This window comes from Kitasatospora sp. NPDC053057, assembly GCF_044546945.1.
Taxonomy (GTDB): domain Bacteria; phylum Actinomycetota; class Actinomycetes; order Streptomycetales; family Streptomycetaceae; genus Kitasatospora.
In genome coordinates this window covers 1-56970 of sequence record NZ_JBITZP010000041.1, presented here as the reverse complement: position 1 = coordinate 56970, position 56970 = coordinate 1, and the positions used below count along the sequence as shown (strand labels likewise).

Below are 56970 nucleotides of genomic sequence, written 5' to 3'. Positions count from 1 at the left end.
CCGGGACGCGGGGCGGCAGGATCAGCTCGGTACGGCCCTGCCCGCCCGTCGCGTGCAACAGGCCGCGCAGCTCCTCCGACAGCACCGGGTAGCCGCCCGCCCACTTCCCGGTGGTCGGGATGGTGCGCGACCACAAGTCCCGGCCGGTCTGCGACGGCGAGCCCATCAGCACCGCGTCGTCCCAGTGACGGCGCAGCGCCTGCCACAACAGCGTGAACGCCTGACGGCAGGTGACCACGTCCGCGCCGTCCGGGTCGAACCACTCCCCCATGCTCCGGATCTCCGCCACCGGCCCCTCCGGAGCGGCAGCCGGGGCGTAGCGGCCGACCGGCTGGCGCTGGTGCACGAAGTGCCCAGCCAGCTTGTCCCGGCCCGAGCCCACCGCGGTGGTCCACCGCTCGGACGGCGTGTTCAGCCAGGCCGCGACCGCGTCCTTGAGCGTGCTGTACCGCTCGGCGCCGTCGTGCCACGGGGCGCCGGCGGTGATGTAGATGCGCTCGGTGCCGGGCGCGGTCGCGAGGACGGCGTCCAGGACCTCCCCGGGGGTGCGGGCGCCGAGGTCGAGCCGCACGACACGGTCGCGCACCGCCAGGTCGCCGGTCGCCGCGTCCAGGAACACCGTGGCGCGGGCCTGCTGGGTGAAGTTCGGACGCTTGGAGACCAGGCCCGTGGTGACGGCCTCGAACCGCGCGCCCGTCGGACCGTCGGGAAAGGTAGGCAGCTCACGCGGACCGGACTCGACCGCAGGACGCAGCGCGGCAGCGACCGGGATCGACGCAGTGGTGCGGTACGAAGCGGCCTGTACACCGGGTTCTGTCTCCCCGGTGACCGATGTGGCCGGCCCCGGCTGCTGGGCGGCGGGCTGCTCGGCGATAGCCAGGTCCTCAACCTCGGCCTGGGCCGAGGGGGCCGGGGCCGGCTGCTCGAGTACGGCGGCGGGGCGGCTCAGCACCGGGGCGACCGCGGTGGCGGGCTCGGCGACCGGCGCGGCCTCCGGGGCTGGGTCGGGCGCGGCGGCGGCCTGGTCGTCGGCCTTGGCGGCGCGCACGGCAGCCGGGGTCGGGTCCAACAGCGGCGCGATCCGCACCACATCGCCGACCGACAGACCGGAGGCCTTCGCGATGGCCGGCGCCTGAGCGCCCTCGTACCCCGCCAGCCCGGCCACCCGGCGCGCGCGCTGGGCGGTGAGCTTGTCCAGCTCCTTCCGCGCGGCCACGACCGTCTTCTCGGCGGCCGTGATCTCGGTGCGCAGCTCACGCAGACCGGCGAGCTCGGCGGTGTACGTCTTGCGGTCCATCAGGCTTACTCCCCCTCGTCGGTGGTGTCGGTGGTCGGGTTGGTGGTGACGTAGGCGATCGGGCCGCCGGAGACCGACGGCAGGCGGGTGCCGAGCAGCAGGCCCGCCAGGCGGGCGTCCTCGGGGTCGGTGGGATCGGCAGCGTTGGCAGGGGCGGTGAGGTCCCTCAGGTAGCCGGCCATCCGGGCCTTCGGGAAGCGGAACCGGCCCGCAGTGCCGACGGTGCCGTCGGCCTCCCACTCGGCCAGGCCGGTCAGCACCGCGACGACGAACCCGGCCACCGTCACCGGCAGCACGGTGCCGGCCGCGACTCGAGCCGGATCGCACCGCCACCAGCCGGACAGCGCGGCCAGCAGCTGCACCTGGTCCAGGCCGGCGCCGAAGCCGATCCACTCCCGGTCCGGCTCGTCCACCCGCGCGGGGGCGTCCGAGCGCAGCACCGCCACCTCAGCCACGCCGAGCACGGTCAGGTCGGCGGCGGGCCGGGCCTGCAACTGCTGGAGCGCGGCCAGCGGGAACACCTGCCGGCCGACGTCGCGCACGCCGGGGACCACACCGGTGGCCATCAGCTTCTTCACCGTCGGGATCGAACACCCCAGCACCGTCCCGACTTGACCGGTCGTCACGAACACACCCACAACCTCCACGCCTATTCATCTAACTTGAAACGCTAGGGCCACTCTACGCCTCCCTTCCGACACCGCCCATGCCTTTTTAGTAAGTCGTACAAGCATGTGGGATGCGTCAACGCCCGTGCCCTTGCTCACCACTGGCCCTTTGGGGGACTATCCGCGCCGCCCCGGCGGCCCGCTGTCCAGCGGGGAGCGGGCCGAGCCGCAGGATCCACCGACAACGGCTGCGGCATCGGGCAGGGGCCTGCCACCCTGCGGACATGGTCGAATCACCGCACCCCCAGGCCGAGCTCTGCCAGGCGCAGCGCAGCGGCCCCACTGACCGTGAGCGCTGCCCCGAACCGGCGCGGTTCGTGATCCACCGGCACCTCGACTCGGAACTGGTCGTCTGCCCCGGCCACCTGGGTCCTGTCGTCTGAACGCGCCCAACGTCTACTGGCTGCCGCAGATCTCGCTGGTCGATGCGAACGAGCACCCGAGCACGCCGTCGTCACCGGCGCCGACAGTGACCAGAGGAGGCAGCGCGCGAAGGACTGGGCCGCCCACCTCCTGGAGGAAGACCCCCACCGGCCCCCAACCCCACGCTGGACCTGACGGACCCGAAGGATGCCAACCACCTCTTGGCGACCATCCTGGCAGTCAGCCCCGGGCGGCGGTCCAACGACGTGCTCGGCGCCCTTCTCGGTGCTGTCGAAGCGCAGCTCGCCACCAAGGGCCCGAACACCGTGCCAGCGGTCCTGCGCGGCTACGGCGCCGCCAACAAGATGGTCAACGGAGGAAAGGACTGGGCCACCGTCCTGCACCTGCGCCGGGCCCGGACGGCCGCCGAGATCGGCCACGTCCTCGACTCGGACATCGGTCACACCGCCGAAGGCGCGGCCCACATCGTCTCCGGACTGCTGCGCCTGGCCGCCGCCGTCCACGGGCTCCAGGTCAGGGGCCCGGGGGGCGCGGTCCCCGGGCAGGCGATGTACCAGCAGACCAAGAAGGTGGTGGCCCAGGTCCGCCAGGCCATGGACCAGGACGTGCGCGGCGAGCTCGCCCGCGCCGGCCACCGCGTGTAGTGGCGCGCGCGGCCACCTGGCCAGTACCCGGCAGCCGCGGCGCCCGGGCACCGCGATGGTGTCCGGGCCCCAGTCCGTCCCCTACTCGGAGCTGGTTGTGTGTCAGGCCTCGATAGTGAAGGCCGGCTCGTAGGCCTCATCGACCTTGATGTCCTCGTACACCACGGTCTGGCACAGCCGGTTCCACCGGTGGCCGAGGAAGAGGGAGAGTCCCATCGGGCAGGCCAGGAAGAGGTGCATGCGCCGGACCGGGCGGGTCACGCCGCGCAGGTGGTCACGGATACCGACAGCCAGGGCGTTGGCGGCCGTGCTGTCGGGGACAGAGCCGTCCTTCGCGGGCCCGCCGGGCGTGGTGAGGACGATGAGCTTGGAGACGGGGACGTGCTGCTCGCGCAGGTACGTCATGACGTCCTTGGTCGGGTCGGTGGCGATGGCGATGGCGACGGCGAGCTCGTCGCCCTGGTCGACGGGGTGCTCCTCGGCGCCGGGGGCCAGAGCGGTGTCGTACGGGTTGCTGGTGGACCAGAGTTGTCCGCGCTGCATGACGGCGACGTCGGCGCCGGTCACCATGCGGAAGGCGGTGCCGGCCAGGAAGGCCGGGGCCAGGCGGATGCTGCCGGTGATCGAGACGGCGGTGCTGCCGACGGGAAGTCGGCCCGGGGTGGCCTCGATGTCCCTCTGAAGCTGCTCCCAGGTGTTCGGAGGGAGGGGGCGGCGCTTGGTGTAGTCGGAGTCGCCGTCGAATCGGTCGACCCAGTCGAGGGCGTGGTCGGCGTCCGGGGCAAGTAGGTCCGGCTTGAGTGTGGCGATCGACAGGACGGCCCGGGCGGGGCCGGCCTTCAGGTCCAGGGTGTCGACGGCGGACCGGACCATCTCCAGAGTGAGCTTGCGTCGGCCTTCGCGGACCTTCTCGGCGACCCAGTTGGCACCGGCCGTCACCGCCCGTTCGTCGTGGCGCAGGCCGGTGACGGCCATCAGCAGCTGCAGGTGCTCCTGGAAGCGGACCATGTCCTGGGCCAGGTCGAAGCGCAGGACGGACAGGAGCTCGCCGAGTTCGGCCTCGGTCAGGTCGGCGTCCTGGGCCCAGCGGGCACGGGCCTGGCCGAGCTTCGAGTTGGCGCCCCCTTCGCCCGCCTTGGGCATCAGGAACCCGGTGCGGGCGTCGCGGACGGACACCAGGTCGTCGTCCGGGTCGGGTGCCCGGTTGGTGACGAGGACCAGCTCTACGCAGTCGCCGTCCGCGGTCAGCTTCCGCCATGCCTTGGCGATCTTCTTGAGGACCGACGGGCCGCCGCTCGGGCTGGGCTTGGTCAGGTACTCCTCGTTGACGGGCGTGGAGCTGTCCACGGTGTACTTGACCTGCTTGTAGGTGTGCGGCGCGGCGTCGCGCAGCTGGACGACGTCGTCGAGGTTCCCGACGCCGTCCAGTTCCACCCCAACCGAGCGGACGGGGTTGTGCGAGCGGGCGGCGTTCTCACGCAGGAGAGTCAGGCACGCCTCCCAGGCGGTGAGCCACTGGTAGTAGTCGCCGGTGGTCCTGACGCTGGTGGGACCGGGGGCGGGTAGGGGCTCCATCAGTGCTCCTCGGCGAACACGGGGGTGGGCTTCAGTTCCTCGGCGAGGGCGAGGAGGTCCTCGTCGCGGACAGGCTGGTCGGGGAAGGCCCGCAGGATGGCTGCCGGGACCAGACGCTGGGTGATGTCGGAGAAGGTGTAGCCGGGCCGGCCGGTGCTGGGGCCGGTGCGCGCGACGAGCTTGTCGACGGTCTCGGGCCCGATGGCGAGGCCGTCCAGAGCCTGGGTGAGAACAGCGTGGCGCTGCCGGTCGTCAGGGCGCCCGAAGGTGAAGGTGGCAGCCGCGCGGCGCATGACTGCCGGGTCGAGGGCACCGACGCGGTTGGTGCACAGCACGACGATGACCGGGACCTCGGCGCCAGCGAGGCTGTCGATCCCGGCGAGGAAGGCGTCGACACCGGCCCGGTCCTCGTGGTGCATCTGCTGCGCTTCGCGGGACTGGACGAGGGCGTCGGCCTCGTCCACGACGAGCACCAGGACGGAGTTCACGCCGCGGGGCCCCTGGACGCGGCGGCCTTCGGCGTGCAGGTGGGCGAAGGCGTCGCCGATGAGGGCGGTCATCTCCCCGACCAGGCCGCTGCCGCGGGTGGCGAGCTTGAGCCGGTAGAGGAGGACGGGCAGGTCGAGCTGGTCGGCGAGGTCGCAGCCGAAGGACTCGGCGAGGGCGGACTTGCCGGAGCCGACGTCCCCGGCGAAGACGAACAGCGGTGCCCGGTCGGCGAACAGCTTCAGTACGGCGACGTCGCCGCCGTGGTGTGCGTCGGCCCATGCCTGGAGCTTGCGCGGGTCGGCCAGCAGGACGGCTTCCTTGCGCAGGCGCAGTTTTATGTCGTCCAGGCCGACCAGGCGGTGGTAGCGGGCCCGGCGTACGGCTTCGGGCAGCTCGATCACGGGGTGGAACAGGTCATCCTGGCTTGCCACTCGGTCTTCCTCCTGGTCGATCGGGGGTCAGTGGGCGACGTAGACGTCGCGGGCGACGCCGGCGCCGTTGCGCGCGTAGCTGTGGCTGGCGGTCGTGGTGCCGGAGAGCGCGCTCGGCGCGTCGGCGCCCTGCCGGGAGAACGGCAGGGTCTCCTTCACTGCGGACTGCTCGCTGCTGGACAGGCCCTGGAACTTCAAGCTGTAGGTCAGGTAGCTGTAGAAGCCGTAGCCGCTGAGTTCGGCGGCGCGGGGCAGGCTGCCCGGGCGGCCGTCCGTGAGCTGGCCGCCGAGGGTCGCCGCCGGTCCCCCGGGTCCTCGGGCACCGTGCTCTGCGCCACCGCCAGGCGCAACGTCCTGCTCACGCCCGGACTTTCCCGGCGCGCCCGGTCCCCCGCCCGGCGCGCGCCGGGGAAGTCACCCGTACGTGTCCCCCGCCGCATCCGGCGCCGGAGATGGCAAGTGCCAGTGGTTGCGCGGTCATGAGATCAGGCAGCGGGCGGCGATGCCGCGCAGCGTGCCGGCGGCTTTCGCGTTGGCCATGGCCTCGGTGGTGGGCTCGCCGTGCAGTGGCCCGCAGAGGATGACCGGGCGCTGACCCTCGACCGCCGACCACAGGCGGTCGTCCAAGGGGATGCCGTCGCCCAGGGCGAACAACTCGTTCTGAACGGCGGTTTGCGCATCGTCGAGACGGACGATCCGCATGAGGCGGCGGGTGCCGGCGTCGAAGGAGACGACCCATCGAGGGTCACGCTGCAAGGTGTCTGTCCACAGCGGCCAGCCGAGCCCGGAGAGGTCATCAAGCTCTCCGGCGGGGGTGCGCGGCTCCATGCTCAGTTTCAGCAGCCAGCCCGCGGGCTCGACATAGCCGCGGGAGAGGACGAGGCCGAACGGGGTTTCCTGCCTGGTGCCAGCCGTGCGGCTGCGGTCGGTGCCCATGTCGAACAGGATCGCAACCGTGCAGCCGCGCAGCACTGGACTTCACACAGGTTGATGAAACAGCCGCGAACCACTTGCACCGGGCTCCACCGACCGCCAGCACGACGGGCCGATGTCTGCGCCCGGTGAGCGGGGCCAGGGCGGGCAAACTCACCAGCACCCCGGGCGCCGAGCATCCCGAAGGGATCGGTGCCGCCGTCACAGGCCAACTCTGTCGGCAGCAGGTCCGACACATTGATCAGCCTTGAAGCGGAGTCCTAGCGCCGTCGAATGGCGACCGCGAACTGCTCCGTGTCGGTGATCTCAGCCGCGATGAACTCCGCCGTGGCGCCCGGGCTGCTGAACGCCGCCTCGCGGCGGTCCTCGGCTCCTGACCGACCGAACGGGCGGAGGACGGCGGCGGTCGACGTGGCCGTTGTCTCCAGGACCGTCGCATGGTGGAGGATCAGCATGTCGGCGACGAAACAGGTGACCGCACCGTCGGCATCGCGACCGATCCACACCGGGTAGGTGCCGTCGCCCATGCCGCTCGGGTACGCGATCAGGTTGGTACCGGTCGTCGCCTCCCGGACCTCCGGGTACGGGGATCCCCCGTCGGCTGCGAGACCGCCGTTCTCCTCGTCGATCTGCTCCGTGAGCGCCTGGCGGCCCGAGGCGTCCAGGAAACAGGCCGTCCCGGTGTCCACGCCGAACCCGAAGAAGTGCCCGTCGCCCAGCAGACGAGAGTCCTGCCCCGGACGCAGTGCGAGCTCCCAGCCGGCTGTCGGGCGCTCGCTGATGCGCAGCATCGCGGCAAGGGTCTCGCCCCATTGCCGGCCTTCCCAGCACATCGTGGCGATCAGCACCGGGTAGTCGCCGGGCGGGACGGTCACGGTGAAGGGCTGGTCGCGGTCGTCGATGGTGTGCGGATCCGCGGCGAGGACGGATCCGGTGGGCAGGTGGAGCAGGCCTGCGTGCTCAGGCTCGCTGATCACCGCGATGTCCCCGTGGCGGTCGGTCAGGCGGCTGCCCGGTGTGAACATGACCTCCAGGTGGCGCGGCCTCGCCGGCTGCGGCGCCTGCCACAGCGGCGGCCTGGGCGCGGCGACCGGGGCTGGCTCGTGGGCGCCGTCCGACACCGATACGAGATTGATCGGACCGTCCAGTCCCAGCAGGCGTCCGTCGAGGTAGGCCGTCCACTTCCCGAACTCGGCCTTGGCCACGGTGTGGTGCTCGGACGGGACCTTCGTTGAAGTGTGCAGGGAACCACCACTGTCGAGGACCCTCTTGGCCGTCCCGTCCGGGTGAACGGTCAGCGTGAACGTCCACCCACGCTCCACGAACTCCGGTTCCTCGGCGGACGCGGGACGCCGCTCCTGGTACTGGCGAAGGTGCAGTCGGCCCGGTTCCAGCTGGCGGTACTCGAACTGCCTGGTACGCCGTGCCTGCCCGTCGAACAGGAACAGCCCGAGATACCCGTGACCCCAGTCGACCTGAAGCAGGGCCAGCGGCCGTCCGTCCGCACCGGGGGCGCCGACCAGTACGGCGTACGGCTCCCCGGCGCCGTCCCGCCGCCGGGCCTCCCGCTCCGGTATGAGACCGGCTCCGGCCCGGGCCTTCGGGTCCCAGCCTTCGCAGTACCTAACCTCCAGCGTGTTGGCGGCGCTCGCCAACATCCCTGCTCCTTGCCCTTATGTGATGCGTTTCCGGGTTGTTCGGGCGCCACGCTATCGACGGGCACCGACAGCAGCCCAGACCGGGGGATGACGGTTCGTTCCGGGGAACACGTGTTCACCGCCGTCAAGGTCGCGCGTGCCGACCAGCGCGCCGAGCCGGTCCAGGAGGCGTAGCTCCGTCTGCCTCGGACGCCGCCGCAACTCGACGACGTGGGCGTGGTAGAGGGGCTGGGCGGCGGTGGGCGGCGTCGGTGGTCTGGCAGGCCATCGGGTACGGTCACGGTTTCACGTCCGCTCAGTTCCGGTGACGGGCCGTCCTGATCGCCACCGGGGAGCGGTGAATCCCACACGAACCGTGTACAACCCCTAGGGAGCTTCCTCGTGCACCAACTCCTGCGCCGGAGCCTTCCGGCCCTCGCCGCCCTCGGCATAGCCGTCGGCACTCCGCTGCTCACCGCCGGCACCGCCCAGGCCCAGGCCGAGCACGGATGCGGCGCCGTCGGAGTCCAGTTCTCCGTCGACGGCGGCAAGGGCTGGATCTCCGACGGCCGGATGTCCCAGCCGCACGGCGTCATCCAGGTCCGCCTGGTCGGCGACGTCGTGGACGGCTGCGACTACCGGATCTCGCTGGCCTCCTACGACACCGAGGGGCCGACCTGGGCCACCTCGGGCAAGCAGACCTTCCTCGGCTGGGCGACCACGACGCTGCGCAGCGGGAACCGCCAGGCGACCCTGGACGTCTCCGCCCACCTGCCGAAGTGCTACGGCCAGATCGACCTGTACAACGGCGACAAGAAGTTCGACGGCGTCGCCAACCCCGCGCCGAGGTACCCGGACGGCGTCTTCACGGACAACCTGATCTCGGCCTGGAACGGCGGCAAGGCCTGCGCGCCGACCCCGAGCGGCACGCCGACCGCCCCGGTGCCGACCTCCTCGGCGTCGCCCACGTCCACCGCGACCCCGCACCCGACCGGGACGCCCACCGCCACGACGACGCCTTCGGGCACCGCCACCGCGACGGCCACCGCCTCGCCTTCCACCACCGCCAAGCCGTCGGCGTCGGCCACCACCGGGACGCCGTCCGGCGGCACCCCGTCGACCACCCCGGCCGTGCCTGCGGACACGACCGGCCCGGTCGGCAAGCCGACCGCCAATCCGGTCTCGACCACGCCGGCCAGCACCCTGGCCAGCACGGGTGGCAACAGCAGCCAGATGATCGTCTACGGCGCTGGTGGGGCCGCGCTGCTCGCCGTCGGCGGGGGCGCGCTGGTGATCGCCCGCCGTCGGGGTGCCCGCCGCTGAGGTATCCAGGACGCCCGCGGTCCCCGGACCACGGGCGTCCGTCGGCCGCATCCCCGGACGGTCCGGAACCGGCGCCGGTACTCGTCGGCGTCATGCCGTGCCGGCGGCGGAGCGGCGGGCCGCGTTGGAGGAGATCGCCCCGGCCTGGCCGATCACCTGGCAGCGCACGTACGCCATGGCGCGGCAGTGGTGTCGGACAGCCGGGTCGACTGGGCCGGCCTGCCGCTGGAGACGGCGTTCGAGGGCGAGCAGCTCGGCCGCTGGGTGCAGGCGCAGCGGGCCGGCTGGCCGGGCCTGGAGGAGGACCAGCGGGACCTGCTGGCGGCGATCGGCATCGAGGAGGACCCGGAGCTGGTGGCCGCGAAGGCGGCGGCCGAGGCGCTGGCTGCCGTCGGCACCTGGGCCCGGGCGGACGCCCGCCCGGCGGACGGCCGGTTCCCGCTGGTGCTCCTCTCGCCCGGACTCGGCTTCCCGCGCGCCCTGTTCACCAGCATCGCCGAAGACCTGAGCAGCCACGGCTACGTGGTCGCGCTGATCGACCACACCTACGAGTCCGCGGGCGTCACCTTCCCGGACGGCCACACGCTCGCCTGCGCCATCTGCGACCAGCCGCCGGAGGGCGGCGTGCCGGCCATCGCCGAGAGCCGCGCCAAGGACGCCTCGTTCGTCATCGACCAGCTGACGTCCGAACGTTCACCCTGGCAGCGTGCCCGCCTGATCGACCGCCACCGGATCGGCATGGCCGGCCACTCCATCGGCGGTGACGCCGCCGCCACCACCATGGCCGCCGACACCCGGGTCCGGGCGGGCGTGAACATGGACGGCACCTTCTTCGCGCCGGTCCCGACCACCGGCCTCGGCGGGCGCCCCTTCCTGCTGTTCGGCGCCCAGCACGACGAGACGGACACCACCTGGGACGACGCCTGGACCAACCTGGACGGCTGGAAGCGCCGCCTCACCGTCGCCGGAGCCGACCACAGCACCTTCAGTGACCTCCCGCTGCTCGCCCAGGCCGTGGGCATGCCGAGCGCCCCCGGAGCGATCGACCCGACACGCGGCCTGGCGATCACCCGCACCTACCTCGATGCCTTCCTCGACGAGCAGTTGAAGGGGATGTGGGAGCCGCTGTTCGACGGACCGTCGCCGGAGGAGCCGGAGGTCACTGTCCAACTCCCTTAGCAGAAACAGCCGGTGTCCCCGTTCGGTCGGTTCGATCGGACGGGGACATTGAGGCGTGTGGTGCTGGTCCGGGCCACGGGAGCCGCTGCCGCTCCTCGCGTTCCTGGTGGCAGGACCAGCAGCGGCCGCCCGGGCAGCGGGTCCAGCTGTATGGCCATCAGGTGAGAACGCCTGGCGAGGCTGTGGGTCCTGCGCGCCATCGAGGCTGCGGGAAACGGCAGCCGACCTCGGGGTCACGGCCCCGGCCTCTACGATGTGATTATGAAGCTTGGGGTGGGTGTGCGTGCCGTGAAGACTGCGTCGGCGGCTGGGGTCTCGGTTCTGCTGGTGGGGACGTTGGCAAGCTGCAAAGACGAGTCGCGGTCTCCCGAGAGCGCTCCAGCGGCGGCCGCCAGCTCCGCCGATGCAGCGCCCGGCTCATTGCGGCTGACTGCTCCGGAGTCCCTTCCCGGCGGCTACCGGGCCAAGGGCCCCGCCGATGTCCGGGCCGACGATCCGGCGAGCCCGCGGCCGCAGCCGACCGGCTACAAGAGCTTCGACGGGGGTCTGGTGGCCAAGTACACGGCCGACTCCGGCGGGATCCTGACGATCGGTGGCGCCTGGGGCACCGTCTCGGATCCCGCTGCGGTGGTGGCGTCCGCGAGCGCCGCGATGGAGTCCACGCGGGGTACCTGGACGGTGCCACTGACCGACGTAGATGCCCGAGACTCGCACGACCCGCAGGGCCGACTCACCTGCGGGGCGTGGACCGAGGCACTGCTCGTCATGCCCGTATGCTTCTGGGCCGACCACTACACCGCCGGCTCCATAAGTTTCCCGCCCTGGGCCCAAGGGAGCCCGGCCACGCTCGACCAGACCGACGCCGCCGACCGCACCCGCCGCATCCGCGACGCGATGACGGCCCCCAAATAGCCGCCGAGTCCGCCGTCGTGCAGGGAAGTCCGTTCACCTTGAACGATCGGCCCACCGCGCGGCCCGGTCAGACGGTTCGTTCCGCGCTGTAGTAGCCGTGCCGCAGCCGGAACCGCATGGGCTCGGTGCCGTCCGCCTCGATGTGCCCGATCAGCGTCGAGCGAAGTGGCTCGGGCAGCTGTCTGCCGTGGGCTTGGGCCCATTCGGTGGAGCTGAACAGCTGGGCCGCACCGTCGAGTTGGGCCGGGTTCAAGGGGTGTGGCAAGGGCGGTGAGGACGAGGTCGGGGTCCTCGGCCAGCAGTTGGCGCCGCACGGCCAGGTCGTACCACTTCAGACCGCCGGTGGCCTCCCGGGCCGGATCCCCGGCCCAGGCCAGCAGAGCACGGATCCGCTCGGTCGCCTCGGGCTGGCGCAGCCGGGTGAGGGAGGCAAGCCACTCCTCGGCATCACGCAGTCCACGTGACCAGGCACTGCGGTCGCGGCCCGGAGGTTGGGCCACGTCCGCGGCCGCTTCGGCCAGGCCGGCCGGTGCGGCCTGGATCCAGCGCGTCCGGCGCTGGTCCTCCGCGGCGTTCAGGGCTGCCAGGTGCTCTTGGACCCTGCGGGAGCCGGTCAGGCCCCGCCCTGCCAGCCAGTCGGTGAGGGCCGGGCCGTCGACGAGGTCGGCGTCGCAGTCGCCGAGCCCGCGCAGGCCGCTCTGGTGGTGCAGGGTCCAGCAGGCGATCAGGTCGCCGTTCGGGCCGTGCACCGTGATCGTCGGCCAGCCGTCGCACAGGCACAGCTCTCCGGTGCCGCCGTCCACGACGGCCAGCAGCCGGGCCAGGTCGGCGATGCCGGCGCCGGTCACCTCCGTCCGCGCGTGATCGGCGCAGTCGGCCTCGCCCGGCGGTGCGTCGACGATCACGACACGGTTGAGCACCTCCCGCAGGCCGGCGGTCGTCGGCGGGCCCCCGGCCACGCGTGCGGTCCTCTTGTTGATCACGGCCGCGAAAATAGCGGCAGCATCGACGAGGGCGGGATGCTCCCGGGTCAGTGGGCGTAGGTGCCGGCGGGGCAGGGGCGGCTGCAAGCCCCCGGGGACGGGCATGCTGGCCCACCAGGCATCCACCACCGGCAGCAGACGGCCCCAGACACAGGGCTCGGCTGGCCGGGCCGACGGCCTACTTGAGGCGGTCCCGCACGACCCGGCCGTGCTGAGGGGGTTGAAGTTCCACCCCCCGGCTGTCCAGATCCATCAGCCGGGCCACCGAGCCTTCACGCCCCACCACGGCGGCTGGCCCTGACTGCCGCGGATCGGGTGACGAGGACTGGCTGGCTGGTCCCGACATCACGGCACCTCCGGTCCGCTGAAACGACGCTGTAGTCCGACGGAAGCGAGGCTGTCCTACGGACCAACGGCTCATCCCGACACGCCGAGCGGCAGCACACGAACGACGGAACAGCCACGGCGCGACGTTTCAGCCGGAGCACACCTGGGATCGGGATACCGACGTCGGCTCGGCTTGAGCCGCAGGTTGAAGGCGACGGCAGCGTTCAGCGGCACGACGCCACTCGTGTAGTTGCCCTGGACACCATCGGCGCCGCCCGACGCACCCCATCGGCACGCCAGGGTCTACTCCCCCGCGTTCTGCACAAGGACCTGGAGCTGCCCGCGCTCCACCGGCAGCCCAGCTTCACGCAGCCACAGGATCCGGTTGGCAACCGACCCCCAGCAGGACTCCTGTTCCACCAGGGCTGTCAGGAAGACACTCTGCGGCTGCGTCAGTGCGGCTCCCGCCGAATAGGGCTCGTGGAAGCAGCGGGCCCCCTATGCCGGGCGGTAGCGGGCCGTCAGAATGATCACGTGGCTGAACGCGTGCAGGTCCGTGAGATCGATGACGACGAGGGAAGACGGCTGCTGCGGATCGTCCGCCGGGGCACTGGGTCGGTGGTGACCTGGCGGCGGGCCCAGATGGTGCTGCTGTCCGCCCAGCGCATGCCCGTGGCGAAGATCGCCGAGATAACGTTCACCAGCGCGGACCGGGTCCGCGACGTGATCCACAACTTCAACGCCGACGGCTTCGACTCGCTCTACCCGAAATACAAGGGCGGACGGCCGAGGACGTTCACACTGCCCGAGCGCCGCGAGATCAAGAAGATCGCCAAGTCCAAGCCGGCTGAGCACGGCCTGCCGTTCTCGACCTGGAGCCTGGCCAAGCTGGCCGACTTCCTGGTCGCCGAGGGGGTGGTCGACGACATCAGCCACGAGGGCCTTCGGGTCCTGCTCCGCGAGGAAGGCGTCTCCTTTCAACGCGTGAAGACCTGGAAGACCTCCCGCGACCCCGACTACGCGGCCAAGAAGGCCCGCGTCGAACACCTCTACGCGATCGCGGACGGCGAGGTCATACCCGAAGAAAACGAGCCCGAAGTCGTCTTCTGCCTCGACGAGTTCGGCCCGCTCAACCTCCAACCGCACCCCGGACGGCAGTGGGCCGAACGCGGTGGCAAGGGCAAAGACCCTGACCGCGGCCCCAGACCCCGGCGGCGGGCCACCTACACCCGGCCGCACGGCGTCCGACACCTCTTCGCCGCCCACGATCTCGCCAAGGACCAGCTCTACGGCCACATCAAGAAGACCAAGAACCGGTCCAAGTTCCTGGAGTTCTGCCGCTACCTGCGCTCGCTGCACCCGGCGGACGTTCGCATTGCGATCATCTGCGAACCGAACCCCCAGCCGAACAGCCTGGGCCCCTGCGCGCGGGCAACCAGTCGACCGGACGGGCGGCGGCGAAGGTCGCCAGGCCGTCGGTCCGCCCACGGCCCACCAGCAAGTGCCGCGCTTGGTTGAACGGATCAGCCGCTCGCGGTCCACAGGGTGGCGGTGACGGTCATCCCCTGCTGGTCGCTGCCGGGCTTGGCAACGACCTTGAACCACGCCACCGAGTCCTTCGCGGTAATCACGCAGTAGGCGGAGCCGACGGTGATTTTGCTGAACGGCGCGGGGTTGGGCATTGCCTGGCGCATGGCATCGTTGCGGCACTGGTCCGGACCGGGTTCCTGCGCCGAGGACGTTCCCCAGGCCTTGAGGTGCGGGTAGACCATGGTGACCGAATTGAGGGTGGAGCAGGGCTGCTGGATCATCAGGTCCGCCGGGGAGTTCGTGAGGATACTCGTGAAGTCATCCGGGTCCAACACGGCCCCGCGGGCCGGATCAAGGTCCATGATGACCTGGCCGCACGTCCTCGCTGCCGACGGCACGTTGATGGCCGTGTCACGGTACTGGGACGTCCACCCCCCTGCGTCGGGCGGAGCCGCGGTGGCGCCGGTCGGAGCGGCGGGCTGCGCGGGCGAGGTGCTGGATGGTGTGGCCGCGATGCTGGGATGCGCCTCGGTGGTGACGGTCGGGGCCGCGGCGCCCGCAGTCGTGGTGCTGGTTGCGCTCGTGCGGACGAGGATGACGACGACCGCGACCGCCAGGACGGCGACGGCGACGGCGACGGCCAGGACGGCCACGCTGCCCCGCAGCAGCCGTCCCGACGACGGGGGTGGTGCGGGCGGCAGGAGGGGCGGTACTTGATCGGGGACGCCGGCGGGTGCGGGTCCGGTGGCGACGGTGGGCGGCTGCGGCCACCACTGCTGCCGGGGGCTATCGGCCGCCGCGCGTAGCCGCACGCGCGCCATCCGGTGCTCGGGGGTCTCCTCCTCTGGCGACGGGGCGACCATCGACAGGAAGATGTGCTCGGCCGTGTCGGCGCTGATCGCGACCGCCTGCCGGTCGGCGCGCAGTGCCTCGGCTCTGGCCTGCTGCCGCCGGAGCCGCTCGTCGAGTTCGAACGTCGGCTGCCCGGTCCGCTGCAGTAGCGTCACCTGCCGTTGGAGGCCGTCGATCTCGTAGTGGCATTGGGAGAGCTCGGCGGTCAGGTGTCCGCGCTGGGCGTACAGATCGAGGAACCCTGTGAGGCTCTTGAGGAGCACATCGCTCAGGAGTGCCAGTTGCGTCGTGAGGGAGTCCCGGTCGTGGCGCAGGGCCTGCTCCCGGGCCGCCTGCTGGAGTCTGGGTTGTACGTCGCGGTGGTAGTGGTCGGCGTACGCCGCCGCGCTGTATAAACGGTGCGTGTCATCGCGAAAACCCACCGCGAGTGTTTTCCCGGTCCGTTCCTCCGCCATATTAAGGATGATTTCAACGAAATCCACTGGAGGAAGATACTCCCCTTTCCTCCACCTGCCGACCGTGGCCTTGTGGACGTTCATCCGATGAGCGATATCAACGTCTTTGATGCCACTGGTCGCCATCAGATCCGCAACGCGCTTCGAGAAATCCGTCCGCTCAGGCCCTCCCCAGGCGCTCCCCTGTGTCCCGTCGACGACGCTGTTGTCGATCGGCCCGATCTCGCTGCCCATCCGTGCGGTCCCCACCCTCGCCCGGCACCGACTCCTACGCCCCCGTTGTGCCCGTCTCACGACCCTGGACCCATTCGTCGCACCCGGTGAAGCGCCGCAGTTCCGCGCGTTGCGGCCGCGCAACCCGGCCATGAAGCGCCCGCCCGCCCGCCCGTCGGCGCGGTTGCGGGGGGCCCGCAACCGCGCCGGCTTCCACTGAACCCCTCCAGACGGAGCGGGAAGCGCGCACCCGCAACCATCCCGACAAACCCCGCCCGAAAACCCCCGGAATAGGTTTCACTTCCGCAACCGGTACACGACGAGACAGGATTTCCGTCAAGCCCGGCAGAAAAACGGGCGGTCGAACATCGAAAAACGGAGAATCCAGCCATGAACCTTCCCGCGCTTTTCCGGGCAGCCGGAACCGCCACCGTAGCCACGGTATTCGGAGCCGCGCTCCTGCTCCCGCTCATCGCGGTCAACCTCCCCGCGCTCCTCGTGATGTCGCTCAGCGCCACCGGGCACCGCCGCACCGTCCAGCTCGCACAGCTAATCACCGACTGGACCCAAGCATCCGCACAACCCCGGCAGACCCGCCCGCGCCGATCCCGCCCGCAACGGCCGGCCCGACCGCAGCAGCTTCCGCCCGCAACGGCCAGCCCGACCGGCCCGGCCCCGCACCGCCCGTCCCGCCGCACCAGGTCGCACGGCTGAACGCAACCGTCCCGGCCGGCCCGGCCGAGCTCGCCCCCGACGGTGCAGCTGTACGAGCCGGCCCAGGCGGCGGACACCGTGCCGGTGGCGGCGCGGCGGCTGGTGAAGCAGTGGTCTCTTCCCACGGCTACCGCGTGAAAAGAGATGTCGCCGGTCCCCACCGGCTTGCCCGGGGCGGTCCGGCCTGGGGAAACAGGGGCGGCGCCGGACGGAGGCCGCTACCTCCCGGTGCAACCTCCGGTCAATGAAAGGGCAGGCAAAGCGCCGCCTCCGACGGTCTGCAGGCCCGGCGACTTCCACCGCGCTCACGGGGCGGGGTGAAAGTCGCCGGCCGTGTCGAGGGTGTAACTGCCGCTCTTGAAACCGGCGACGGCGGTGTGCTTAAGCCACTCGCGGCACATCTGATGCAGGTCTTTGGCGCGGTTCTCCCAGGGCATCATGTGTCCGGTGCAGGCAACCTCGATCATGAGCTTGTCCGTGCCGGGGATCGCCGTGTAGAGGGCGGGGACGGAGAAGTCGGTCGCGGGGACGGGCGACGGGTGCATGGCCTGGGTGTCGAACTCGCCGTAGACGAGGCACACCGGGACGAGTGCGCCGAGGGTGCCGTCGAGGGGCACGGTGGAGTTGTTCCAGCCCCACCAGTAGGAGTTGCGGACGCGTGAGACGCCTTCAGGACCGTCGGGATGCACGGGGCCCCAGGTCCTGCCGAGGTCGTCGCTGTCCATGACGGCCGACCAGACGATGTCGGTCATGCCGTCCTCGCGCTGGTCCGGGCAGCGCACCTCGACGTCCCAGCTGTGGACGAACTCCGCGTTCATGGTGATGTTCATGGGGAAGCCGTACTGCTGCGGCGGCGTGGAGACGGGCAGCGCACCGGGCGCGTCGAAGCGGGTGCCGGGTCTGCTGGCCCTGCCGTGGGGCGGGAAGATCGGTGCCAGCAGGAACAGGGTGCGGACCTTGTCGGGATGCTGCACCGTGTAGGGGCCCATCACGAACGAACCGGCGGACCAGCCGACGAACGCGACGTCGGGGACGTTCCGCCGCGCCCTGATGAAGTCGACGACCGTGTCCAGCTCCGCCCAGTCGCTCAGCGAATTGTTCAGCTGACGCGCATAGTTGGGGGTGCACACGTCCGCCAGCGGGTTGGGGACCAGGGCAGCCCGCTGCTTCGCCGGGTCGGCGTTGCATGGGTCATCCATCTTCGGCCGGGGGGAGCGGCCGGATCCCTGGAGGTCCATGACGAAGACGTCGTATCCCGCCTGAGCCAGGGCCTGGGCCCAGCTGTAGTCGCCGTACGGCAGGTCGAACCCGGCAAGGCCCGGCGCGCTGCGACCGTGCAGCATCAGCACGGCCTCTGTGGGATGGTGCGGCCTCGTCCCGTCGTACTCACGGACGAAGAGAGCAACGTGCTCGTTCACATTCGCCGGAATCGTCGAAACGTGCGGGACGGCGTGGTCCTCAACAGGTACGTGGGGCATGGCCTGCCCTCCGATGCGGTGGCTCGGGGTGCACTCGATCACGGGACGGACACCCGAGAGTGCCGCCTCTGTCAAACCATGCTGCGCCGAACGAAGCCAGGCGCCGATCGGGATTAAGCCGTCCAGGTGACGCCCTGACGACGAGGCGCCGGGCGCCTGCGACGGATGCGACCCGGAACGCGGCGGAATCGATTTTCCCCGGCGGAGGCTTTCAACACCTTCGACGGCGCTCGCGCCTCCACCTCGGTGTCACGGTGCCCACCCCGCCCGGGGACTGCGGCGCGGTGCCGCCGCCCGCGGCCCCCTGCGCGCTGCCGCCGCGCGCGGCCGGGCCGCCGAGCCGCACCCGGCCGCCTGGACCTCCGCCGGGCGGGCGGCGAGCTGACCCGTTCCCCACATTGTCATAGTCCTGCAACGGACTTCCGCTCCTTATCTGTTGACGCAACCGTGTACACGGATTCGGGGTCTGTGTGGATATCTGAGGGTCTGGTGAATTGGTGTGAGCGGAGCAAGGGTCATGGGGCGGATCAAGAACAGCATCGGAATCGCGGTTCTGGCCGGAGGGGTGCTGGCCAGTGTCAGCGGGTGCAGCGGCGCAGCGTCGGCTTCGGCCGTCCACTCGGCGCCCGCTGATGGGACGACTTCGACCGCCTCGGCCGGTACCGGTGCCACTGCCTCGGCCAGCGCCAGTTCCAGCGCCAGCCCGTCGCCGTCCGCCTCGCCGATACAGATGGACACTTTCAGTCCTGCCGATGGCAGCACCGTCGGTGTGGCAATGCCGGTCTCCATCGTGTTCAGCAAAGCGGTGGCCACCTCGGCCCGGGCCGCTGTGGAGCAGCAGCTGAAGGTGACCACCTCAGTGCCGGTGACCGGGGCCTGGCACTGGTTCAGCGGTACCCGGGTGGACTGGCGGCCGCAGAACTTCTGGCCCTCCGGCACCAAGGTCAACGTGGACGCCGACCTGACCGGGGTGAGCGACGGCAACGGGCGTGTCGGCACCCGTACCTACCACCACGGCTTCACCATCGGTGCGGACACGGAGACGAAGGTTTCCGTGCCCGACCACACCATGCAGGTCTACCGCGACGGGGCGCTGGTGAAGACCATGCCGATCGACGCGGGCAGCTCGACCTTCCCGACCTGGGGCGGCACCATGGCGGTGCTGGACAAGCAGCCCGAGGTCCGGATGACTTCCTGCAGCGTGGGTATCACCTGCGACAAGAACAACTCGAACTTCTATGACCTGACGCTGCCCTGGGACGTCCACCTGACCGACACGGGCACCTATGTGCACTACTCCACCGGTGACCCGAACCCGGGCCGCGGCGAGGGCTCACACGGTTGCATCCACCTGTCGATGTCGAACGCCGAGTGGTTCTACAACTACGTTCAGCCGGGCGACCCGGTCACCGTGACCGGTACCTCGCGGGCCAAAGCCGACCCGCAGAACGGTTACGCCGACTTCAACCTGACCTGGGCCCAGTGGACGGCCGGCAGTGCCCTGCAGCACTGAGCACCCAACACCCTGCCCCTGTCGAAAACCTCATCCAGGGCTTGTGACCTGCGCGTTCTCATGAATGGCCACGGGTGTCGGATGAGCCTGTCAGGCTGATGGATCATGCTGCTGAGACTGGCATACCTGGGCGTGATCAACGCGTTCGCAGTGCTGCGCTTGCTGCCGATGAGCGACCGCGACAAGGACGTGGAGATCCTGGCCCTACACCATCAGATCGCGGTACTGGAAAGGCAACTGGGTGGGCAGCGGGTCCGGTTCGAAGCGAGCGACCGGGCGTTCCTGGCCGCTCTGGTCAGCGGCCTGCCACGCGATGTGCTGCACCGGATGCGGCTGCTGGTGCGGCCCGACACCGTACTGCGGTGGCACCGCGACGCTGGTCACCCAAGTGGGCGGCGGCCTCGAAGCCGTGTCGCGCCCGCTTCCGGCGGGCCGGGATCGCTCCCGTGCTCCGGACGGTGCTGTCACCACTCGCCTCGGTGGCCGATCACCCGGAAGCTGCCCACGACGCCATCGCAATCGAAGGCGCCACCGAACTCGAACTCGTCCTCGTCGAAGTGGCGGGCCACCACGCCGTTGGTGGAGCTGTGGGGGCCCACGATGGCGACCGGACCACCGTGGTCGCAGTTGAAGCCGCGGAAGACCTCGATGGTCTTCCAGCTGTCGTTGAAAATATTGAAACTGGTGGCACCCAGGCCGCTGGCCGTCGTGATGCAGCCCTCGGTGCGGGCGGAGAACGTACGTTCGTTGAAGAAGATCCTTCCCTCCTTGTGGCGGTGGCCGCGTTCGCCGCCTTCGTGTCCGCGGTCGCCGTGGTCGCCGCCCTCGTGTCCGCGGTCGCCGTGGTCGCCGCCTTCGTGGCCGCGTTCGCCGTGGTCGCCGCCTTCGTGGCCGCGGTCGCCGCGTTCGCCGCCCTCGTGTCCGCGGTCGCCGTGATCGCCGCCCTCGTGTCCGCGGTCGTCGCGTCCGCCGCCCTCGTGGCCGCGGTCGTCGCGTCCGCCGCCCTCGTGTCCGCGGTCGTCGTTCTTCTCTCCGCCTGCGCTGCCGCCGCCAGAGGCGACCGCCTTCTCTCCGCCTGCGTTGCCGCCGCCAGGGGCGGCCGCGGCCGAGGCGGCTTGCGGGACAGGCGGGGCCGCAGGCTGGGCTGTCGGCTGGACGGGCGGGGGCGCTGGGGTGGATCCGGGGGACGAGGCGTAGGTGATGCCGGTGGCCGCAAGGACCGTCGCGCCTATTCCGGCAGCGGCCAAAGTTAGTGTGCGCGTGAACATGTCACTTCTCTCTGTCGCGCGGACGCCGACCAGACGCCCGACCTGCGATGAACGTAATGAGAGCTCTTATGGCTGGCATTTCGGACATGTCCAAGGTGTGACGCCATGGGGCCAGCCAGGTGGAATTGCGGCACGTATCGCATACCGATCAAAGATCTGAGGCCACCGCCGCCATCACCAGACCCAGACACCTGCGAATACTGCGGACGTCTCCCCAAGCGTCACACCGACCCCGGCCCTGAAGGGTGTCAAAACTCCGATCAGGCCCCTGATCTGGGCGTTTCCCGTGGATCGTGAGCGGCCTGATGGGGGTGGCATGGTACTCGTTGAGGAGTCCGCCGAGTACTCGGCGGCGCCGGACTGCGGCTGCGGGCAGCGGGATGACGTTCGGTTCGTCGTTCGGGGCTCGCAGATCGAGGCTGCGGTGGGCTCGTCCGGTGTTGTAGTGCTCGGTGTACTCGGCGAGGACGGTGCGCAGGTGTCGTTCGCCGGTGATGAGGAGGCGGTCGGTGCATTCGGCGCGTGCGGTGCATATCCACCGCTCGGCGAAGGCGTTCGACCGCGGGCTCTGCGGCGGGGTTTTGATGACCGTCGTGTCATTGCCCGCGAGGACGGCGTCGAAGGCGGCGGTGAACTTCGCGTCCCTGTCGCGGCTGAGGAACCGGAAGCGTCCGGCCCTGCCTCCCAGGTCCATCAGCAGGTTCCGGGCGAGCTGGGCCATCCACTCGCCCGTCGGGTGCGCGGTGACGCCGAGGACGTGGACGCGCCTGGTCTCGATCTCCATGACGAAGAAGACGTACAGGCGCTTGAGGAAGACCGTGTCCACGTGCAGGAAGTCACAGGCAAGAAGCGCGTGGGCCTGTGCTCGGAGGAAGGTGTGCCAGGTCTGCCGGGAGGCGCGCTGTGGTGCGGGCGGCAGACCGGAACGGCGCAGGACGCGGCTGATGGTGGCGGCGACCCGGTGGCCGAGCCGCCGCAGCTCACCCTGGATCCTGACATAGCCCCAGGTCGGATTCTCCTTCGCCAGGCGCCGGATGACCGCGGCGATCTCTTCGGGCAGCGGCGGTCGGCCGGACCTGGTTGGTGGCTGGCGCCACTTCCAGCGCACCAGGCGCCGGTGTCAGGACGGCAGCGTGCCCGGGGTGACCAGCCGGTGCCGACGCAAGGTGGACGGCAGATGCCGCGCGAGTGCGGAGAGAACGGCACGGTCGGCCGAGGACATCCGCGGCCGCCCGGCCTGACGGCGCAGGATGGCGACCTCGTGGCGCAGGGCGACGATCTCCGCCTTGTTCGCGGCGGAGGAGCGGCCCAGCAGTGTCAGCCAGCCGAGTACCCGGCAAAAGATCAAGTACAGCAGTCGCAGACCCACGAACTGGGATCATGCCCAGGACGTGGGCGCTTGCAAAGACGCTGCTCAGCCGCCGTACGGCAGTAAAGCCACCACGAGTACCAACATGCTGCCTGAGCAGGCCGGATAACGTTTTCGGCAAGAGCAGGGCCTTGTCCTGCTTGCGCAGCCACGTGCCGGGCCGGAACGCCGAGTCGTCGCCGAGGCCGGTGCGGTTGACGGGGCCGTCCAGGGTTTCGCTGGCGGCGAGGTAGGCGAGCAGGCGCCGGTAGGAGTGGTTCCAGTCCGGCTCCAGCCGCCACAGCTCGTCCAACGCGTCCAGCAGGATCTTCATGACAGTCGGCACAGTGCTCGCCCCTGCCCCAGCTGACCGGGTCCGGCTTCTACCGGACCGCACGGCGTCCTGGAAGCAGTGCACGGAGAACCACTCTCGCGGCGCGCTTCGCCCAGGCCGCGGTCGATGGGCGGCGTCCAGTCGGTGGCCTGGTCCATCACCGGCTCGAGCACCGACACCTCGTCGGGGAACCCGGCCGGAGCGACCGGAGCGGACGAGCGCGCTCTGGCAGCGGCACACCCCGGAGGAACCAGCCAGCGTACGGACAGTTGGTGGTCAGCTCGAAGATGCTTTCAGGTGCTTCCGGAAGACGGCGTCGAGCTCGGTCACCGTGTTCTCGGTCAGGACCTCATCGGGAAGTCCGCTTTCCATGCCGACCCTCGTGTTGTACTCCATTCCCGCGCCCGGCGGCACGAGTTCCCGGAGCACCCAGGCGGCGAATTCGGCCGCTGCGCCAGCGGTGGCCTCGTCCAGTGCCACCCCTTCATGGTCACCTGCCGCAGGCGACCCGGTTCCCGCCCAGCTCTCTCCGGTCGCGCTGAACGCGAACCACCAGTCGTGCTCATCGCGCGGCCCGTACGAACCTTCGGCGTCCGCATGCGTGTGGATGTACGCCTCGTCCCCTTCCCGGCGGTGCAGTGCCTGGGTGAAGTTGTCGACGGTCAGGTTCCAGGTGGTGCCGGGGGTGGGGGTGAAGACGAACATGGTGCTGTCCTCGGAGAAGGAGGGCGGCAAGTCTGGGGTCATGGGGTGGGGTCCTCTTTGTTCAGGTGGTGGTGTGGTCGGACACGGTGACGGGACCGAGGGGCTTAGCGGGACGTAGCGTGCGTAGCCTTTGGTGCCGTTGACAGCCATCAGGGCGTTCCAGTGTCGACGACGGCGTAATTCCCCAGGGGTTGTGGTCACGTAATTCACCAGGCGGTGGCCGTAGCAGCTGCCCGGGCCCGCTTGTGATGCGGAGTCCGACGGGTCAGTCCTGTCCGTCCGGCTGTGGTTCGCGGGCCTGATGAATCGTGCGTGGTCCGCAGCCTGCCGTGAAGCCGCGTGTATCCGAATCCGGTTGCCGCTTCGTGGCCGGCCGCGCATCCTGCTGGGATGCGCTACTCCATCAATATCCCGAACTTCGGTGACTTCGCCGACCCCCGTAACGTCGCGACCGTTGCGGCTGCCGCCGAACAGGCCGGATGGGACGGGCTGTTCGTCTGGGACCACGTGCTGCACCGGCAGCACCAAGGGCGTCCCTTCGGAGACCCGTGGATGCTGCTGACCGCGGCCGCGCTGGAGACCTCCCGGATCCGACTGGGCGCCCTGCTGACGCCCGTCCCCCGTTACCGTCCGCAGCAACTCGCCCGCCAGGTGGCCACCCTGGACCACCTCAGCGGCGGCCGGGTGATCTTCGCCGCCGGCCTGGGCGGTCCGATCGACGACGAATACCGCAGCTTCGGCGACGCCGCCGAGCCACGCCTCCTCGCCGAGCGACTGGACGAGGGACTGGAGCTGTTGAGCCGCTTCTGGTCCGGCGAGCCGGTGAACCATCACGGCCGGCACTACGAGGTCCGGGATGTGGCGCTGCTGCCCGCCAGCGTGCAACGGCCCGGTCCGCCGGTCTGGATCGGCGGGTTCTGGCCGCGTCGTGCGCCCATGCGGCGGGCAGCGCAGTGGGACGGCGCGGTGCCGCTCTTCGAGACGGCCCGGCATGGGCACGTGCCCGATGTGGCGGAGGTACGGGAACTGGTCGGCTATGTATGCAAGCACCGCACGGTCGAGGCCGAGCGTCCCTTCGAGTTCGTGCTCGGCGGTGCCACGCCCCTGGACGCAGCGAAGGCCAAGGACGCGATTGGTCCCCTGCACGACGCCGGCGCCACCTGGTGGGACGAGCGACAGGTCCAGACCGGCCCCGACCTGGACCGCCTCACTCCGGTGCTGCGTCGCATCGAGGCGGGCCCGCCGACAGTCTGATCAGCCATTCGCGGTTGTGCCGGACGCGTTCAGCATCCCCTGGGGAATCGTGACCGCGCGGGCGGCGGGATCATCAACAACAGCAGCGCCACCCTCTCGGTCGAAAACAGTGCCCTTGCCCACAACACGGCCCGGAACGACGGCCAGGGCGGCGCCATCAACAACTTCGGCAAAGCGACGCTGAACGACACTGAGCTGACCGATAACCTCGCGGGTCTCGACGGCGGCGCCGTCCTCAACGGCACCATCGGCACCCTCGACATCACCGGTGGCGCCATCACGGAGAACAGGGCCGGCCGCGACGGCGGTGGCATCAACAACAAGACCGTGGAACCGGTACACCACTTCCCCGGACGCAACCTCCTCATGATCATGGGGCAGTCGGCGATCGCCAACCGCGCAGCGGTGTACCTGCTCAAGCGCGACTACAAGCGTCTCGCCAGGGAGGTCAAGTCCCTCAATCGATTCTGTCTCATGCTGCGAGTCGACGCTGCGGACACCTACGGCTACCAGGCCGTCGAAGTCGCTGCCGACTTGTCGGCTGTCGCGTTCTAGCGCAGCCACACGCCTGCACAGACCGGGTTCGGCCAGCCAACGCCCTGGTAGGGCTGACCTCGGCCTTTCACGGAACTCGCGCCAGAGCCAGTCTGCCGCGTCCGCTGACACGGGCGCGGCTCGAGAAAAGTTTCCCCGACGCGGGCAACCTTTCACGGCCCGGCGGCCACCAACAGGCAGAGCGCGCGCCGCGTTCCGGGCGGCCCTGCCCACTGGCAGCGGCGCGGTGCCCACCTGTACCTACCCCGCCTACCCGAGCCCATGACGGCCGTCGACCGAAGAGGAAGCATCGCAGCATGAGCAAGCATCGTCCGAGTCGCCGCCGGTTCCTGGTCCGGGCCGGAGCGGCGAGCATCGCCCTGGGTGGGGCGGTGGCCGGCGCCAACGCCGTCCTGTCCGGCGCACAGGCCTCCACCACGGCGAGCGGCACGTTCGGCTACACCGACGACGGCCGCGAGTACACCGTGCACACCGGCGCCGACCTGGTCTTCCGGGTCAGCAAAAGCACCGGCGACCTGACCTCCCTGGTCTACCGGGGCACCGAGTACCAGGGCTACAACGGGCAGAACTCCCAGGTCGAATCCGGCCTCGGCCCGTCCACGGTGAGCATCGCACGGCACGGCCGGACCATCCTGGTCAGCGTCGAACACGGCACCCTGCGCCACTACTACGCCGCACGCCAGGGCGAGAACAACGTCCACCTGTGGACCGACAAGGCGGACGACTCGATCACCGTCACCCGCTACATCGTGCGCGTCCGCCCTGGCCTCTTCCCCAATGACAACCCCGACTCCTGGGACGCCACCCAGGACGTCCTCATCGAGGCCCAGGACGTGCGCCGCAGGCCCGACGGCACCACCCGGTCCAAGCACTACTCCAACCAACGGGTCATCGACTACCGGTACGTGGGCTGGAGCAAGCCCGGCGTCGGCCTGTGGATGGTGCGCAGCAACCACGAGAAGGCGTCCGGCGGACCGTTCTACCGCTCCCTGATGCGCCACTCCTACGACAACGGCGCGGGCCTGTACGAGATCCTCTACTACGGCGAGAACCAGACCGAGCCGATGCGCTTCGGCCTCCAGGGGCCGTACGTGCTCGCCTTCACCGACGGGGGCGCACCCTCATCAGAGCTGTGGCACGACCGCATCGACACCTCCTGGGTGGACGGGCTCGGCCTGGCCGGCTGGGTCGGCGACAGCGGCCGCGGAGCCGTGTCCGGGGTGGGCGTCTCGGGCCGCAACCCGGCCCTCGCGTACACCGTCGGGTTCGCCAACGCCGCCGCGCAGTACTGGGCGACCGCCGACCCGCACACCGGCGCGTTCACCGCCCGCCGGATGCTGCCCGGCGCCTACACCTGGACGGTGTACCAGGGCGAACTCGCCGTCCGCACCGGCACCGTAACCGTCCAGCCCGGCAGCACCACCGCGCTGCACACCATCACCCTCACCCCCGCCGACGACCCGGGCCAGGCTCCGGCGATCTGGCGTATCGGCAGCTGGGACGGCACCCCGGCCGGCTTTCGCAACGCCGACCTGGTCACCCACGCGCACCCCTCGGACGTGCGCGCCGAGCCGTGGACCGGCGACTTCACCGTGGGCCGGTCCACGGACGCCGACTTCCCCGCCTACCAGTGGCGGGACGTCAACGACGGCCGGAGAGTCACCTTCGACCTGACGGCAGAGCAGGCCGCCCACCCGCGCACCCTCAACATCGGCATCACCACCGCCTACCTCAACGCCCGCCCCCGGATCCGGCTCAACGACTGGACCTCACCCGCCCCCGAACCCCACCCCGAACCGAGCACCCGCTCGCTCACGGTCGGCTCCTACCGAGGCAACAACCACACCTACGCCTTCACCGTCCCCGCGTCCGCCCTCCGGCCTGGCACCAACACGCTCACCATCACCGTCGTCTCCGGCAGCAGCGGCTCGCGCTTCCTCAGCCCCGGTTTCGCCTACGACTGCGTCGAACTGCTCACCTGAGCCCGACATCCGGTGGAGCCGCCCCAGCCACGGGCGGCTCCACCGGATGCCTCCGTGCACCCCCAGGCGCCGCACAGGGCAGATGCAGCGAGTTGGGTCTGTACGGTCTTCGGCTCTGGCTCACATCCGGTGGTGACGGAGAGTCCACGGCCCAGCGGCCCGTCCCGCCCTGTCCACTCGTGACAGCCCGGCCCGCTCACAGCGGCGTCGCACCGGCCCCGTCCAGCGCGCCCGGGCGGACGCGGCCCCGGTGCCCATCTGCGGGGTCTGGCCGCAGGTGGCCGCGCACTGCGTCCAGGGTGGCGGCGATCAGCAACGACTGTGCCGGGACGACCAGGTGGACGCCGGTGTCCCCACCCACCGCGGCGTCCACCGCCTCGACCATGAGGCGGTACGGGTCCAGCGCGGGGTAGTGCCGCGCTCGCCCGCCGGTGACGGTGAGCGTGCTGGGGGCCGCACCGGCGCAGAAGGCCGGCTGATCGAGGGCGAGCGAGCCGCCGGTGCCGGTGACGGTGAACGTCTCCGACCTGCCGCCCACGAGCGAGCACCCCACCTCGGCGGTGCCCCCGCCCGGGAACTCGAGCAGGAAACGCGTGGCCGAATCGGCCGAGCCGACCTCCCAGTGCTCCTGCTCGGCCCGCACCACCCTCGGGGCCCGCCAGCCGAAGGCGGCCAGCGCGGCGGAAACGGCGTAGTAGCCGACGTCGTAGAGGGCGCCGCCGCCCAGCGCGGCGTCACGCCGGTAGTTGCCGGCAGCCGGAGCGAGCCCGTCGAACCGGCTGGTGACCGTACGGACGGTGCCGGCCGCGCCACCGGCGATCATCGCCTCCAGGTCACGGGTGCGCGGGTGCCAGCGGTTCCAGGCCGCCTCGACGAGCAGCCGGCCGGCGTCACGGGCGGCGGCCGTCATCGCGGCGACCTCGGCGGCGCTCAGACCGAGCGGCTTCTCGCACAGCACGTGCTTGCCCGCGCGCACGGCCCGCTCCACCCACGTCCGGTGCGCGCTGTTGTGCAGCGCCACGTAGACGACCTCCACGCCGGGATCGTCGAGGAGGTCCCCGTAGCGGGTGTACACCCGCGCCGGGTCCAGAGCCCGGGCCCGCCGGGCGTCGCTCGCCGCGACGGCGTGCAGACGCGGTCCGTCGGCCGCGTGCACGGCGGGTGCCAGACTGGAGGCCGCGATCGAGCCGGCGCCCAGAAAACCCCAGTTGGCCACGGTCACCCCTCCCGCACCGGATCGGCCGCCATCGCCGAGGCGAGATCGAGGACCAGCGAACTCCACCCGAAGGAACGCGCACCCTGCCCCGCGGCGTCCTCCGGGTCGTAGCACTCCCGCGTGGTGTCGCAGCCCGCGACGAACGCACAGGTACGCGCCGCGAGCGTGTCGGCCTCGGCACGGTAGCCGCGCCCGCGCAGCCCCCAGTACAGGTACCAGTTGAGATTGACCCAGCTGGAACCACGGAAGATCGCCCCCGTGCGGAACGAGGGATCGTAGGACGGCTCCGTGGCCGCGACGCTGGGAACCGGATACGGCCGCCAGAACTCCCGCTCCTCCAGCAGGTGCTGCTCGATGACCCGGCGCGCGACGGCCTCCGGCACCGAGTCGAGCACCACGGGCAGCAGCGAACTGGCGGTGAGGACCGCACTGCGCTTGCCGGCGACCAGGTCCAGGTCGTGGAAGACGCCGGCCTCCTCGTCCCAGCAGTGCTTCATCAGCGCGTCGCCGACCGCCCGGGACTCCTCGGTCAACCGCTGTGCCGTACGCCCGGCGAACCCGTCCGTACGCCCGTCGGGCCGGTCCGTACGCCCGTGGGGCCCGCCCGTACGCCCCCCGTGTCCGCGGCCGTCGATGCCGGCCGCGCGGACCAGGCGGGCCAGGCAGGCGAGCCCGTCCGCGTAGACGGTGTTGACCAGCACGTCGTTCCAGACGAACAGGTTTCGGGTGCGCAGCGGGGTTTCGGGGGTGCGAGCGGGTGAGGAGTAGGCGGTGATCAGGGAGCGCATCGCGTCGTGCCAGGCGGTGTGCACGGTGTGCGGGGCGGCCGTGTGGATGCCGAGGGCGGTGTCGTACTTGGGGCTGCTGTCCAGTCCGGACTCGTCGGGCTGGTAGATCTCCAGCAGTCCGGTGCCGGGGCTGGTGCGGTGGGACTTGAGCCAGTCGAAGAAGGCGAGGGTCGGTGGCAGGACGCGGCGCAGCCACAGGGTGTCGCCGGTGGCCCGGTAGACGTGTTCGACGGCGCGTGCCACCACGGGCGGGGCGATGGTGACGGAGCGCCATCCCTGCCACAGGTCGATCCTGAAGTCCGCGGTGGCGCGTGGCCGTAGGTCGTCCTGCCACAGGACCATGTGGGGCAGGAAGCCGGTGGGGGTGAGCGCGCCGAGGAGGGTGCGCAGTTCGTCCTGGGCCCTGCGCGGGTCGAGGTGGCTGAGGGCGATGGCGTGGAAGCTGCTGTCCCAGGCCCACTGGAAGGGGTAGCTGTCAGGCGAGGGGCAGGTGAAGTCGTAGCGGCGCTGGGCGGCTTGGGAGAATCCGGTGCGGTGGTTGCGGGCGAGGGTGGCGCGGGCCCGCGCGCAGCTGTCAGTGACGGACATGGCGGGTGGCTCCCGAGATCGAGGCGGCAGCTGGGACCGGGTGCGCGCGCCGGGCGGCGAGCAGCAGGGCGGCCGCGGGCAGCAGGCAGCCGGCGAGGCCGAAGGCCGGGCGGACGCCGAGGTGGTCGGAGAGGGTGCCGAGCAACAGTGGGGCGAGCATGATGCAGGCGCTGACCGTCAGTTGGACGCGGGCCGTGGTGCGGTGGGGGGGGGGGCCGGCCGCCCCCCCCCCCCCGGGGGGGGGGGGGGGGGGGCGGGTTGGGCCCCCCCCCCCCCCCCCCCCCCCCCCCCCCCCGGGGGGCGCCCGCGGGGGGGCCGGGGGTGGGGGGGGGGGGGGGGCCCCCCCCCGGGGGGGGGGCGCGCGGGGGGGGGGGGGGGGGTGTTGGGGGGGGGGGGGGGGGGGGGGGGGGGGGGCCCCCCCCCCCCCCCCACCGCGAGGGCGAGGGTCAGCGGGAAGAGGTTGGCCACGCCCAGGCCGCCCAGGACGAGGCCCAGCAGGGCGAGCCAGGTGGCGCGGGCGAGCCACAGGGCGAGGAACCCGGCGGCGGCGACGGCCAGGGAGGCGGCCACCAGCGCGGCCGCGCGGGCGGGGCGGCCGCCGGACGTCAGCCGGCTACCCGCCAGCCGTCCGGCGAGTTCGCCGCCGTAGAACAGGGCGAGTGCCGCCGAGGACTGACCGTCCGTCAGGTGTACGGCGTCGGTGAGCAGGGGCACGGCGTAGTAGGCGAGGCAGAACTCGAACCCCACGACCAGACCGCACAGCGCGGCGGCGCGCCGGAACGCGCCCGCCGCCCGCCGGCCCGCCGCCTCCGCGGCCGGGCCTGCGGCGGGGACGGAAGGGTCGCGGGCCGCGGCGGCCCGGCTGGTGTGCGGGCGCAGCGGCTCGCGGCCGAGCGCCGGGTACAGGGCGCCCAGGGCGAGGGCGGGCAGGACGAGGGACCAGTTCCAGGAGGCTCCGGCGCTCTCCAGTCCGCTGATGACCAGGGGCGCCGCGAGCGCGCTGACGCTCGCGGCGGCGTTGGCCTCGACCAGGGCGCGGGCCCGCAGCGACTCGTGGCCGCCGTGGTGCTCGGCCAGGACCGCCAGGGCCGTGGTCTGGAGCAGGGCCCCGCCGACGCCGCCGAGGGCCGCCGCGCCGAGGGTGACGGCGGCCGACACCGCCGTCGCCAGCAGCAGCGCCCCGAGGGCCAGGGCGGCCAGGGCGGACCAGAAGAGCGCCCGGTGGCCCACCCGTTCGCGCAGGCGGCCGAAGAGCAGGTTGGTGAGGATCGCTCCGGCGGCGAAGGCCGTGGAGTGCAGGCTCATCAGCAGGTAGCTCAGGTGCAGGTCCCGGCGCAGCAGGGGCAGCAGCGGTCCGAGCGCGTACAGCAGGTAGGCGTACACGGCCAGTCCGCTGTAGGCGGTGGCGGTCAGGCGGTCGCGCACGAAGGCGGGTGCCGGGTGGCCGACGGCCCGCAGGTGGGTGCCGCTCATCCCGGTATCCCGGCCTGTTCGGCGAGGCTCCCGCCGCCGGCGGCGGGCACGTCGGCGGGGGTGTCCGCCGGGACCGGGACGCCGGTGGCCGCGGCGGCCGTGCGGCGCACGTGGTCGAGCAGGACGGAGGGGGCGAGCAGCGAGGTCTTCATCGAGGCGCCCCGGCCGTAGCCGGTGAAGGCCTCGCGCACGGCCGCCTCGTCGTCCAGGCAGGCCCGGGTGGTGATCAGGGGAGCGGGGTCGATCAGGCCCGACTCGACGAGCCGCAGGGCCACGGCGGTGACGTGGGCGGAGCGGGCCATCGGGAACGAACGGACGTCGAAGGGCGTGGAGAGCAGCCGCAGGCCCTTGGCGAGGATCATCCAGGTGTTGAGCCGCTGCGGGACGGCCGTCGCGCCGTAGATGACGTACGGGCCGCCGGGGCGCAGCAGTCCCATCGCCATCTCCCGGATGTCCTTGCCCGGGGCGCCCGGTGCATCCGCGGTGCCCGGTACGACCGGTGCGGCCGACGCCGCGATGTGCGGCAGCGCGTCGAACACGTAGTCCGCGTACTGGTCGTGGTGTTCGCGCACGAACGCCTGGAGTTCCGCCGCCTGGGTCTCGGAGTTGAAGGCGCGGGAGGCGCCGTGGCGCAGGGCGACGTCCATCCGGGCGCCGTTGGGTCCAGGACTGTGATCGGGCCCGCGCCGAGGTGGCGGTGCAGCACCTGGACGGCAAGCTGGGCACTCGGCCCGCAGCCGAGCACAACACAGGTGTCGCCGGGCCTGGGCGGGTTGAGCAGCAACGACCGCAGGACGGACGTGAGCGGCTCGATCACCGACGCCAGGTCCGAGGGCACGTGCGGCGGCAGCACGACGGCGGCGGCCTGGTCGGCGTCGTAGAAGTTGCGCCCGGTGTACCAGGAGGTCTCCAGGCCGATCCGGCCGGGGAACAGCGGCCGGATAACCCGGTACTCGGCCATCCCGCCGAAATCGGTCTGGCCCCAGTAGGTGACCCGGTCACCGGGCCGGACGTCGCCCCGCAGCCTCTTCCCGACCTCGACGACCCTGCCCACGTATTCGTGCCCGGGGATGATCGGCCAGTTCTCCGCGAAGAGGTGCCCGCGGAAGTAGGAGACGTCGGTGGAGCAGATGGAAACAGCTTCGGTCTGCAGGAGGATCTCGTCCTCACGGCATTCCGGATCGGGCACCAGAGTGCGGTTGATTTCCCCGGGAGAGGTCATCAGGTACGCGTACACGGCGTTTCCTCCACGCAATCGAAGAGCATTCCACTGCCGGAAACCGGCCGGGCCGCATCGCCCGCCGGCTGTGAAGTCCCCCGCACACATCCGCCCCGCGTCCGCCGCTGGCGCCGCCCGCGCCCAGGACGCGTGTCCCGGGCGCGGGCGGCGCCGGACCCCGGCTCAGGAATCGACCTCGAAGGCGACGTCCAGGCCGTACCGGTCGCCCACGTACCGGGATTCGGTCAGCTCCAGCGGCTGTTCGTCCTGGTCGACGATGAGCCGTTCCTCGACCAGCAGCGCGGTGCCGACGGCCACTTCCAGCAGCCCGGCCTCCCGCTCACCGGCCGAGGCCGCCCTGATGGAGGCGTGCCCCCGGGTCGGCACCCGGCCAAGGCCGGTGAGCGTCTCGTGCATCGACGCCGTACGGAAGTCGGCCTGCAGCAGGGCGGCCAGTGTGCCGGGGAACACCGCCCGCTCCAGCGCGGTCGGCAGACCGTCGGCCAGCCGCACCCGCACCACCTCCACGACCTCCGCCGCCGCGGCGCTTCCGGGCAGCCGCAGCCGGTGCACTTCCTGCGGCCGGGCCGGCCGCAGGAGCGCCGAAACCAGCCGCGACGAGGGACTGCGGCCCTGTCTGCGCATTTCCTCGCTGAACCGGACGAGATTCTCCGCGCGCCGGTGGGTCGGCGGTTCCGCGACGAACGTCCCGCGCCCGGAGACCCGGTACACCAGGCCTTCCGCGACGAGCCGTTGAACGGCCGCCCGTGCGGTCATTCGGCTCACTCCGAATTCCTCGCACAAATCGGCCTCCGAAGGGAGGGGATCGTGTGGTCGATGGCCGGCGATCCGGTTCCGGAGCGCCTTTTCGATCTGGTGGTACCGGGGTGCGAAATCGGTTGCCAAAAGGGGTTCCTTCGGAAATCGAGGCTACGCCGTCTAGCTGTCTAGTCAACCAGCGTAGACCAGTGCACAGCGGACATTTCATGGCCAAACACACCACAGGCAAGGGGCGTGCAGAGTGATCTGCCTCACATTTCTGGCTTGGGCAGTGCTGTATAGACAGCTAGACAGGCGGCGGGTAGGGTCAAAGCGCCAGCGCCGTCCCGCCCAGCGGCGGGACGCGAAACGCCACACCCCCGGGACAGGCTCATGGACCCCACCGACATCGACGTCCGCCGGCTCGCCAAGATGATCGACCACTCGCTCCTGCGCCCCGAACTGACCACCGGAGAAGTCCTCGACGGCTGCCACCTCGCCGCGCGCTACGACGTCGCCTCCGTCTGCGTGCGACCCGCCGATGTCCCCCTCGCGGTCAAAGCACTCGCCGGCACCGGGGTCGCCGTCGGCACCGTCATCGGCTTCCCGCACGGCGCCTCCACCACACCCGTCAAGAAGAACGAGGCCCTCGACGCCCTCGCCGCCGGCGCCACCGAACTCGACGTGGTCCTCAACATCGGCCTGCTGCGCAGCGGCGAGGACGACGCGGTGCGCGAGGACATCGCGGCGGTCGTCGGCGCCGCGGCGGGCGGCGCCTGCACCAAGGTGATCTTCGAGAACGCCTACCTGGAGGACACGGACAAACTGCGTGCCTGCCGCCTGAGCACGTTGGCCGAGGCGGACTTCGTGAAGACCTCCACCGGCTTCGCGCCCGGCGGCGCCACCCTAGAGGACGTCCGGCTGATGCGGGCGAACGTGCCCGCGCACATGATGGTCAAGGCCGCCGGCGGGGTGCGCACCCTCGACCGCATGCTGGAGTTCGTGGCCGCGGGAGCCGAACGCTTCGGTGCCACCGCCACCGCCGCCATCCTCGACGATTTGGCCGCCCGCCGCGACGGAGCCTGACCCCGGCGCGGGGCCGCGACGGCGGCAGGCGCCCGCCGGGCGGCTGCCGCTGGCACCAGTTCGAGGCGGTGGGGACAGCCGCGTTGTCGAACGGCAGGACATCCTGATTGCCTTCATCGGCTGGATCCGGTCACTGGTGACCACATGCCGCACGCTGGAAGTGAACTCGCTGATCGACTTCGAGTTCGGGACCGGAGGTTCGGCCGCGTTCACCGGGGCGATCGCCAAGGAGATCCTGCACGAGCTGCGATTGGTCTACTTCACCCCGCCGGAGGCCAAGGACGCCGGTTTCCTGGAGACCGAGCACTTCGGAGTGCTGTTCCCCCATCGGATGAGCCACATCGACCTGACCGGCATCCCGCAGCGTTGGCTGCGGGATCTGACCTGGGACTACCTGGCGAACCTCCTTCGGTCACCACGCTGTCCGCGCTCTGCCGGCCCGGTCGACGATCTTCGCAGGGCCGCCGTCGAGCTTGGGGCCTTCCTGGAGGTCGAGGCGCCTGTCAATCGGTCTTGAACTGGCTCGCGCCGCCGGGCTGCCCGAACCAGGGCACGGCCACGCTCCGCTCGACGGTAACCGCGCCCGAGTCGTAGCCCTGGCCCACTTGCAGCGGCTGTACCGCAGGTCGAGGCCGTCCGGCGGGATGGACCGCGAGCCGAAGGACGGGCTCACCCCCGCAGGTGAGAGCCACCCGCCGTTGCTGTCACCGAAGCGATCCCGGACGTCGACTCATTCGTGCTGGCCGCCGGAAAGGGCGCGCACCGATGTGTTCGTGCCGTGACGCGCCCGGCCCGGTCACCTCAATTACGGGGTGAAGGTCAGCTTCGGCCGGGGCTTGAGGCTCGTCAGGCACAGCAGGTACTTGTCGCTCCCCCGCTTGTACGTGAAGTAGCTGTCGGCGTCGGGATACTTGCGGCACTCCGCCTCACCGTCGGTGGTGTCGTCGGCCCGGCCCACGACGCGGGCGTCCGCCTGTGGGTCGGAGCAGGGGACCACCTTGACGTCCGGGTTGGCGTCGTTCAGGCCGGACATGGCGAGCGGGCTGCTGTTGTGGACGCAGTCGCCGGCCTTGGCGAACTCGGGGTCGTCCTTCAGCAGGGCGAAAAGCAGCGCGATCAGGACCGCCGGGATCAGCAGGCCGACGATCGTGGGCCGCAGGTAGACCGGCTTGCCGGTGTCCATCGGCGTGCCGGGGGCTCCGGGCAGCGGCTCCGCCAGCTTGTTGATCTTCAACCGCTGCGGGATGTTGAACAGCATGACGATCGGGTTGACGATCATCGACGGAATGCCCCACCAGCCCTGCCAGAGGGTGTCGGAGGTCATCTCCCGGTGGGTGGCGATGCCGCAGGTGCGGCAGAACGGGCCCCGTCGCTTGAGGTAGCGCATGACGATGACGAAGCCCTGGTGGCCGCGGATGGTGGCGTCCACAGCCGGGACGGAGCCGCAGACGGCGCAGGTGAGCTGCCCCTCGCCGTACCCGGACGCCCCCTGGTCCGGGGCTGCGGAGGCGGTCTCCGTGGGCGCGGTGGTGTCGGGCAGCTCGGCAGACTGAGTGGAAATGGTGAATCCCCCGTGGTGATCAATAAAGTGCGCTGGGGAAACCTACCGCCCTGCGAACACCAGGAACGGGCCATCGACCTCCCAAGGGCCGGAAGGTCACCGAACCGTGATCATAAACACGCTCACACCCCGGGGATCCCTGCTCGTCGTGCCTGCAGTTCGGAGCGGACGAGTTCGAGGAGGCGCCCCGACCAGTTGCGGCCTCGGCCGGCGTTGTCGCCCCAGAAGGCCGAGTTCATGTCGTCGTAGATCACGGTGGCCTCCTCCGTCGCCAGCAGGACCTCGGCCAGTTCGGGATGCTGGTCGTACTTGGCGCGCAGCAGGCGCGTCATGACGGCGGTCCGGCCGTGTTCCCAGCCCTCGCGGCGAGAGGCTTCGGTCGCGAGCACGTGTGCTGCGGGGGCGGTCTCCGTCGCATGTCAGTGGGAAGAGAAGAGTGGCGCCGAGGGGCGGAATGGCAGCGGGCCGGCGGGGGCGATGGCGGGCGGCGGGCGGTTCGCCGGCCGGAGGCGCTCAGGCGCGCAGGACGACCTTTCCGGCGACGGTGCCGGACTCGGCCAGGCGCATGGCCTCGGAAGCGCGGGCGAGGGGGAGTTCGGCGGCGATCTGCGCGGTGATCTTGCCGTTGTGCAGCGCCTGGAACACCGAGGTGAGGTCGGTGCGCAGCCGGGCCCGGAAGCGGCGGCGGTTCAGCGCCCGGCCGGCCCAGACGTTGTAGAAGTAGGCGTGGCGGCCGTTGGGCAGGGCGTTCCACAGCCATACCCGGCCGAGCAGCTTGAGGACGGGCCACTGCTTGGAGCCGTCGTCGTCCCGGGTGGAGGCGCTGCCGTAGGAGACGAGGGTGCCGCTGGGTGCGAGTAGGCGCCAGGAGTCCACCAGGCCGCGGCCTCCGACGTGGTCGAAGACGGCGTCCACGCCGTGGGGGGCGAGTTCCCGGACGCGGGCGGGGATGTCCTCGGTGCGGTAGTCGATCGGGATCACGTCGCGTTCGCGCAGTGCCGCGTGGTGGCGCGCGGAGGCGGTGCCGATCACCTTCGCGCCCGCGGCCTGGGCGAGCTGGACCAGTACCGAGCCGACGCCGCCGTTGGCGCCGTGCACCAGGACGGTCTGCCCGGCCCGGACGCGGGCCTTGCGGTGCAGCATCTGCCACGCGGTGATGCCGTTTACCACCACTGTCTCGGCCTGCGCCGCGTCGATGCCCTCGGGCACAGGGACCAGGTCAGCGGCGTCCACGACCACATGGCTGGCCCAGCCGCCGACCTTCAGCAGCGCCGCGACCCGCGTGCCGGCCAGGTCCGGATCGACGCCGTCGCCGACCGCCGCGACCGTTCCGACCAGGTCGTAGCCCGGAACGAAGGGGAAAGGCGGCTGGTCGTAGTAACGGCCACGGCGCATCTGCTGTTCTGCGAAGGAGACACCGGTCGCCTCCATGCGGACGACGACCCGGCCCGGGCCGGCGGCCGGAACGGATCCGTGCCGCACCTCAAGGCCCTCCGGCTCGACCTTGCCCGGCAGCACGACCTCGATCAGTTCCCCGGCGTTCACGATGACCTCCCTCGACTCCCCACCCTTCCGTTAGCGGGTGGCTCTTTCGTTAGAAGTTATAACGCCAGAGCGGCGCGACAGTCAAGAACGTCCGTAATACCCTCTAACAAGAGCCGATCGTCACGGAGGGAACCGGCACATGGTCACCGCAAGGAAAGAGACCCCGCGCGAGCGCTATCGCGCCCAACTACAGGCCGAGGTCAAGGAACGTGCCTGGCAGCAGATCGCTGCCGCCGGCGCCGCGGGCCTATCCCTGAACGCCATCGCCAAGCAGATGGGCATCAGCGGCCCCGCCCTCTACCGGTACTTCGCCAGCCGGGACGAACTGATCACCGAACTGATCCGGGACGCCTACCGCAGCCTCGCCGACGCGATCCGCACCGCCGCCGCATCCGGCGCCGACCTCGCCGGTCTCGGCCACGCCCTGCGCACCTGGGCGCTGGCCGACCCTCAGCGCTACTTCCTCGTCTACGGCACACCCGTCCCCGGCTACCGAGCCCCCGACGACACCACCGCAATCGCCTCCGAGATCATGAGCGCCCTCCTCGACGCCGCCCAGTCCCCCGCCGCCACCACCCAGGACGACACCGACGCCCGCCTGGAGACCCACCTCGCCGACCACCGCCACTGGGCAGCCGACCACCCCGCCCCACCAGCCGCTCTACGCCGCGCTCTCCACTTCTGGACCCGCCTCCACGGCATCCTCTCCCTCGAACTCGCAGGCCACTTCACCGGCATGGGCTTCGACCCGGCCCAGCTCTACGACAACGAACTGCACCACCTCACCCGGTAGCCCACCCCTCGGCACCCGGGCCCTGACCAACGCCCTCACCGGCGAACCCGTCCCCCACACCCACGCCTGACACCGGGCTGCGGCCGGATCCCGCAGCCCCGACGACGGACGCCGCCACCGGCACCGCACGGCCGCTCAACCGACGGTACGGGGGCGCAGCACGCCGCGCCCAGGCGCGCCGGCCCGACAGCAGGGATGGCCGCATCACGCGGGCAGGATGGCCGCCGGCGTTGGAACGCCCCGGGCGACGGCAGGTGCGCGGCAGGCGACGCCAGGACGGATTTCCCGTTGTGGGTGTCGCCTGCCGCTGGTCGGCTCAGTGGGCTGGCGCGCACTCCAGGGCCCTGATGGTCGAGCCGTTCTCGTGCTTACGCACGTGCATTTGAGTGGGAATGCGCCGGCGCAGGTCCGCGACATGGCTGACCACTCCGACGGCCCGGCTGTGGGAACGCAGTTCGTCGAGGACCTGGAGGACTTCGTCCAGGGTGTCCTCGTCGAGGCTGCCGAAGCCCTCGTCGATGAAGAGGGTGTCGAGCCGGCTGCCTCCGGCCTCGTGGGCGACGACGTCGGCGAGGCCGAGAGCCAAAGCCAGGGAGGCGAAGAACGACTCCCCTCCCGAAAGGGTCTTGGTGTCGCGCGTCTGACCGGTCCACTGGTCCAGGATCTCCAGGCCCAGTCCTGAGCGGCCTCTGCCGGAACGGGTGTCGGTGTGGGCGAGCAGGTAGCGGCCCAAGGACATCCGCTTCAGGCGGGTGTTGGCCGCGCGCGCGACGTCCTCCAGCCGGGCAGCGAGGACGTAAGCCTCCAAGTGCATGCGCAGCTGGTTGTCGGTGGAGGTCCCGGCTGCGAGTTCGGCCAGGTGTTTGGCACGCGCGTGCTCCTCGGTCAGCGAGCCCAGGCTGGTGGTGTGCGCAGTGAGATCGTCGATGTGTGCGGCCAGGGCCTTGTGGCAAGTCCGGGTCGCGGTCTCGGCGGCGGTGGCGGTGGCGAGGTGTTCGGTGGCCTCGGCCAGGGCCGCGTCGGCGGCCTGCGGGTCCGCGGGGTCCTCCTGTGCGGCCGCCGCGACGGCCGGGTCCGTCAGCGTGGCCGTCTGGGTGGCCTGCTCGGTGTGCCACGCGGCGAGCTCGCCTGTCATGTCGTCGGTCCTGGCCCGCGGGAGCAGCGCCTTCTGCGCGTCGAGGAGCGTGTGGAAGCCGGCGTCGGTGGCCTGTTCCTCGGCGCCCCGGCGGGCCCGGGCCAGGTTGGCCGCTGTGGTGTCGGCGTGCTGGATCGCGGCGCGGGCAGCAGTGATCGTTGCCCGCCGGCCGGTCAGGTGGGTGATGCGGTCGGCCACGCTCGGGTGTCCGTCAAGTGCTGTCTTCAGCCGCTGGCCGAGGAGTTCGGCCTCGCCGGCGTTGGTTTCCCGCCGTCCGAGGTAGTCGCCGATTCGTTTGCCGATCGCTGCGAGTTCCTCGGTGCGCTCCGCGCGCTGTTCGTCGAAGAGCCTCAGCTGTTCTTCGGCGGGTGCGATGTCGGAGGCCGCGCCGAGGAGTTCGGTGTGGGTCTGCTCGGCGTCGCGGTGGGTCTGCACGAGGTCTGCGGTCGTGGCGTCGCCGGCCTGTTCCTGGGCCGCTTCGGCTTCCGCGGCGTATTTCGTGGCGTCCAGTTCGGCCTTCTGCCAGGCCCTCTCGGCCTTGCGGAACTCCTTGTCGGCCTGCGCGGCGTCCTCTCGGGTGGGGTGTCCCTCCCCCGCGGTGGCGGGCCTGGGGTGGGTCGGGGAACCGCAGACGGGACAGGGCCGGTCCGCCTCCAGCTGTCCGGCGAGCTCACCGGCCATGCCTTCGAGGCGCCGGTCGAGCAGTTCCCGGGCCTGTTGTCCGGTCGTGAGCGCGGTTTCCCTCAGTTTCTCGGCCTTGGCGCGGGCCTTGGCGGTCTTCCCGGCCAGGGTGTCGCGCTGGCGGGCCGCGTCCAGTTGCCGCGCGAGCTGCGGCAACGTGACGCCGAGCCGGACGGCTTCCGTGTGGGCCCGCTGGGCCGCCTCCAGCCGGGCGATGTGTTCGGCGCGTTGCTTGTCCGCCTGTCGCAGCCAGTTGGTGATGTCCGCCTGGTCGGCTTCGGCCTGCTCCAATTCCGCGTCCAGGGCCGCGAGAGCGGTGGTCAGTTCGGCGGCGCGTTGCTCGTCGTGGCGCAGGGCGTCCAGCTGTCCGAGGTCGTTCGCCAGCCGATTCTCGATGGTGGCCAGGTCGGCGTCACCGCCCTGGATATGGGGCTCGGGCAGGTTCTGCCTGGCCTTGTCCCGTGCGTCGGTGGCCGTGGCGTGTTCGCGGTCGGCGGCGTCGAGCGCGTTCAGCAGTGCGCGTACCGGCTCGGCGCGCAGGGCGCGCTCCAGGGTTCGCTCCAGCGCTTCGAAGTAGTCGGTCTTCGTTCGCAGTTCCGCGAGGGCCTGGGTCGAGGCGCGGTGGCGATGCTGGCGCTCGGCGAGGGCATGGGCTGTCTCCGCGTGTTTCGTCGCGGTGGAGTGCTCGCCGCGGGCCGTTGCCAGTGCGGCCTGCGCGTCGCGGTGGGCCGTGTCGGCGGCAGTGTGGAGCTTGTGCGCCCAGTCGAGTGTCTGAACCGGGGTGAGGTCCGGGGCGTCCGGGGAGGGGGTGGGCGCGGTGGTGGTGATTCCCACCGTGGCGGCGGCGTGCTGGATGCGGTCCGCGTCGCGCCACACGCCGGCCTGGGCCTGGTCGCGGAGCCGTCCGGTTTCCTTGGCGTGCTCGGAGAGCCAGCGCTGGACGGCGGCGAAGCGATGGGTGCCGAACAGCCGGCTCAGGACAGTGCCTCGCTCGTTGGCGTCGGCCCGCAGGAATCTCGCGAACTCGCCCTGGGGCAGCAGCACAACCTGGCAGAACTGGTCGCGGCTCATTCCCAGCAGGGCGCTGATCTCGTTGTTCGTCTCCTGATGCCCGGAGATGACCGGCTTCCACGCCTCCTGCCCGAAGGCGGTGTCGGCGTGGCGTTCCATCAGGTGGGCCGTGGCCGACAGGACAGTGGCACGGCCCGGTTTCTCCTGCTGGGGCGTGCGAGTGATCCGCAACCTGCGCCCGGCCATGGTGAATTCCAGCTCGACCTGGGTCACGGTGGCACGATCGGCGTGGTGGCTACGCAGCGACAGCGGGTGGCGCGGGCCGGGGACGTAGCCGTAGAGGGCGAAGCAGACAGCGTCGAAGACGGTGGACTTGCCGGCCCCGGTGGCGCCGTGGACCAGGAACAGGCCGCCTTGGCCAAGCGTGTCGAAGTCGACGCTCTCACGGGTGCGGAACGGGCCGAAGGCCTGCAGGGTGAGGCGGTGCAGACGCATCAGGCGGTTTCCTTCACGATTTGCCCGACTCGGGCTTCCTCCACGGCGCGCAGCAGCAGGTCCGCTTCGGCCGGGTCGGGTTCGCGGCCTCCCCTGACGTAACTGATGAACTCGTGGGTGATCTCGATGTCGGTGCGGTGGCGGGTGCGTTCGGCATAGGAGGTGGCGGTGGTGTCGGTTCCGCCCTCAGGGGCGAAGTCGAGGTGGACGGTGTGGGGGAAGCGGCCGCGCAGCCGCTCCATCGCATGGACGGGACGCTGTGCGTCGGTCAGGGTGACGTGCAGCCATGCCTCGCGCAGAGTCTCGTGGGCCGGGTCGCCGATCACCTCCTCCAGACGGCCGGTGAGGCTCTCGAGCGGGCGAGGCACGGGGCAGGGAAGGGCTTCGACGGTGATGGTGGCGTCGGGGTGAAGGTCGATGAGCCACATGGTCTTGGCGTAGCGGGCCTCGCTGAAGGAATAGGCGAGGGGGGAACCGCTGTAGCGGATGCGGTCGGTGACCTTCTGGGGGCGGTGGAGGTGGCCCAGGGCCACATAATCGACGCCGTGGAAGACGGATGCGGGCACCGTCGGGATTCCCCCCGCGGTGATGTCGCGTTCGCTGTCGCGGCTTTCTGTGGCTCCCGTGACGAACGCGTGGGCGAGGACGACGGAGCGGGTGCCGGCGGGCCGAGTGGCGAGGTCCGCGCGGATACGGTCCATCGCCGCGCCGAGGACGGCCTCGTGGGTGGGGGCGTCGGCGCCGAGCTCGTCGCGGGTCATGGCCGGTTCCAGGTAGGGCAGACCGTAGAACGCGACGGGGCCGTGGGCGTCGTGGAGCACGGCAGGCAGGTGACAGGTGGCCGGGTCCGTGCGCAGGTGGATGCCGGCGCGCTCGATCAAGCGGGAGGCCACGCCCAGCCGGCGAGGAGAGTCGTGGTTGCCGCTGATCATGATGACGGGAACGCCGAGATCGGCCAGGGCGTTCAGGGCGTGGTCGTAGAGGGCGACCGCGTCCAGCCCGGGGATGGCGCGGTCGTAGACATCGCCGGCGACAAGGACCGCGCTCACCTCATGTTCCTGCACGGTGGCCAGCATGTGGTCGAGGAAGAGCCGCTGGTGGTCGATGAGCGGTTCGCGGTAGAAGGTCCGGCCCAGGTGCCAGTCCGAGGTGTGGAGCAGCCGCATGGTAGCGGGCATCGATGGGAACTCCTTTTGCCTGCATGGTTGTTACGAGGTCATTCGCAGCAGCGGTACCGCGGGTGGTGAGCGGTCGTCTCCACGGCTCGGTGAAGCTTTCGGCGTGCGTCAGTACGCGTGCGTGACCGAACAAGGGGTGCCGTGCGTCCGAGTTGTCCACGGTGTCATCGCGGTATCTGCCCGTACAGGTGGTGCAGGGGTTGCCGGTGGTGAACACGGTGGCGCCCGGGGCGCGGGAGCCGGGTCATGCTCTTGCCGACGCCCGGCCGGGAGGCCCGTTTCCGTAACACCGGCACAACGGTCTTTATGCAGGCCAGGGTTGTATGCGAGGCCTCTGAGTGGAATTACCGAGGGCGTGGCAAGGACCACCCCGACAACAAGAAGGTCATACGTTCGATTCTTGCGGGCCGCGGACCCCACGAGAATGTCAGTGCCAGAGTGTAGGGACGGGCGCGACCGTGCCGGCTCCGGGAGCGGCGGTTGCGCCGGGCCGCCGGGCAGACAGCGACCTCAGCCTCGCCGACGGGTTCACCTCGTGCAGGACTTCGTCCCGCCCGCCCGCGGCGCGGACCGCACCGGTTTGGGCCGCTCCGAGCGCGGTTCCGCGTGCGCGGTGCGTGACCTTCGGCCACCCGCTGCGCCGGCCGTTCCCATGCCGGCGGGGTGTGGTGGCGGTCACCATGGCGGCGGTTCGGTGTTGACTCAGCGGTGGCGGTGGGTCGGTCGGTGATGTCGTCGGGGTTTGTGTGGTGAGGGCCCTCACACGGAAATGCGATGCACGACGACGGGTAGTGGTGTCCGTTTTTCACCATTTTGAGGCGATTTTGGTGGCGGGCTGGAGGGTGTTTGCGCAGGCCCGGAGGGGAATCGGCGGGGTCGGCGGCTCCGGGCGGCCCGGCTTCCGGATCAGTGCCGGTCGCTTCGGCTACGACCGCGGATCGTAACGAGGGGGTCTTGGCGAGCGCCGATCCGGTCTGGCAGCTTTGCATTCGTCGTCAGTCACATCGGCTCCTGTCCCGCCGAATGCGGCTAACCGCCGAGTCACGCCCCGCGACCGTTCGGCCCCTGTCCGGCCATGGTCGAGGCGGGGCGTGACACCGGCCCAACCCGATTGAGGTCTTGCTCTACATGCCCGCTTTCAAGCTCCGTATGCGTACCTCTGCCGCGATTCTTGCCGGCACCGCCGCTGTGACCGCCCTGGGTGCCGCCGTGGTCCCCACCGTGGCCTCGGCTGCGGACGCCTCCCCGCAGGCGATCGCCGCCCAGATGGTGCCGGCGGACCAGCTGGCCTCGTTCAGCCAGATCGTCTCCCACGAGTCCGGCTGGAGCGTGACCGCGACCAACCCGAGCTCGGGCTCCTACGGCCTGGGCCAGGCGCTGCCGGCCTCCAAGATGGCCTCCGCGGGCGCCGACTGGAAGACCAATCCGGCCACCCAGATCAAGTGGGCGCTGGACTACATGAACTCCCGCTACGGCAGCCCGAACGCCGCCTGGGCCTTCTGGCAGAACCACCACTGGTACTAAGCCGACCATTCGGCTCCCCCGTGCCTCGGGGGTCGGACAGGGGCCGCCCGGGGTGACCCACGAGGGCCTGTGCCCGCGCGTTTCGCGCGGGCACAGGCCCTCGTGCTGCTTCCCGGCCGCCGGGACTGCCCGGGTGAGCGACTGTTCCGGTCGGCGCGACCCAGTAGGCGCCTGCCCACACGGACTGGGAGGCCCGCCGCTCGGCCTCCTCCAGCCGGGCGGACTCGGCCGGCTGCTCTTCGCCCGGCCCTGCCGGGCCGCCCGCGACCCCGGCGCTGTCAGCCGCCCTGCAGCTCACAGGGCAGTTCGCCGAACCCCTGGAGTCCCCGGCGGCTGCCGCAGGACTCCCGCGGCCGTGCGACGTCCGCCTCGTCTCCACCGGCGACACCCGGTAGTCGCCCCGCCGAGCAGGCACCTCGGCGGCCTCTCCCCTGCCTCCGGCACCGCAGTGATCGTGAAAGTGGACGCCTGACACACTGTGCGCCATGACTGAGCACGAACATCAGGCCTCGGCGCAGCTTTCCGAGGCACTGCATCGCAGGCTGGAGCGGATCGAGCGGCTCCTGGAGCCCGAGAAGCCGGAGCGCCCCGCATGGCGCGCAGTCACTCTCGGTGAGCAGCGCTGGGCGGTCTCGGCGGCCATCCTGGTCGCCGTCGGCCTGCAGCTGGCCCTGCCGACCCGTCTGACCATCCACCCGCACTGGATGCTGCCCACTCTGGAGCTGGCGCTGCTGGTGGCCCTCGTGGTGCTCAACCCGCACAAGCGCATCGACCAGACGTCGCGGTTGCTGCGCTTGCTGAGCCTGGCCCTGGTGGCGGTGATCAGCCTGGCCAACGGCTGGTCGGCGGTGAAGCTGGTGCGCGACCTGATCCACACGTCTGCCTCACCGGGCGCGCTGGCGCTGCTCGGTACCGGCGGCGCGGTCTGGGCGACCAACATCATCGCCTTTTCGCTCTGGTACTGGGAGTCGGACCGAGGCGGCCCCGCGGCCCGCGCCCAGGGGGTGAAGTCATACCCGGACTTCCTCTTCCCCCAGATGCAGCAGGAAGGCATCGCGGCGCCGGGCTGGGAGCCCTCCTACCCGGACTACCTGTACGTGGCGTTCACCAATGCCTGCGCCTTCAGCCCGACGGACACCATGCCGCTGTCGGTCTGGGCGAAGCTGCTGATGATGACGCAGTCGGCGGTGTCGCTGATCACGGTGGTGCTGGTCGTGGCGAGGGCGGTCGGCATCCTGCAGTAGCGGCCACGGGTACTCGGGCCGCCACCGGTACTCGGCGATCCGCCGGTGCGGTCCGGCGGCGTCGGGGCCGCAGGCAGCCGGGGGCTCGGCGACGGCCGGCTTCGCTCCTCCCCCCGGCCCGGATCCGCCGGGTGATGCTCGGGCTGCGGCGCGGCGCCCGGGCGTGCGAACCGCTCCGTTCCGTGCCCATGCGTGGATCGAGGCCGATGGTGGACCCGTCGACGAGCCCGCCGAACTCGCCCACTTCCACCCCCTGATCACCATCGCGCCGGAGCACCGGTCGAGCCGATGACCGACCCGGACCGCCACGCGCCCCGCCAGGGTCCGGGGGGCGGTCACAGGCGTAGGAGCCGGCGGGCGTTGCCGAAGGCGATCTTCTGCTGTCGGCGTCCGGGAGGCGGGTCCGTTCGAGCGCGGTGACGGCCGCACCGGTCCTCTCGTAGGGGTCGACCACCCCGGGGAGTACCGCACGCTCTTCGGCGGCGGGATGCCCGCCGAGCTGGTGCCCACGAACGCGCACGGTGCGGGAGAGGAACTGCTCGGATCCGTCGTCGCCTCGCTGGCCGGCGCCCGGCAGGACCGGCCGGAGCGCCAAGACCGTCAGGAAGGCCAGGAAGGCCAGGACCGTCGCGGGCCCGAGCAGGAATGGCAGGCGGGCCTGCTGCTCTGGACCGCCCTGCACGGCCTGGTCGCGCTGTACAACGCGCACGAGAACATGCCCTGGCCCGATCTCACCGACCTCATCGCGCAGACCCTCGCCCTGCACACCGGAAGGCCCGTCGACGAGATCGCGGAGCTCGCTCGGGCAGCGGACCGCTCGGTGTGAGCGGCCCGCGTCAGCAGCCCGGCGCGGTTACGGTCGGCCCCGGTCAGCGGGATGAGGTCCGACACGGTCCGTCGTCGCGCGTCACCGTGCTCGGCGGGGTGAGCGGGCGCGCAACGGCTTCGATGGTGCTTACGTGTGCCCTCCAGGGGTGAGGGCCACGGGAGTCGCCCGGCTCGCGGCAACCGCTTCGACTATGCGGCCGGCCACCGAGTGCACGTGGGTGTGCAGGTAGAAGTGGCCTCCGCTGTACAGGTGCGGTCCGTGGAATCGCCGGGTGTGCACGGCCCAGGCGGCAAGGCGGTCCTTTCTCCGAGTGGGCCCCGGGTGGCGGCAACGGTCACCGGACGCTTTCCGGCCTGGATGTCGCGAGGGCGCGCGTGGTGGCGAACTCGACGACTTGCGCCGCTATTTCCTCCAGCTGTCCTTGGACGTGGGGGTCCGTGCAGGCTCCGGCGGGTGAGAAGCGTGCCGTTGACGTGTTGATCGCGGCGCCCAGCGGTGTGGGCCAGCCGCGCAGCGCATGGGTCACGTCGCGCAGCGCGGCCAGTGTGGCGACGGCGCCCTGCCAGCCGTGGGCGACCGCCACACATCCGACGGCCCGTTCGCTGAAGTAGGGCCGTGTGTCCTCGCGCAGTTCCTCGACGTGGTCCAGGGCGTTCTTCACCAGGCCGGATATCCCGCCGTGGTAGGCGGGGCTGGCGAGCACGAGACCGTCGGCGCCGGCTATGGCCGACAGGAGCCGTCGGGCCTGCGGTGTGATGGCGCCGTGCCGGGGGTCGTACAGCGGCATGGCCAGTGCGGGGCCGCTGATCAGTTGCACTGACGCGCCGCGTCTTTGCGCCGCGTCCAGTACCACCCGCAGGGCCTGCTCGGCGGTTGATCCGGGCCGGCTCGAACCGCCGACACCGACCACGTTCACGTTCTCGTGCACTGGGGTTTCGCCTCCTTCTCTTTCGGGTGCCTGAGGGTGTTTGCGGTGCGGGCTTCGAGGTGGTGCGGTCTGTGTTTCGGCGGGGGCAGGGTGCGGGGTGGGGCCCGCACCCGTGGCGCCGCATAAATAAAAGGTGATTCCACCCGTGCGCGATGAACACGAATGGAATCATCTTTTACTTATTCATGTCAGAAGGTCAGACGGCGGACGCCACGTCGTCGTGCTTCTCGGATACCTCGGCGGCCGCGACCGCCGAGTTTCGCCTGAAGTTCAGCGCGACCAGCACGATCAGCACGATGCCGGCCACGGTGGCCCACATGGCGGTGCGCACACCGTCGGCGGTGGCGACGCGCAGCGCCTCACCGGTCAGTCCTTCGTGACCGGAGTTGGCGACCGCCACCAGAACGGCGAGGCCGACCGCGGCACCGACCTGCTGGCCGGTCGCCGCGACACCCGAGGCGATGCCCTGGTCCTCTCCCGCGACCCCGGTGGTCGCCGCCGCGTACATCGCGGTGAACACGGTGCCCTGACCGAGGCTGAGGATGAGCACACCTGGCACCAGCTCCAGGTACGAACCGCTCGGCGAGACGGAGAACGCGAAGGCCACGGTGCCGACGGCGCCCATGAGGAGCGCGACGATCAGCGTGGCACGCACGCCGAAGCGGGTGGCCAGCTTCCCGCCGGACAGGTTGCCGATCAGCACCCCCACGCACGGCAGGAGGAAGGCGATACCGCTCTTCGTCGCGGAGTAGCCGTGCACGGTCTGGAAGTAGAGGGTGAAGAAGTAGGGCAGCGCACCGAACGTCCCCATGAAGATGAAGGTGACGACGGTACCGGTACTCAGGTTGCGGTTACGGAACAGTCGCAGCGGCAACAGCGGGTCGCGGCCGCGGCTTTCGATGGTGAAGAACGCGGCGAGCACGGCCACCGCGACGGCCGCGATGATCAGGATCGTCGGCGAGGTCCAGCCCGACACCGGTCCCTGGACGAGGGTGAACACCAGCAGCGTCGAACCGACGGTCGCGGTCAGCGCACCGGGCAGGTCGAACTTGCGCCCGGAGGCGCCCTGGTCGGTGTCCTTCGGGATGATGACGAACGTGAGCAGCATGGCGCCGCCGGCGAGCGGGACATTGGCGAAGAAGATCGACGCCCAGCCGAAGGTGCCCGTCAGCACGCCACCGAGCAGCGAACCGAGGATCATGCCGCTACCGCCGGCACCGCCCCAGATCGCCAGCGCGCGGTTGCGCTCAGGGCCTTCGGCGAAGGTCGTGGTGACCAGTGAAAGCGTTGCGGGGGCGAGGAAGGCGCCGCCGATACCCTGCACCGCACGCGCGATGATCAAGGTCGTCGGGTCACCCGCGAGCCCTCCGGCGAGCGAGGAGGCCGCGTACAGGAACAGGCCGAAGGCGAACATCCGGCGACGTCCGAACAGGTCTGCCGCACGGCCGCCGAGCAGCAGGAAGCCGCCGAAGGCGACGGCATAGGCGCTGACGACCCACTGGAGGTTCTGTGCGGAGAATCCGACGCCGGTACGGATCTCGGGCAGTGCCACGAAAACGATGCTGTAGTCGATGGCGTAGATGCACTGGGCGAAAGCCAGCAGTGCCAGGATCAAGCCGAGGCGTCGACGGGGTGGCGCCCCGGCGCCGGCGACTGCAGGAGGCATTGTCTGTGCCTGTCCTTTCTGGGTTTTTCGGGTGCTGGTCAGTGACGCAGGGCGTACGGCAGGCGGCGCGGCGTCGACTTCTGACGCTGGGCCTCGTGGATGCTTGTGCCGTGTCTCAGTCTCATGGGGTACGCCTTCGGTAGTGGGACTCGATAAAACCGGATCAGTTGTTCACACCGAGTGCGGTTTCCGCACTCATGGCGGATTCGAAAAGCCGAATTCGAAAGCCGAGGAGGCCGACGGTCCGGCTATCGGTATTCGGTGGCCGTTCTCGCACCGTTTGAGTGCGGCTTGAGGAAATCGCGGAACCACTGCACGACAGCGGCGTCGAGTTCGTCCCGTTCGTCGCGGTCATCCGGAAGGTGACCGCGGGAGAGGCGGATGAACCGCACGGTCTTGCCCAGTTCGGTCAGCGTCCGGTACAGCTGCTCGGTGCCGTTGATGGCGACGGTGGTGTCGGCTACCGCGTGCGCCAGCAGCAGCGGCGCCTTGATGTCCGCGGCATGGGTCAGCGGACTCGCTGCCCTCAGCCTCGCCAGGTCCTCCGGGTCGTCGACGTCGCCGATCCATTCCACGACCCGTCGGCTCCACGTCGGTGGCAGGGCCCTGACGTCCATTTCGAGGTCCGCCGGCCCGCAGATCACGACACCGGCTCCCCAGTAGTCCGGCAGCCTCGTCAGGCAACTGAGCGCCGCGAACCCGCCGTAGGACATCCCGTGGACACCGAGCCGATCGCCGTCCACCCAGTCCAGGCTTCGCAGAAACCATGCGGCGGCTTCGAAATCGGCCAGGTCGCCGCCTCCCCAGTCGCGGTAGATCAGCCGCTGGTAGGCCAGCCCCCGTCCGGTGGACCCGCGCACGTTCGGCGCCAGCACGGCGAATCCGGCTCGCACCAGCCGCTGGATCAACGGGTCGTGGACCGGCAGCGCGGCCCACTCCGGACCGCCGTGAACGGTCAGCACCGCGGGGACGGGGCCGGCCGTCGAACGCGGGCGGTACAGCAGTCCGGATATCTCCAGCCCGTCCGCTCCGGTGAACCAGACCGTCTCCGGTACGACGAGGTCGTCCGGCAGCTCGCGGCTGAAGTCGGTGAGCTGCTGTGACTCGCCGGATGCCAGGTCCACCAGGAGGTACTCGGTCGCCCGGTCGCTGGCGCCGACCTGTACGAGCAGACGGTCTCCGGCGAACCGCGGCACGAAGCCGTCGTAGCCGAACGGCTGGGAGGCGAATCCGGGCAGTTCGACCGTGGTCTGCTGCGTACACAGCACCGTGCGCTGGTCCTGGGGCAAGGCCCAGACGACCTGCGGGCCCACGATCACGTTCTCCACATCGGCGTCCGGCGTGGCGATCCACTGCAACGGCCGGCCGGGGACGAGCAGAGCGACACCGAGGAAGTCACGGCCCTCGGTGGTGCATAAGTAGATCCCGTCCTCGGTCCACCCGCCCGGCTGGTACTTCGCCGGTCCCTCGTGCGGGGTGAGGTGCTGAGTCCGGCCGGTCGCGAGATCACAGGCGAACAGATCCTGGTCGGTGTTCTGATGGAACTTCAGAACGAGCAGGTGCCTGGAGTCCGGTGAGAAACATATCGGCACGTACCGGTCGTCGCCCTCCAGGACCATCCTGGACGCGCCGGTCGTCAGGTCCCGCACGTAGACGTCGAGGCAGGTGGCGTCACGCGCGCTGGTCGCGTACGCGAGCAGGCGGCCGTCCGGGCTGTACGGCTGGCTCCCGCTCGAATACGGCACGCCTATCTCGCGCCTGACCCCGGGTTCCGCCGCTATCCACTCCAACTCGCCGGTGGACGGGTCGAGTTCGGCCAGCCGGTAGTCCTGGCCGCCGGTCACGTCCGCCACGACGAGCAGGCGTGTCTCGTCGGGCCGCCACGCCAGCCGGGTGACCGCGCCGTCGACCGGGAACATCCGCCGCTCCCCCGCCCAGGTCTGGAACCACGGCTGCGGCCGGCCGGACTCGTCGCTGACGTACGCGAAGCCCTCCTTCGCGGGCCAAGCCCCCCAAACGGTCATGAGTGCGCCGCCAATGCGAGCTGGATCGTGGCCGCGGCGACGATTCCACGGCGGAACAGGGCGAGTTCGAGATTCTCGTCGGGCGCGTGGTTGGCCTCGTCGACGTTGGCCAACGGCACGCCGTAGCAGGGGCATGAGAGCCCGTCGCTGAGCAGGGCGATCGGCAGGCTTCCGCCGAGCGAGGGAACCAGCAGCGGCCGTTGCCCGAGCACGTCCTCGACCGCCTGGAGAATCGTCGCCGTATAAGGGGTCTCGGGTAACGTGGTGGACGGTGCCATGGCCGCGTCAGGCACGAACTCGACGTCGGGAGCGTATCTCGCGACGTGCCGCCGGATGGCGTCGGCGACCTGGTCCGGTGTCTGGCCGCCGACCAACCGGGCCTCGCACCGGGCAACGGCGACGTCGGGGATCACCGCGCGGTGGTCGCCGGAGTCCTCGCAGCTCAACGAGTTCACGGTCAGTGTGGGCATGGCCAGGCGTTCGTGGAATCCCAGCTCGGCCGGTGGCTCCATGCCGGCCGCCCCGATCGCTTTCAGCGTTGCGGCCACGTCCACCGGAAGATCCGCCAGCGCGGCACGCTGACCATCGGTCAACGGCGCGACGTCGTCGGCGAAGCCGGGCACGGTCACGGTCCCGTCCGCCGACCGCATGGTGGCCAGCAGCTGCACCAGCGCCCACGCCGGATTGGGCGCGACTCCGCCCCAGTTCCCCGAGTGCAACGGCCGGTTCGCGCCTCGCGCACGCAGTTCGAACGTCAGGATCCCGCGCACGCCGAGGACCACACACGCCCGGCCCGAGTCGTGCACGGGCCCGTCGCTCCAGATCACCAGATCGGGCTGACCGACCTGGCGTACGGCCGCCGCCAGGTTGGGGCTGCCGATCTCCTCCTCGCCGTCGAGCAACACCGTGACCCGGCAGGGAAATCCGCCGGTCAGGTCCCGCAGGGCACGCAGCCCCAGCAGTTGCGCGAGGTGCTGCCCCTTGTTGTCGCCCGTGCCGCGCCCGTACATCCGGCCGTCACGGATCGACGGCACGAACGGCGGCGTCGTCCACAGTTCGAGCGGCCCGGCCGGTTGCACGTCGTAGTGACCGTAGATCAGCACGTGCGGCCCGGGCCCGTCCGCCGTCCCCACCAGCGCGGGCCAGCCACCGGTCTCGACTTCGCGCGCCCGCAGGCCCGACGCACGTAACAGCCGAAGACCGTGGGCCGCGGCCTCGGCCATGCCCTCGCCGGTCCGGCTCACGCTCGGCCGGGAGATCCAGTCCGCCAGCTCACCATCCAGATCCTGGGCATCCACCCAGTCCCGGAGCTGCTCGATCACAGACCCTCCAACCGATTGCACAGAATGAAATCGGTTGTAGTCAAGCAAACCGGCGCCGCCTTGGCAAGGTACAGTCCGGTACGTGGAAGCGACGATCGAAGATCTCAAAGCACTCGGGCACCCGGTACGCTGGCGCATCCTGCGGCTGTGCCTGGACCGCGCATTCACCAACAAGGAGCTGTCGGTCGAACTCGACCTGGCTCCCGCGACCACCCTGCGCCACGTCCGTGCCCTGGTGAAGACGAACTTCCTGGTCGCCGAACCGGTTTGCACCGGTGAGCACGGCGCCCTGCAACGGCCCTACCGCGCGACCGCGCGCACCCGGGGCCTGGTCATCCTGCCCGACGACTCCGGCCTGGCCCAGCAGGTCGACCTGGCCGTGATCGACGCCCACCGCACCGAACTGATAGCTGCGGGCAAGGACTCCGGCCGGGGTGCCAGGCGGGGCGTACTGCGGTTGCGGCCCGAGTCCGTGGAGTCACTGCGCCGCCGGCTCCAGGACCTGATAGCCGAGTACACCGACGAAGCCGATGGCGAGCCGCTGAGCTACCTGTGGTCGCTCGCCGCCCGGCCTCAACTCGATCCTGACCCCCGGGAGAGCGGTGCCATTGACCAATAGGTGCGACCGATGCTTGACTCATTCACCATTCGAGTGACGCGTCCGAGTTCGCCATGGCGGGCGGCAGGACATGGCATCAGTTGCTTGTCAGAACTTGTACGTCAATGACCGGGCTGGGCCAGGCTGCCGGCACTGATCATTCGGCACGGCGCAGGCTTGGCGGGGTGGTTCCACACGCCCGCAGCACCGAATCCGGGGAAACCCGAGGCACCGAATCCGGGGACACCCGAAGCACCGAATCCGGGAAAAGGGTATCGAATGAAGATTGTCATCGCCGGCGGCCACGGCAAGATCGCCCTGCGGTTGACTCGGCTCCTCGCCGAACGTGGCGACTCCGTCGTGGGCATCGTGCGCAACCCCCGCCACGTCGAGGACGTCAGGGCGGCGGGCGGGGAGGCCGTCGTGCTCGACCTCGAGCGTGCGACGGTGGACGAGGTGGCCGCCACCATGGTCGGCGCGGACGCTGTCGTCTTCTCGGCCGGCTCGGGCAACAGCGCCACCTCCGCACGCCGGGACAAGGTGGACCGGGGTGCCGTCGTGCTCGTCATGGACGCGGCGCAACAGGCCGGTGTGCGACGGTTCCTGCACGTCAGCTCCATCAACGTGGGCTGTGCCGACGACCGCGGCATCGGTGAGGGGTACGCCATCTACCTGCGGGCCAAGCGCGCCGCCGAACAGCACATCTTCGCCCGGAACGAGCTCGACTGGACGGTGCTTCGGCCCGGCGTGCTCACCGACGGAGACGGCGAGGGCACCGTCGAACTCACCGCCGGGAACAGGGTCGGACCGAAGCACGCCAGGTTCGACCAGGTCGCCAGGCAGGACGTCGCCGCCGTGCTCGCGGCGCTCATCGACCGGCCCGACACAGCCGGCCGCATCTACGTGGTGGTCGGCGGCGAAACCCCCATCGAAAAGGCGATCGACCTCTAGAGCGTGTCCCGCGGATCACGGTCGTGCGACCCGGGATCGGTGCGATTCCCGGCGGCACCGCAGGGGCTCCGCGAATAATGGTTGAAGTTCGGGCGTCCCGAGTCGGATGCAGATCTTGAGGGATCGATTCGGGACGCCGCCACGAATAGCGACGTCACTTCGTTCCGCCTGAACAGCCGGGCGGGCGAGACGTCATTCACTCACACACAGTCCGATCCGGACAGTGGGCTCAGCACGAAGGGTCTCCTTTTACCAACACAGGGGGGTTACTTTGTTGTGCAGTCAATTGCAGAGACAAGGCCGGCGGCTCGAGCCGGCGTCGTGATCGCCGGCAACGGCGCCGTCGGCACGGCTCCGGGGAACTTATCGGCCGACCGCCGATTCGGTTCCGTCGTGGTCGCCGACCCGCCGCCCCACCAGCCGCCGCCCCACCAGCGGTCGAACAACGCCCCGACAGCGCGCTGCACCCACTGGGCGGTGACCGCGGCGGCCATCCCGTACTGGGGAGCGGGCAATGCCGAGGCCGCGCACCGGGGGCCGGGCGACATCGGCAGTCCGGTGGCCGAGGCACACTGGGCCGGCCTGCTGCTGCTGGACGGCTGTACCCACGCGGCACCCGCCGCGGGCGAGAAGGTGTTGCGCGACTGGCAAGTGCCCGACGGGGCGATCCCGGCGGTGACCACCGTGGTCGTCGCGGCCAGCCCGGCCGACCGGTTCGACCAGGCGTCGGCAGCCGTCGACCGGCCCGGCCCGGGCCAGCCCTGGTTCGCCGAGATCGGCTACGCGCACTGCTTCGCGTTGCTGATGGCCGGCCAGGTGCGGCACGCGTGCCGGATAGCCGAGAACGGCTACCGGGACGAGGTGGCCGCCGGGAACACCGCGGTGGCCGGCGGCTGGCTGGCGCTGCGCGGCCAGGTCGCCAACGTGGCCACCGCCATCGCCGATGCGGAGGCCGCTTCGCGCCTGTTCGACGGCGGCAACACGTGCCTCATGCTGGCGCCGCGTCTGGCCGAGCTCGCCGTGTTCGGCGATCAGGCCGACGCACAACAGACCCGGCAGCTCGCCGGCCAGGCACCCGAGAACCGCCTGTTCCTCCCGTGGACGACCCTGAGCCAGGCGTGGACCACGGCGGCCGGCGGGGACACCACTCTCGCCGCCCGGCAGGCACTCTCCGCGGCCGACATCGCCATGTCCCTGGGCCAGTACGCCGTCGAAGCCACGGCGAGCTACGACGTGGCCCGTCTCGGCAACCCCAACGCCGTACGGCATCGCCTCTGCGCGCTCGCCGATCTGGTGCCGGGGCCCGTCGTGCCGACCATGGCCGGCGCCGCGGCCGCGTTGGCCCGCTCCGATCCCGGAGCGCTGGACGTCGCCACGGCGAAGTTCACCGAACTCGGGATGGACCTGCTCGCCGCGGAGACCGCCACCGCCGCGGCCGCACTACGGCACACTTCCACGCCCTCCAGCGCGATCGCGTGTCCGAACGCGACGACCCCGCTGTTGCAGCTCACCGCCTCGCTGGTCGAGCTCACCAGCCGCGAGCGGGACGTCGCGCTGCTGGCCGCCAACGGATCCACCAGCCCCGCCATCGGGCACCGGCTGGGGCTGTCCGCCCGCACCGTCGACAACTACCTGGGCCGCGCCTACCAGAAGCTCGGGGTGACCAGCCGGCGCGATCTGGCCCCGCTGGTCGTCGGCGACCGTCCACAAGCATCCATCCATGCCGAAGGGAAACAGCGATGACCTCCATGAGCGACCTCGACAAGATCTCGGCCAACCGAGAAGGCTTCAACCTGCGAGCACGGGCGCATATGCAGTCCTCGTACTACGACGTGGAACGGTTCAAGCAGGGCCACAACATGCTGCGCAAGCTGGAGCAGGAGGAGCTGGGCGACGTCCGCGGCCGGTCCCTGCTCGAACTCCAGTGCCACATCGGCGTCAACTCGCTCTCGCTCGCCCGCATGGGCGCGAAGGTGACCGGCACCGACATCTCGGACGACGCGATCGACATCGCCAACGGCCTCGCCACGGAACTCGACCTCGACGCGAGCTTCGTCCAGTCGAACCTCTACGACCTGCCGAAGGTGCTCGACGGCCAGTTCGACATGGTGTTCACCGGATACGGCACCCTCTCCTTCCTGCCCGACATCGCCGGCTGGGCCAAGATCGCGGCGCAGTACGTCAAGCCGGGCGGCACCCTCACGATCGTCGAGATCCACCCGATCCTCACCCTCTTCGGCGATGTCGACGGGGAGTTGCGGGTGGCCCGCTCGCTGTTCCAGTCCCGGGACGTGCACCACGAGATGTCCGCGACCTACGCCGACCGGATCGAGGACGAGGTCGAGGTGGAGAAGCACTCCATCTACGGCTGGCGGTGGACCATCGAGGAGGTGCTGAACTCGCTCATAGACGCCGGCCTGACCATCGAGCGCGTCCGCGAGGTCCCCTACGACGCGCGCCAGCGGCTCCCGCTGATGGTGCCGGACGGCGACCACAACTGGCGGATCCCGGGCGACCCGATCCCGCTGTCCTTCGCCTGCGTCGCGAGGAAGTGAGCCCGGCATGGCAGATCAGATCGTCGCGACACCGCAGATCCGCGAGTACGTCCGCGCCGTCTCCCTGCGGGAGGACCCGATCCTGGCCGAACTCCGCGAGGAGACCGCGGGGTTGCCGGCCGGCTCGGCCATGCAGCTCATGGCCGAGGAGGGCCAGCTGCTGGCGCTCCTCGTCGACCTGTGCGGTGCCACATCGGTGCTGGAGATCGGCACCTTCACCGGCTACAGCACCCTGTGCATGGCGCGCGCGCTACCGGCGCACGGCACGGTCGTCACCCTCGACCTCAACGGGCGCTGGCCGGCGATCGGCGCCGACTACTGGAAGCGCGCGGGGGTCGCCGACCGCATCGACGTCCGCCTCGGTGACGCGACGAAGACGCTCACCGCCCTCGCCGACGAGCGGGGCGGCGAGAGTTTCGACCTCGTGTTCATCGACGCGGACAAGGCCAACTACGGGACGTACTACGAGGCCACGCTCGACCTCACGCGACCGGGAGGGCTGATCGTCATCGACAACACGCTCTTCTTCGGCCGGGTGATCGACCCGGACCACCAGGACCCGGACACCACCGCGGTCCGGGCGCTCAACGCGTCGCTGCGCGACGATCCGCGCGTGGACGTCTCGATGCTCACGATGGCCGACGGGATCACCCTGGCCCGGAAGAGATAGACCCATCGGGTCGTAGCCGGCCGGACGGGGGGGGGGGGGGGGGGGGGCCCCCCCCCGCCCGGGCCCCGTAGCCCCCCCCCCCCCCCCCCCCCCCCCAAAACCCACCCCCCCCCCCCCCCCCCCCCGGGGGGGCCGGGGGTGGGGCCTC

51 protein-coding genes and 3 pseudogenes (1 of these 54 only partly in view) are annotated in these 56970 nt (G+C 70.8%); 21 read left to right on the top strand and 33 right to left on the bottom strand.

What is annotated here, in order from left to right:
• Together ACIG5E_RS31580 and ACIG5E_RS31575 are read right to left on the bottom strand one after the other, a co-directional pair.
• A protein-coding gene (locus ACIG5E_RS31580; protein ID WP_396539220.1) for a hypothetical protein crosses the window boundary here: on the bottom strand, window positions 1-1297 show its 5' portion. The gene continues 971 nt to the left of window position 1, outside the view; only the first 1297 of its 2268 coding nucleotides appear in the window; its start codon is at window positions 1295-1297; the stop codon falls past the left edge of the window.
• A gap of 5 nt (window positions 1298-1302) precedes the next feature.
• The gene (locus ACIG5E_RS31575) at window positions 1303-1923 is read right to left on the bottom strand and encodes a DNA-binding protein (RefSeq protein WP_396539218.1); all 621 of its coding nucleotides are present in this window, start codon (window positions 1921-1923) and stop codon (window positions 1303-1305) included.
• Window positions 1924-2189: 266 nt separating this feature from the next.
• On the opposite strand from ACIG5E_RS31575, the gene ACIG5E_RS31570 reads away from it, so the two are divergent.
• Window positions 2190-2348 (top strand): hypothetical protein, encoded by a 159-nt coding sequence (locus tag ACIG5E_RS31570; protein ID WP_396539216.1) that lies wholly within the window; start codon window positions 2190-2192, stop codon window positions 2346-2348.
• A gap of 201 nt (window positions 2349-2549) precedes the next feature.
• Window positions 2550-2993 carry a hypothetical protein gene (locus ACIG5E_RS31565; RefSeq protein ID WP_396539214.1) on the top strand — a complete coding sequence of 148 codons (444 nt, stop codon included), beginning with the start codon at window positions 2550-2552 and terminating at the stop codon, window positions 2991-2993.
• 102 nt (window positions 2994-3095) lie between these two features.
• Here the strand turns inward: ACIG5E_RS31565 and ACIG5E_RS31560 are convergent, their stop codons facing one another.
• From ACIG5E_RS31560 to ACIG5E_RS31540, 5 genes and pseudogenes are all read right to left on the bottom strand, one after another.
• The gene (locus tag ACIG5E_RS31560; RefSeq protein ID WP_396539212.1) at window positions 3096-4568 is read right to left on the bottom strand and encodes an SAVED domain-containing protein; all 1473 of its coding nucleotides are present in this window, start codon (window positions 4566-4568) and stop codon (window positions 3096-3098) included.
• A complete protein-coding gene (locus ACIG5E_RS31555) occupies window positions 4568-5488 on the bottom strand; it encodes an AAA family ATPase (protein WP_396539210.1) in 921 nt (306 codons plus the stop codon). Before ACIG5E_RS31555 ends, ACIG5E_RS31560 begins: the two co-directional genes overlap by 1 nt.
• A gap of 27 nt (window positions 5489-5515) precedes the next feature.
• Window positions 5516-5770: pseudogene (locus ACIG5E_RS31550) on the bottom strand (hypothetical protein); the annotation flags it as partial.
• A 195-nt stretch (window positions 5771-5965) separates the two neighbouring features.
• On the bottom strand, window positions 5966-6424 hold the full coding sequence (locus ACIG5E_RS31545; protein ID WP_396539209.1) for a hypothetical protein: 459 nt from the start codon (window positions 6422-6424) through the stop codon (window positions 5966-5968).
• 257 nt (window positions 6425-6681) lie between these two features.
• Entirely contained in the window at window positions 6682-8079 is a 1398-nt protein-coding gene (locus ACIG5E_RS31540) for a DUF4241 domain-containing protein (RefSeq protein WP_396539208.1), read from the bottom strand.
• A gap of 381 nt (window positions 8080-8460) precedes the next feature.
• On the opposite strand from ACIG5E_RS31540, the gene ACIG5E_RS31535 reads away from it, so the two are divergent.
• Window positions 8461-9381, top strand: a complete 921-nt coding sequence (locus tag ACIG5E_RS31535) for a hypothetical protein (RefSeq protein ID WP_396539207.1) — start codon at window positions 8461-8463, stop codon at window positions 9379-9381.
• Window positions 9382-9567: 186 nt separating this feature from the next.
• Window positions 9568-10560, top strand: a complete 993-nt coding sequence (locus ACIG5E_RS31530) for an alpha/beta hydrolase (RefSeq protein WP_396539206.1) — start codon at window positions 9568-9570, stop codon at window positions 10558-10560.
• 791 nt (window positions 10561-11351) lie between these two features.
• Here ACIG5E_RS31530 and ACIG5E_RS31525 read toward each other — a convergent pair.
• The gene (locus ACIG5E_RS31525; RefSeq protein ID WP_396539204.1) at window positions 11352-12584 is read right to left on the bottom strand and encodes a hypothetical protein; all 1233 of its coding nucleotides are present in this window, start codon (window positions 12582-12584) and stop codon (window positions 11352-11354) included.
• Window positions 12585-13316: 732 nt separating this feature from the next.
• On the opposite strand from ACIG5E_RS31525, the pseudogene ACIG5E_RS31520 reads away from it, so the two are divergent.
• Window positions 13317-14174 (top strand): annotated as a pseudogene (locus ACIG5E_RS31520) (IS630 family transposase); the annotation flags it as partial.
• A gap of 131 nt (window positions 14175-14305) precedes the next feature.
• Here the strand turns inward: ACIG5E_RS31520 and ACIG5E_RS31515 are convergent.
• From ACIG5E_RS31515 to ACIG5E_RS31505, 3 genes are all read right to left on the bottom strand, one after another.
• On the bottom strand, window positions 14306-15853 hold the full coding sequence (locus ACIG5E_RS31515; RefSeq protein ID WP_396539202.1) for a hypothetical protein: 1548 nt from the start codon (window positions 15851-15853) through the stop codon (window positions 14306-14308).
• Window positions 15854-16851: 998 nt separating this feature from the next.
• Entirely contained in the window at window positions 16852-17964 is a 1113-nt protein-coding gene (locus ACIG5E_RS31510) for an alpha/beta hydrolase (RefSeq protein ID WP_396539200.1), read from the bottom strand.
• A 489-nt stretch (window positions 17965-18453) separates the two neighbouring features.
• The gene (locus ACIG5E_RS31505; protein WP_396539255.1) at window positions 18454-18813 is read right to left on the bottom strand and encodes a hypothetical protein; all 360 of its coding nucleotides are present in this window, start codon (window positions 18811-18813) and stop codon (window positions 18454-18456) included.
• On the opposite strand from ACIG5E_RS31505, the gene ACIG5E_RS31500 reads away from it, so the two are divergent.
• Window positions 18749-19537: an Ig-like domain-containing protein gene (locus tag ACIG5E_RS31500; protein WP_396539247.1), complete on the top strand. Its 789-nt coding sequence runs from the start codon at window positions 18749-18751 to the stop codon at window positions 19535-19537. The genes ACIG5E_RS31505 and ACIG5E_RS31500 overlap by 65 nt on opposite strands.
• Before the next feature lie 204 nt (window positions 19538-19741).
• Here ACIG5E_RS31500 and ACIG5E_RS31495 read toward each other — a convergent pair whose 3' ends face one another.
• The 5 genes from ACIG5E_RS31495 to ACIG5E_RS31475 all read right to left on the bottom strand — a co-directional run bounded on the left by ACIG5E_RS31495 (window position 19742) and on the right by ACIG5E_RS31475 (window position 23192).
• Window positions 19742-19921 (bottom strand): hypothetical protein, encoded by a 180-nt coding sequence (locus ACIG5E_RS31495; RefSeq protein ID WP_396539198.1) that lies wholly within the window; start codon window positions 19919-19921, stop codon window positions 19742-19744.
• An 80-nt stretch (window positions 19922-20001) separates the two neighbouring features.
• Complete coding sequence (locus tag ACIG5E_RS31490; RefSeq protein WP_396539196.1) at window positions 20002-20805, bottom strand: hypothetical protein; 804 nt, start codon at window positions 20803-20805, stop codon at window positions 20002-20004.
• 148 nt (window positions 20806-20953) lie between these two features.
• Window positions 20954-21631 carry an integrase core domain-containing protein gene (locus ACIG5E_RS31485; protein ID WP_396539194.1) on the bottom strand — a complete coding sequence of 226 codons (678 nt, stop codon included), beginning with the start codon at window positions 21629-21631 and terminating at the stop codon, window positions 20954-20956.
• A gap of 294 nt (window positions 21632-21925) precedes the next feature.
• Window positions 21926-22174 carry an integrase gene (locus ACIG5E_RS31480; RefSeq protein ID WP_396539192.1) on the bottom strand — a complete coding sequence of 83 codons (249 nt, stop codon included), beginning with the start codon at window positions 22172-22174 and terminating at the stop codon, window positions 21926-21928.
• A gap of 589 nt (window positions 22175-22763) precedes the next feature.
• Window positions 22764-23192: a hypothetical protein gene (locus ACIG5E_RS31475; RefSeq protein WP_396539190.1), complete on the bottom strand. Its 429-nt coding sequence runs from the start codon at window positions 23190-23192 to the stop codon at window positions 22764-22766.
• 390 nt (window positions 23193-23582) lie between these two features.
• On the opposite strand from ACIG5E_RS31475, the gene ACIG5E_RS31470 reads away from it, so the two are divergent.
• Window positions 23583-24446 (top strand): LLM class flavin-dependent oxidoreductase, encoded by an 864-nt coding sequence (locus ACIG5E_RS31470; protein ID WP_396539188.1) that lies wholly within the window; start codon window positions 23583-23585, stop codon window positions 24444-24446.
• Here the strand turns inward: ACIG5E_RS31470 and ACIG5E_RS31465 are convergent, their stop codons facing one another.
• The gene (locus ACIG5E_RS31465; protein WP_396539186.1) at window positions 24447-24791 is read right to left on the bottom strand and encodes a hypothetical protein; all 345 of its coding nucleotides are present in this window, start codon (window positions 24789-24791) and stop codon (window positions 24447-24449) included.
• Window positions 24792-24812: 21 nt separating this feature from the next.
• On the opposite strand from ACIG5E_RS31465, the gene ACIG5E_RS31460 reads away from it, so the two are divergent.
• Entirely contained in the window at window positions 24813-25001 is a 189-nt protein-coding gene (locus ACIG5E_RS31460; RefSeq protein ID WP_396539184.1) for a hypothetical protein, read from the top strand.
• A 296-nt stretch (window positions 25002-25297) separates the two neighbouring features.
• Entirely contained in the window at window positions 25298-26983 is a 1686-nt protein-coding gene (locus ACIG5E_RS31455; RefSeq protein ID WP_396539182.1) for a rhamnogalacturonan lyase B N-terminal domain-containing protein, read from the top strand.
• 196 nt (window positions 26984-27179) lie between these two features.
• On the opposite strand, the gene ACIG5E_RS31450 is transcribed toward ACIG5E_RS31455, so the two are convergent.
• The 7 genes and pseudogenes from ACIG5E_RS31450 to ACIG5E_RS31420 all read right to left on the bottom strand — a co-directional run bounded on the left by ACIG5E_RS31450 (window position 27180) and on the right by ACIG5E_RS31420 (window position 33173).
• A complete protein-coding gene (locus ACIG5E_RS31450; RefSeq protein WP_396539180.1) occupies window positions 27180-28199 on the bottom strand; it encodes a Gfo/Idh/MocA family protein in 1020 nt (339 codons plus the stop codon).
• Between the two features lie 2 nt (window positions 28200-28201).
• On the bottom strand, window positions 28202-29575 hold the full coding sequence (locus tag ACIG5E_RS31445) for an amylo-alpha-1,6-glucosidase (protein ID WP_396539178.1): 1374 nt from the start codon (window positions 29573-29575) through the stop codon (window positions 28202-28204).
• Entirely contained in the window at window positions 29562-29735 is a 174-nt protein-coding gene (locus ACIG5E_RS31440) for a hypothetical protein (protein ID WP_396539176.1), read from the bottom strand. Before ACIG5E_RS31440 ends, ACIG5E_RS31445 begins: the two co-directional genes overlap by 14 nt.
• Before the next feature lie 17 nt (window positions 29736-29752).
• Window positions 29753-31048, bottom strand: coding sequence for an MFS transporter (locus ACIG5E_RS31435; protein WP_396539174.1), 1296 nt, complete (start codon window positions 31046-31048; stop codon window positions 29753-29755).
• A complete protein-coding gene (locus ACIG5E_RS31430; RefSeq protein ID WP_396539253.1) occupies window positions 31045-31695 on the bottom strand; it encodes a hypothetical protein in 651 nt (216 codons plus the stop codon). The genes ACIG5E_RS31435 and ACIG5E_RS31430 overlap by 4 nt, the downstream gene beginning before the upstream one ends.
• A 305-nt stretch (window positions 31696-32000) precedes the next feature.
• Window positions 32001-32270, bottom strand: a pseudogene (locus ACIG5E_RS31425) (alcohol dehydrogenase catalytic domain-containing protein); the annotation flags it as partial.
• Window positions 32271-32450: 180 nt separating this feature from the next.
• Complete coding sequence (locus ACIG5E_RS31420; RefSeq protein WP_396539172.1) at window positions 32451-33173, bottom strand: GntR family transcriptional regulator; 723 nt, start codon at window positions 33171-33173, stop codon at window positions 32451-32453.
• A gap of 246 nt (window positions 33174-33419) precedes the next feature.
• Between ACIG5E_RS31420 and deoC the strand changes: the two genes are divergently transcribed.
• On the top strand, window positions 33420-34112 hold the full coding sequence (gene deoC / locus ACIG5E_RS31415) for a deoxyribose-phosphate aldolase (RefSeq protein WP_396539170.1): 693 nt from the start codon (window positions 33420-33422) through the stop codon (window positions 34110-34112).
• Window positions 34054-34629 (top strand): hypothetical protein, encoded by a 576-nt coding sequence (locus ACIG5E_RS31410; RefSeq protein WP_396539251.1) that lies wholly within the window; start codon window positions 34054-34056, stop codon window positions 34627-34629. Before deoC ends, ACIG5E_RS31410 begins: the two co-directional genes overlap by 59 nt.
• 288 nt (window positions 34630-34917) lie before the next feature.
• Here ACIG5E_RS31410 and ACIG5E_RS31405 read toward each other — a convergent pair whose 3' ends face one another.
• The 3 genes from ACIG5E_RS31405 to ACIG5E_RS31395 all read right to left on the bottom strand — a co-directional run bounded on the left by ACIG5E_RS31405 (window position 34918) and on the right by ACIG5E_RS31395 (window position 37218).
• Complete coding sequence (locus tag ACIG5E_RS31405) at window positions 34918-35541, bottom strand: hypothetical protein (protein WP_396539168.1); 624 nt, start codon at window positions 35539-35541, stop codon at window positions 34918-34920.
• A gap of 254 nt (window positions 35542-35795) precedes the next feature.
• Window positions 35796-36062, bottom strand: coding sequence for an NADAR domain-containing protein (locus ACIG5E_RS31400; RefSeq protein WP_396539166.1), 267 nt, complete (start codon window positions 36060-36062; stop codon window positions 35796-35798).
• Window positions 36063-36186: 124 nt separating this feature from the next.
• Window positions 36187-37218: a medium chain dehydrogenase/reductase family protein gene (locus ACIG5E_RS31395; RefSeq protein WP_396539164.1), complete on the bottom strand. Its 1032-nt coding sequence runs from the start codon at window positions 37216-37218 to the stop codon at window positions 36187-36189.
• 139 nt (window positions 37219-37357) lie between these two features.
• Between ACIG5E_RS31395 and ACIG5E_RS31390 the strand changes: the two genes are divergently transcribed.
• Entirely contained in the window at window positions 37358-38011 is a 654-nt protein-coding gene (locus ACIG5E_RS31390; RefSeq protein WP_396539162.1) for a TetR/AcrR family transcriptional regulator, read from the top strand.
• Window positions 38012-38327: 316 nt separating this feature from the next.
• Here the strand turns inward: ACIG5E_RS31390 and ACIG5E_RS31385 are convergent, their stop codons facing one another.
• Both ACIG5E_RS31385 and ACIG5E_RS31380 read right to left on the bottom strand, forming a co-directional pair.
• Window positions 38328-41333: an AAA family ATPase gene (locus ACIG5E_RS31385; RefSeq protein WP_396539160.1), complete on the bottom strand. Its 3006-nt coding sequence runs from the start codon at window positions 41331-41333 to the stop codon at window positions 38328-38330.
• On the bottom strand, window positions 41333-42499 hold the full coding sequence (locus ACIG5E_RS31380; protein WP_396539245.1) for an exonuclease SbcCD subunit D: 1167 nt from the start codon (window positions 42497-42499) through the stop codon (window positions 41333-41335). The genes ACIG5E_RS31385 and ACIG5E_RS31380 overlap by 1 nt, the downstream gene beginning before the upstream one ends.
• 1161 nt (window positions 42500-43660) lie before the next feature.
• Here ACIG5E_RS31380 and ACIG5E_RS31375 point away from each other — a divergent pair.
• The 4 genes from ACIG5E_RS31375 (at window position 43661) to ACIG5E_RS31360 (ending at window position 46105) form a co-directional block, all read left to right on the top strand.
• Complete coding sequence (locus tag ACIG5E_RS31375) at window positions 43661-44035, top strand: transglycosylase SLT domain-containing protein (RefSeq protein ID WP_396539158.1); 375 nt, start codon at window positions 43661-43663, stop codon at window positions 44033-44035.
• Between the two features lie 485 nt (window positions 44036-44520).
• The gene (locus ACIG5E_RS31370) at window positions 44521-45279 is read left to right on the top strand and encodes a hypothetical protein (RefSeq protein ID WP_396539156.1); all 759 of its coding nucleotides are present in this window, start codon (window positions 44521-44523) and stop codon (window positions 45277-45279) included.
• Window positions 45280-45442: 163 nt separating this feature from the next.
• The gene (locus tag ACIG5E_RS31365; protein WP_396539154.1) at window positions 45443-45571 is read left to right on the top strand and encodes a lasso peptide biosynthesis protein; all 129 of its coding nucleotides are present in this window, start codon (window positions 45443-45445) and stop codon (window positions 45569-45571) included.
• 195 nt (window positions 45572-45766) lie between these two features.
• Complete coding sequence (locus ACIG5E_RS31360) at window positions 45767-46105, top strand: hypothetical protein (protein ID WP_396539152.1); 339 nt, start codon at window positions 45767-45769, stop codon at window positions 46103-46105.
• 337 nt (window positions 46106-46442) lie between these two features.
• Here ACIG5E_RS31360 and ACIG5E_RS31355 read toward each other — a convergent pair whose 3' ends face one another.
• From ACIG5E_RS31355 to ACIG5E_RS31340, 4 genes are all read right to left on the bottom strand, one after another.
• Complete coding sequence (locus ACIG5E_RS31355) at window positions 46443-47036, bottom strand: NADPH-dependent FMN reductase (protein ID WP_396539150.1); 594 nt, start codon at window positions 47034-47036, stop codon at window positions 46443-46445.
• Between the two features lie 196 nt (window positions 47037-47232).
• Window positions 47233-48651 (bottom strand): MFS transporter, encoded by a 1419-nt coding sequence (locus tag ACIG5E_RS31350; RefSeq protein WP_396539148.1) that lies wholly within the window; start codon window positions 48649-48651, stop codon window positions 47233-47235.
• 299 nt (window positions 48652-48950) lie between these two features.
• Window positions 48951-50726 carry a S9 family peptidase gene (locus ACIG5E_RS31345; RefSeq protein ID WP_396539146.1) on the bottom strand — a complete coding sequence of 592 codons (1776 nt, stop codon included), beginning with the start codon at window positions 50724-50726 and terminating at the stop codon, window positions 48951-48953.
• On the bottom strand, window positions 50723-52048 hold the full coding sequence (locus tag ACIG5E_RS31340) for a M20/M25/M40 family metallo-hydrolase (RefSeq protein WP_396539144.1): 1326 nt from the start codon (window positions 52046-52048) through the stop codon (window positions 50723-50725). Before ACIG5E_RS31340 ends, ACIG5E_RS31345 begins: the two co-directional genes overlap by 4 nt.
• An 82-nt stretch (window positions 52049-52130) precedes the next feature.
• Between ACIG5E_RS31340 and ACIG5E_RS31335 the strand changes: the two genes are divergently transcribed.
• The 5 genes from ACIG5E_RS31335 to ACIG5E_RS31315 all read left to right on the top strand — a co-directional run bounded on the left by ACIG5E_RS31335 (window position 52131) and on the right by ACIG5E_RS31315 (window position 56822).
• A complete protein-coding gene (locus tag ACIG5E_RS31335) occupies window positions 52131-52667 on the top strand; it encodes an ArsR family transcriptional regulator (protein ID WP_396539142.1) in 537 nt (178 codons plus the stop codon).
• Between the two features lie 258 nt (window positions 52668-52925).
• Entirely contained in the window at window positions 52926-53597 is a 672-nt protein-coding gene (locus ACIG5E_RS31330) for an SDR family oxidoreductase (protein WP_396539140.1), read from the top strand.
• Between the two features lie 321 nt (window positions 53598-53918).
• Complete coding sequence (locus ACIG5E_RS31325) at window positions 53919-55340, top strand: LuxR C-terminal-related transcriptional regulator (protein ID WP_396539138.1); 1422 nt, start codon at window positions 53919-53921, stop codon at window positions 55338-55340.
• Entirely contained in the window at window positions 55337-56152 is an 816-nt protein-coding gene (locus ACIG5E_RS31320) for a class I SAM-dependent methyltransferase (RefSeq protein WP_396539136.1), read from the top strand. Before ACIG5E_RS31325 ends, ACIG5E_RS31320 begins: the two co-directional genes overlap by 4 nt.
• 7 nt (window positions 56153-56159) lie before the next feature.
• Window positions 56160-56822, top strand: coding sequence for an O-methyltransferase (locus ACIG5E_RS31315; RefSeq protein ID WP_396539134.1), 663 nt, complete (start codon window positions 56160-56162; stop codon window positions 56820-56822).
• Window positions 56823-56970: the final 148 nt, after the last annotated feature.

What these genes read in the sequence shown, in the direction of transcription:
- ACIG5E_RS31570 (WP_396539216.1), top strand. Translation starts at nt 2,190, where the DNA reads ATGGTCGAATCACCGCACCCCCAGGCCGAGCTCTGCCAGGCGCAGCGC.
- ACIG5E_RS31560 (WP_396539212.1), bottom strand. Translation starts at nt 4,568, where the DNA reads ATGGAGCCCCTACCCGCCCCCGGTCCCACCAGCGTCAGGACCACCGGC.
- ACIG5E_RS31545 (WP_396539209.1), bottom strand. Translation starts at nt 6,424, where the DNA reads ATGGGCACCGACCGCAGCCGCACGGCTGGCACCAGGCAGGAAACCCCG.
- ACIG5E_RS31540 (WP_396539208.1), bottom strand. Translation starts at nt 8,079, where the DNA reads ATGTTGGCGAGCGCCGCCAACACGCTGGAGGTTAGGTACTGCGAAGGC.
- ACIG5E_RS31515 (WP_396539202.1), bottom strand. Translation starts at nt 15,853, where the DNA reads ATGGGCAGCGAGATCGGGCCGATCGACAACAGCGTCGTCGACGGGACA.
- ACIG5E_RS31505 (WP_396539255.1), bottom strand. Translation starts at nt 18,813, where the DNA reads ATGGAGACCGGCATTGCCACACCGACGGTGCTGCCATCGGCAGGACTG.
- ACIG5E_RS31490 (WP_396539196.1), bottom strand. Translation starts at nt 20,805, where the DNA reads ATGTTCACGCGCACACTAACTTTGGCCGCTGCCGGAATAGGCGCGACG.
- ACIG5E_RS31475 (WP_396539190.1), bottom strand. Translation starts at nt 23,192, where the DNA reads ATGTTCGTCTTCACCCCCACCCCCGGCACCACCTGGAACCTGACCGTC.
- ACIG5E_RS31470 (WP_396539188.1), top strand. Translation starts at nt 23,583, where the DNA reads ATGCGCTACTCCATCAATATCCCGAACTTCGGTGACTTCGCCGACCCC.
- ACIG5E_RS31460 (WP_396539184.1), top strand. Translation starts at nt 24,813, where the DNA reads ATGATCATGGGGCAGTCGGCGATCGCCAACCGCGCAGCGGTGTACCTG.
- ACIG5E_RS31455 (WP_396539182.1), top strand. Translation starts at nt 25,298, where the DNA reads ATGAGCAAGCATCGTCCGAGTCGCCGCCGGTTCCTGGTCCGGGCCGGA.
- ACIG5E_RS31445 (WP_396539178.1), bottom strand. Translation starts at nt 29,575, where the DNA reads ATGTCCGTCACTGACAGCTGCGCGCGGGCCCGCGCCACCCTCGCCCGC.
- ACIG5E_RS31440 (WP_396539176.1), bottom strand. Translation starts at nt 29,735, where the DNA reads ATGCTCGCCCCACTGTTGCTCGGCACCCTCTCCGACCACCTCGGCGTC.
- ACIG5E_RS31435 (WP_396539174.1), bottom strand. Translation starts at nt 31,048, where the DNA reads ATGAGCGGCACCCACCTGCGGGCCGTCGGCCACCCGGCACCCGCCTTC.
- ACIG5E_RS31430 (WP_396539253.1), bottom strand. Translation starts at nt 31,695, where the DNA reads ATGGACGTCGCCCTGCGCCACGGCGCCTCCCGCGCCTTCAACTCCGAG.
- deoC (WP_396539170.1), top strand. Translation starts at nt 33,420, where the DNA reads ATGGACCCCACCGACATCGACGTCCGCCGGCTCGCCAAGATGATCGAC.
- ACIG5E_RS31390 (WP_396539162.1), top strand. Translation starts at nt 37,358, where the DNA reads ATGGTCACCGCAAGGAAAGAGACCCCGCGCGAGCGCTATCGCGCCCAA.
- ACIG5E_RS31385 (WP_396539160.1), bottom strand. Translation starts at nt 41,333, where the DNA reads ATGCGTCTGCACCGCCTCACCCTGCAGGCCTTCGGCCCGTTCCGCACC.
- ACIG5E_RS31380 (WP_396539245.1), bottom strand. Translation starts at nt 42,499, where the DNA reads ATGCGGCTGCTCCACACCTCGGACTGGCACCTGGGCCGGACCTTCTAC.
- ACIG5E_RS31375 (WP_396539158.1), top strand. Translation starts at nt 43,661, where the DNA reads ATGCGTACCTCTGCCGCGATTCTTGCCGGCACCGCCGCTGTGACCGCC.
- ACIG5E_RS31370 (WP_396539156.1), top strand. Translation starts at nt 44,521, where the DNA reads ATGACTGAGCACGAACATCAGGCCTCGGCGCAGCTTTCCGAGGCACTG.
- ACIG5E_RS31360 (WP_396539152.1), top strand. Translation starts at nt 45,767, where the DNA reads ATGCCCGCCGAGCTGGTGCCCACGAACGCGCACGGTGCGGGAGAGGAA.
- ACIG5E_RS31345 (WP_396539146.1), bottom strand. Translation starts at nt 50,726, where the DNA reads ATGACCGTTTGGGGGGCTTGGCCCGCGAAGGAGGGCTTCGCGTACGTC.
- ACIG5E_RS31330 (WP_396539140.1), top strand. Translation starts at nt 52,926, where the DNA reads ATGAAGATTGTCATCGCCGGCGGCCACGGCAAGATCGCCCTGCGGTTG.
- ACIG5E_RS31320 (WP_396539136.1), top strand. Translation starts at nt 55,337, where the DNA reads ATGACCTCCATGAGCGACCTCGACAAGATCTCGGCCAACCGAGAAGGC.
- ACIG5E_RS31315 (WP_396539134.1), top strand. Translation starts at nt 56,160, where the DNA reads ATGGCAGATCAGATCGTCGCGACACCGCAGATCCGCGAGTACGTCCGC.